Source organism: Streptomyces sp. KL116D (genome assembly GCF_030766975.1).
GTDB lineage: Bacteria > Actinomycetota > Actinomycetes > Streptomycetales > Streptomycetaceae > Streptomyces > Streptomyces longispororuber_A.
Window position 1 is genome coordinate 110,100 of the sequence record NZ_JASERH010000009.1, and the last position, 56,639, is coordinate 166,738.

At 71.3% G+C, this 56,639-nt stretch carries 48 protein-coding genes and 1 pseudogene (2 of these 49 cut by a window edge); 25 read left to right on the forward strand and 24 right to left on the reverse strand.

The genetic code is table 11. The features are described 5' to 3' along the window. The 4 genes in view from RBJ77_RS02935 to RBJ77_RS02950 are tightly spaced (at most 36 nt apart) and all read right to left on the reverse strand, a layout consistent with a single transcriptional unit that may run on beyond the window. A protein-coding gene (locus RBJ77_RS02935; protein ID WP_372343528.1) for an FAD-dependent oxidoreductase crosses the window boundary here: on the reverse strand, window positions 1-1,193 show its 5' portion. The gene continues 91 nt to the left of window position 1, outside the view; the window shows 1,193 of its 1,284 coding nt (coding positions 1-1,193); the start codon lies at window positions 1,191-1,193; its stop codon lies beyond the left edge, outside the window. Window positions 1,194-1,229: 36 nt separating this feature from the next. After that, on the reverse strand, window positions 1,230-1,946 hold the full coding sequence (locus tag RBJ77_RS02940) for a maleylpyruvate isomerase family mycothiol-dependent enzyme (protein WP_372343529.1): 717 nt from the start codon (window positions 1,944-1,946) through the stop codon (window positions 1,230-1,232). After that, window positions 1,943-2,770 (reverse strand): fumarylacetoacetate hydrolase family protein, encoded by an 828-nt coding sequence (locus tag RBJ77_RS02945; RefSeq protein WP_372343530.1) that lies wholly within the window; start codon window positions 2,768-2,770, stop codon window positions 1,943-1,945. Before RBJ77_RS02945 ends, RBJ77_RS02940 begins: the two co-directional genes overlap by 4 nt. 2 nt (window positions 2,771-2,772) lie before the next feature. Then, on the reverse strand, window positions 2,773-3,933 hold the full coding sequence (locus RBJ77_RS02950) for a cupin domain-containing protein (RefSeq protein WP_372343531.1): 1,161 nt from the start codon (window positions 3,931-3,933) through the stop codon (window positions 2,773-2,775). 74 nt (window positions 3,934-4,007) lie between these two features. Here RBJ77_RS02950 and RBJ77_RS02955 point away from each other — a divergent pair, with 74 nt between their 5' ends. After that, window positions 4,008-4,796: an IclR family transcriptional regulator gene (locus RBJ77_RS02955; RefSeq protein ID WP_372343532.1), complete on the forward strand. Its 789-nt coding sequence runs from the start codon at window positions 4,008-4,010 to the stop codon at window positions 4,794-4,796. A 66-nt stretch (window positions 4,797-4,862) separates the two neighbouring features. Here RBJ77_RS02955 and RBJ77_RS02960 read toward each other — a convergent pair whose 3' ends face one another. The 3 genes from RBJ77_RS02960 to RBJ77_RS02970 all read right to left on the reverse strand — a co-directional run bounded on the left by RBJ77_RS02960 (window position 4,863) and on the right by RBJ77_RS02970 (window position 8,275). Then, window positions 4,863-5,711, reverse strand: a complete 849-nt coding sequence (locus tag RBJ77_RS02960) for an alpha/beta fold hydrolase (RefSeq protein WP_372343533.1) — start codon at window positions 5,709-5,711, stop codon at window positions 4,863-4,865. Beyond that, window positions 5,711-6,643: a VOC family protein gene (locus RBJ77_RS02965; protein WP_372343534.1), complete on the reverse strand. Its 933-nt coding sequence runs from the start codon at window positions 6,641-6,643 to the stop codon at window positions 5,711-5,713. The genes RBJ77_RS02960 and RBJ77_RS02965 overlap by 1 nt, the downstream gene beginning before the upstream one ends. 87 nt (window positions 6,644-6,730) lie before the next feature. Next, window positions 6,731-8,275 (reverse strand): FAD-dependent monooxygenase, encoded by a 1,545-nt coding sequence (locus tag RBJ77_RS02970; RefSeq protein ID WP_372343535.1) that lies wholly within the window; start codon window positions 8,273-8,275, stop codon window positions 6,731-6,733. A gap of 212 nt (window positions 8,276-8,487) precedes the next feature. On the opposite strand from RBJ77_RS02970, the gene RBJ77_RS02975 reads away from it, so the two are divergent. Beyond that, complete coding sequence (locus RBJ77_RS02975) at window positions 8,488-9,144, forward strand: TetR/AcrR family transcriptional regulator (RefSeq protein ID WP_372343536.1); 657 nt, start codon at window positions 8,488-8,490, stop codon at window positions 9,142-9,144. Between the two features lie 16 nt (window positions 9,145-9,160). Here RBJ77_RS02975 and RBJ77_RS02980 read toward each other — a convergent pair whose 3' ends face one another. After that, entirely contained in the window at window positions 9,161-10,183 is a 1,023-nt protein-coding gene (locus tag RBJ77_RS02980; protein WP_372343537.1) for a hemolysin family protein, read from the reverse strand. Further along, complete coding sequence (locus tag RBJ77_RS02985) at window positions 10,180-11,514, reverse strand: hemolysin family protein (protein ID WP_372343538.1); 1,335 nt, start codon at window positions 11,512-11,514, stop codon at window positions 10,180-10,182. The genes RBJ77_RS02980 and RBJ77_RS02985 overlap by 4 nt, the downstream gene beginning before the upstream one ends. A 282-nt stretch (window positions 11,515-11,796) precedes the next feature. Here RBJ77_RS02985 and RBJ77_RS02990 point away from each other — a divergent pair, with 282 nt between their 5' ends. Beyond that, complete coding sequence (locus RBJ77_RS02990; RefSeq protein WP_372343539.1) at window positions 11,797-12,867, forward strand: sporulation protein; 1,071 nt, start codon at window positions 11,797-11,799, stop codon at window positions 12,865-12,867. Between the two features lie 2 nt (window positions 12,868-12,869). Next, the gene (locus tag RBJ77_RS02995; protein ID WP_372343540.1) at window positions 12,870-13,103 is read left to right on the forward strand and encodes a twin-arginine translocase TatA/TatE family subunit; all 234 of its coding nucleotides are present in this window, start codon (window positions 12,870-12,872) and stop codon (window positions 13,101-13,103) included. 37 nt (window positions 13,104-13,140) lie between these two features. Here RBJ77_RS02995 and RBJ77_RS03000 read toward each other — a convergent pair whose 3' ends face one another. The 3 genes from RBJ77_RS03000 to RBJ77_RS03010 all read right to left on the reverse strand — a co-directional run bounded on the left by RBJ77_RS03000 (window position 13,141) and on the right by RBJ77_RS03010 (window position 18,115). Next, window positions 13,141-14,034, reverse strand: a complete 894-nt coding sequence (locus RBJ77_RS03000) for an MBL fold metallo-hydrolase (protein ID WP_372343596.1) — start codon at window positions 14,032-14,034, stop codon at window positions 13,141-13,143. A gap of 95 nt (window positions 14,035-14,129) precedes the next feature. Continuing rightward, window positions 14,130-15,521 (reverse strand): cytochrome P450, encoded by a 1,392-nt coding sequence (locus RBJ77_RS03005; protein ID WP_372343541.1) that lies wholly within the window; start codon window positions 15,519-15,521, stop codon window positions 14,130-14,132. A 62-nt stretch (window positions 15,522-15,583) separates the two neighbouring features. Beyond that, on the reverse strand, window positions 15,584-18,115 hold the full coding sequence (locus RBJ77_RS03010) for an AAA family ATPase (RefSeq protein ID WP_372343542.1): 2,532 nt from the start codon (window positions 18,113-18,115) through the stop codon (window positions 15,584-15,586). 232 nt (window positions 18,116-18,347) lie between these two features. Between RBJ77_RS03010 and RBJ77_RS03015 the strand changes: the two genes are divergently transcribed. The 3 genes from RBJ77_RS03015 to RBJ77_RS03025 all read left to right on the forward strand — a co-directional run bounded on the left by RBJ77_RS03015 (window position 18,348) and on the right by RBJ77_RS03025 (window position 20,825). Beyond that, a complete protein-coding gene (locus RBJ77_RS03015) occupies window positions 18,348-19,307 on the forward strand; it encodes a hypothetical protein (protein WP_372343543.1) in 960 nt (319 codons plus the stop codon). A 189-nt stretch (window positions 19,308-19,496) separates the two neighbouring features. Beyond that, the gene (locus RBJ77_RS03020) at window positions 19,497-20,477 is read left to right on the forward strand and encodes an SDR family NAD(P)-dependent oxidoreductase (protein WP_372343544.1); all 981 of its coding nucleotides are present in this window, start codon (window positions 19,497-19,499) and stop codon (window positions 20,475-20,477) included. Between the two features lie 36 nt (window positions 20,478-20,513). Further along, window positions 20,514-20,825 carry a DUF6221 family protein gene (locus tag RBJ77_RS03025; RefSeq protein WP_372343545.1) on the forward strand — a complete coding sequence of 104 codons (312 nt, stop codon included), beginning with the start codon at window positions 20,514-20,516 and terminating at the stop codon, window positions 20,823-20,825. Between the two features lie 794 nt (window positions 20,826-21,619). Here RBJ77_RS03025 and RBJ77_RS03030 read toward each other — a convergent pair. Further along, a complete protein-coding gene (locus tag RBJ77_RS03030) occupies window positions 21,620-23,317 on the reverse strand; it encodes an alkyl sulfatase dimerization domain-containing protein (RefSeq protein WP_372343546.1) in 1,698 nt (565 codons plus the stop codon). A 65-nt stretch (window positions 23,318-23,382) separates the two neighbouring features. Continuing rightward, window positions 23,383-24,282, reverse strand: coding sequence for a bile acid:sodium symporter family protein (locus tag RBJ77_RS03035; RefSeq protein WP_372343547.1), 900 nt, complete (start codon window positions 24,280-24,282; stop codon window positions 23,383-23,385). Window positions 24,283-24,654: 372 nt separating this feature from the next. Here RBJ77_RS03035 and RBJ77_RS03040 point away from each other — a divergent pair, with 372 nt between their 5' ends. Continuing rightward, on the forward strand, window positions 24,655-25,416 hold the full coding sequence (locus RBJ77_RS03040; RefSeq protein ID WP_372343548.1) for an SDR family NAD(P)-dependent oxidoreductase: 762 nt from the start codon (window positions 24,655-24,657) through the stop codon (window positions 25,414-25,416). Here the strand turns inward: RBJ77_RS03040 and RBJ77_RS03045 are convergent. Then, window positions 25,413-26,753 carry a PucR family transcriptional regulator gene (locus tag RBJ77_RS03045; RefSeq protein WP_372343549.1) on the reverse strand — a complete coding sequence of 447 codons (1,341 nt, stop codon included), beginning with the start codon at window positions 26,751-26,753 and terminating at the stop codon, window positions 25,413-25,415. The genes RBJ77_RS03040 and RBJ77_RS03045 overlap by 4 nt on opposite strands. A gap of 286 nt (window positions 26,754-27,039) precedes the next feature. On the opposite strand from RBJ77_RS03045, the gene RBJ77_RS03050 reads away from it, so the two are divergent. The 5 genes from RBJ77_RS03050 to RBJ77_RS03070 are packed head-to-tail and all read left to right on the forward strand — an operon-like array spanning window position 27,040 to window position 34,056. Further along, window positions 27,040-28,521: a class I adenylate-forming enzyme family protein gene (locus RBJ77_RS03050; RefSeq protein ID WP_372343550.1), complete on the forward strand. Its 1,482-nt coding sequence runs from the start codon at window positions 27,040-27,042 to the stop codon at window positions 28,519-28,521. A 16-nt stretch (window positions 28,522-28,537) separates the two neighbouring features. Beyond that, window positions 28,538-30,310: a DUF3556 domain-containing protein gene (locus tag RBJ77_RS03055; RefSeq protein WP_372343551.1), complete on the forward strand. Its 1,773-nt coding sequence runs from the start codon at window positions 28,538-28,540 to the stop codon at window positions 30,308-30,310. 3 nt (window positions 30,311-30,313) lie between these two features. After that, the gene (locus RBJ77_RS03060) at window positions 30,314-31,780 is read left to right on the forward strand and encodes a phytoene desaturase family protein (protein ID WP_372343552.1); all 1,467 of its coding nucleotides are present in this window, start codon (window positions 30,314-30,316) and stop codon (window positions 31,778-31,780) included. A gap of 6 nt (window positions 31,781-31,786) precedes the next feature. Further along, window positions 31,787-33,229 carry a DUF1254 domain-containing protein gene (locus RBJ77_RS03065; RefSeq protein ID WP_372343553.1) on the forward strand — a complete coding sequence of 481 codons (1,443 nt, stop codon included), beginning with the start codon at window positions 31,787-31,789 and terminating at the stop codon, window positions 33,227-33,229. Between the two features lie 47 nt (window positions 33,230-33,276). Next, window positions 33,277-34,056 (forward strand): SDR family oxidoreductase, encoded by a 780-nt coding sequence (locus tag RBJ77_RS03070; RefSeq protein WP_372343554.1) that lies wholly within the window; start codon window positions 33,277-33,279, stop codon window positions 34,054-34,056. A gap of 24 nt (window positions 34,057-34,080) precedes the next feature. On the opposite strand, the gene RBJ77_RS03075 is transcribed toward RBJ77_RS03070, so the two are convergent. After that, complete coding sequence (locus tag RBJ77_RS03075; RefSeq protein WP_372343555.1) at window positions 34,081-34,881, reverse strand: DUF6206 family protein; 801 nt, start codon at window positions 34,879-34,881, stop codon at window positions 34,081-34,083. Window positions 34,882-35,123: 242 nt separating this feature from the next. On the opposite strand from RBJ77_RS03075, the gene RBJ77_RS03080 reads away from it, so the two are divergent. Then, window positions 35,124-35,570: a hypothetical protein gene (locus RBJ77_RS03080; RefSeq protein WP_372343556.1), complete on the forward strand. Its 447-nt coding sequence runs from the start codon at window positions 35,124-35,126 to the stop codon at window positions 35,568-35,570. Here the strand turns inward: RBJ77_RS03080 and RBJ77_RS03085 are convergent. Further along, window positions 35,525-36,976: a DUF1254 domain-containing protein gene (locus RBJ77_RS03085; protein ID WP_372343557.1), complete on the reverse strand. Its 1,452-nt coding sequence runs from the start codon at window positions 36,974-36,976 to the stop codon at window positions 35,525-35,527. The genes RBJ77_RS03080 and RBJ77_RS03085 overlap by 46 nt on opposite strands. Window positions 36,977-37,237: 261 nt before the next feature. On the opposite strand from RBJ77_RS03085, the gene RBJ77_RS03090 reads away from it, so the two are divergent. Further along, window positions 37,238-38,353 carry a hypothetical protein gene (locus tag RBJ77_RS03090; RefSeq protein ID WP_372343558.1) on the forward strand — a complete coding sequence of 372 codons (1,116 nt, stop codon included), beginning with the start codon at window positions 37,238-37,240 and terminating at the stop codon, window positions 38,351-38,353. Between the two features lie 29 nt (window positions 38,354-38,382). On the opposite strand, the gene RBJ77_RS03095 is transcribed toward RBJ77_RS03090, so the two are convergent. From RBJ77_RS03095 to RBJ77_RS03105, 3 genes and pseudogenes are all read right to left on the reverse strand, one after another. After that, window positions 38,383-38,784: a DUF1214 domain-containing protein gene (locus RBJ77_RS03095; RefSeq protein WP_372343597.1), complete on the reverse strand. Its 402-nt coding sequence runs from the start codon at window positions 38,782-38,784 to the stop codon at window positions 38,383-38,385. 434 nt (window positions 38,785-39,218) lie between these two features. Beyond that, a pseudogene (locus RBJ77_RS03100) lies at window positions 39,219-39,884 on the reverse strand (DUF1254 domain-containing protein); the annotation flags it as partial. A 9-nt stretch (window positions 39,885-39,893) separates the two neighbouring features. After that, window positions 39,894-40,316 (reverse strand): secondary thiamine-phosphate synthase enzyme YjbQ, encoded by a 423-nt coding sequence (locus RBJ77_RS03105; protein ID WP_372343559.1) that lies wholly within the window; start codon window positions 40,314-40,316, stop codon window positions 39,894-39,896. Between the two features lie 138 nt (window positions 40,317-40,454). On the opposite strand from RBJ77_RS03105, the gene RBJ77_RS03110 reads away from it, so the two are divergent. From RBJ77_RS03110 to RBJ77_RS03135, 6 genes are all read left to right on the forward strand, one after another. Beyond that, complete coding sequence (locus RBJ77_RS03110; protein ID WP_351286961.1) at window positions 40,455-40,523, forward strand: putative leader peptide; 69 nt, start codon at window positions 40,455-40,457, stop codon at window positions 40,521-40,523. 161 nt (window positions 40,524-40,684) lie between these two features. Beyond that, the gene (locus RBJ77_RS03115) at window positions 40,685-41,563 is read left to right on the forward strand and encodes an ABC transporter permease (protein ID WP_372343560.1); all 879 of its coding nucleotides are present in this window, start codon (window positions 40,685-40,687) and stop codon (window positions 41,561-41,563) included. Then, on the forward strand, window positions 41,536-42,354 hold the full coding sequence (locus RBJ77_RS03120; RefSeq protein ID WP_372343561.1) for an ABC transporter ATP-binding protein: 819 nt from the start codon (window positions 41,536-41,538) through the stop codon (window positions 42,352-42,354). The genes RBJ77_RS03115 and RBJ77_RS03120 overlap by 28 nt, the downstream gene beginning before the upstream one ends. Before the next feature lie 174 nt (window positions 42,355-42,528). Beyond that, complete coding sequence (locus RBJ77_RS03125; RefSeq protein WP_372343562.1) at window positions 42,529-43,572, forward strand: ABC transporter substrate-binding protein; 1,044 nt, start codon at window positions 42,529-42,531, stop codon at window positions 43,570-43,572. A 4-nt stretch (window positions 43,573-43,576) separates the two neighbouring features. Then, window positions 43,577-44,746, forward strand: a complete 1,170-nt coding sequence (locus RBJ77_RS03130) for an LLM class flavin-dependent oxidoreductase (protein WP_372343563.1) — start codon at window positions 43,577-43,579, stop codon at window positions 44,744-44,746. Window positions 44,747-44,798: 52 nt separating this feature from the next. Further along, complete coding sequence (locus RBJ77_RS03135; RefSeq protein ID WP_372343564.1) at window positions 44,799-45,902, forward strand: NAD(P)-binding domain-containing protein; 1,104 nt, start codon at window positions 44,799-44,801, stop codon at window positions 45,900-45,902. Window positions 45,903-45,954: 52 nt separating this feature from the next. Here the strand turns inward: RBJ77_RS03135 and mltG are convergent, their stop codons facing one another. Next, window positions 45,955-46,791: an endolytic transglycosylase MltG gene (gene mltG / locus RBJ77_RS03140; protein WP_372343565.1), complete on the reverse strand. Its 837-nt coding sequence runs from the start codon at window positions 46,789-46,791 to the stop codon at window positions 45,955-45,957. Window positions 46,792-46,910: 119 nt separating this feature from the next. Continuing rightward, entirely contained in the window at window positions 46,911-48,728 is a 1,818-nt protein-coding gene (locus RBJ77_RS03145; RefSeq protein ID WP_372343566.1) for an ABC transporter ATP-binding protein, read from the reverse strand. A 124-nt stretch (window positions 48,729-48,852) separates the two neighbouring features. Here RBJ77_RS03145 and RBJ77_RS03150 point away from each other — a divergent pair, with 124 nt between their 5' ends. Then, window positions 48,853-49,296 (forward strand): MarR family winged helix-turn-helix transcriptional regulator, encoded by a 444-nt coding sequence (locus RBJ77_RS03150; RefSeq protein WP_255978792.1) that lies wholly within the window; start codon window positions 48,853-48,855, stop codon window positions 49,294-49,296. 72 nt (window positions 49,297-49,368) lie between these two features. Next, on the forward strand, window positions 49,369-52,311 hold the full coding sequence (locus RBJ77_RS03155; RefSeq protein ID WP_372343567.1) for an FAD-binding and (Fe-S)-binding domain-containing protein: 2,943 nt from the start codon (window positions 49,369-49,371) through the stop codon (window positions 52,309-52,311). An 84-nt stretch (window positions 52,312-52,395) separates the two neighbouring features. Here the strand turns inward: RBJ77_RS03155 and RBJ77_RS03160 are convergent, their stop codons facing one another. Then, on the reverse strand, window positions 52,396-52,617 hold the full coding sequence (locus RBJ77_RS03160; RefSeq protein WP_372343568.1) for a hypothetical protein: 222 nt from the start codon (window positions 52,615-52,617) through the stop codon (window positions 52,396-52,398). Between the two features lie 186 nt (window positions 52,618-52,803). On the opposite strand from RBJ77_RS03160, the gene RBJ77_RS03165 reads away from it, so the two are divergent. Next, a complete protein-coding gene (locus RBJ77_RS03165; protein ID WP_372343569.1) occupies window positions 52,804-54,285 on the forward strand; it encodes a Gfo/Idh/MocA family oxidoreductase in 1,482 nt (493 codons plus the stop codon). Between the two features lie 46 nt (window positions 54,286-54,331). Here RBJ77_RS03165 and RBJ77_RS03170 read toward each other — a convergent pair whose 3' ends face one another. Next, complete coding sequence (locus RBJ77_RS03170) at window positions 54,332-55,957, reverse strand: peptide-N4-asparagine amidase (protein WP_372343570.1); 1,626 nt, start codon at window positions 55,955-55,957, stop codon at window positions 54,332-54,334. A 135-nt stretch (window positions 55,958-56,092) separates the two neighbouring features. Here RBJ77_RS03170 and RBJ77_RS03175 point away from each other — a divergent pair, with 135 nt between their 5' ends. Next, on the forward strand, window positions 56,093-56,639 hold the beginning of the coding sequence (locus RBJ77_RS03175) for a glycosyltransferase family 39 protein (RefSeq protein WP_372343571.1). 1,085 nt of this gene lie beyond the right edge of the window; only the first 547 of its 1,632 coding nucleotides appear in the window; its start codon is at window positions 56,093-56,095; its stop codon lies off the right edge, out of view.

Genomic DNA, 56,639 nt, shown 5'->3' on the forward strand with positions numbered 1-56,639 from the left:
TACACCCAGTCGGTGAACGCGTAGTCGTGGGTGTCCCGGGCCCGCAGGATCGCGTTGCGCCGCAGCCGCGCCTCCCCGTCGAGGTGCCACAGCTCGCCCCAGGCGCGGGCCGTGGTCTGCACCCGCCGGCAGTGCTCCACGCGGACCGCCTCGTACGCGACCAGCGCACCGTCCCAGTCCGGTTCGGTGCCGGCCGGGGTGGCCTCGGCCAGCCGGGCGTAGTGCTGCGCGAGCACCCAGCCGTCCTCGATCGCCATGATCGCGCCCTGTGCCATGTACTGGAGCGGCGGGTGCGCGGCGTCGCCGAGCAGGGCGATCCGGCCGTGCACCCAGGTCTCGATCGGATCGCGGTCGAACATCCGCCACCAGCGGTCCCGCCACATCAGCGGGATGCCCACGCCGACCGTCTCGCAGCTGCCCTCGAAGGCGGCGTCCAGCTCGTCGGGGGTGCCCCAGTCCGCCTCGCCCGCCAGGGCCTTGGGCGACTCGAACACGGCGACCTGGTTGAACATATCGCCGCCGCGCAGCGCGTACTGGACGAAGTGGCGGCGCGGGCCGACGTAGACGGTGACGTCGTGCTCCGCGATGCCGTTGTCCTTGACCTCCTCGATCGGGACGGCCGCGCGGTAGGCCACGTAGGACGAACTGACCACGTCGTCGCCGATCAGCTGCTGCCGGGCCACGGAGTGCAGTCCGTCGGCGGCGACGACCAGCGGGGCGGTCTCGGTCCTGCCGTCCTTCAGCAGGACCCGGGCGCCGCCCTCGGTGTTCTCGTAGCCGACGACGACCTGGTCGTTCAGCAGCTCGACCCCGGCCCGCTCGCAGGCCCGCAGGAAGATGCCGTGCAGGTCGCTGCGGTGGATGACCATGTACGGGAAGCCGTAGCGGCGTTCGAGGTCGCGCAGGTCGAGGCGGGTCAGTACCTCGGAGTCGACCGCGTCCCGCATCACCATGTTCTCCGGGACGACGCCCAGCGACTTGGCCTCGTCGAGGAGTCCGTAGTCGGCGAGGATGCGGGTGCAGTTGGGCGCGATCTGCAGGCCGGCGCCGACCTCGCCGTACTCCGGGGCCTGTTCGAGGACGCGGACCCGAAGTCCCTGGCGGGACAGGGCGTAGGCGGTGCTGAGGCCGCCGATGCCGCCGCCGACCACGAGGACGTCCGGTTGTCCGGCGGGCGTGGGTTCAGGGTTCATGAGGCTGTTCCTTGCGTGTGCGGGGCGGACCCCGGTTCAGAGCCAGGCGCCGAGCGCGGGGGCGGGTGAGCCGTCGGCGGTGCGCAGGTCGGCGTCCCGTCCGGTGAGGTAGGCCGTGATGGCGGGCAGGTCCCCGGTGACCTGGAAGGACTCGCCCGTGCCCGGCAGCTCCCAGCGGGAGCCGGTCGCGGTCCGCAGGGTCACGGCCGGGCCGGGGGCCGCGGCGCGCTTGGCGGTGACGTCGTCGCACAGGGCGGCGAGGAAGTCGGCCGGCAGGTCGGCGAAGGAGACGTCGGTCGCCAGGTCGACGGCGTGGACGCACACCTCGCGGGAGCGCATCCAGGGCAGTTCGGTGGCGGGGACCGTGCGGCCCTGGGCGGTGACGACCTCGTGGCGCCACTGCTCGTCGGTGAGCCGGTCCATGCCCGCCTCCAGCGCGTCCGCCGAGCGGCGCAGCCAGGCGGTGAGCCGGGCGGCCGGCAGGGCGCGGCCGCGTTCGATGCCGGCCGCCCGGTCCTCGGGCGAGGCGTACATCGGGGTGGGTTCGCCGGTGGCGGCCCAGTGCACCAGGTTGGACAGGGCCTCCGCGTTGGCGGCGACGTGCGCGGCGACGTGCGCGCGGGTCCAGCCGGGCAGGGCGCTGGGCGCCGCGTACCCGGCGTCGTCGAGTCCGGCGACGGCGTCGAAGGTCAGCTCGGCGCCGACCAGGGCCCAGCGCCGGGCGTCCACGAAGGTGCGGGAGGCGGCGGTCACGCGCCGACCACCTTGTTGGTGCAGGCGCCCAGGCCGGTGATCTCGGTGACCACGCTCTGGCCGGGGAGCAGGAACACCTTGGGGTCGCGGGCGTTGCCGACGCCGGCCGGGGTGCCGGTGGCGATGATGTCGCCCGGGCGCAGGGTGATGACGGTGGAGATGTACTGGACGAGGAAGACCGGGTCGAACAGGAGGGTGCCGGTGTCGTCCTGCTGCATCACCCGGCCGTCGACGACGGTGCTGACCCGGAGGGCGGGGCGGACGCCGCCGACCTCGTCGGGCGTGACGACGTAGGGGCCGACGGGGGTGGTGGCCTCCCAGATCTTGCCCTGGGTCCACTCGATGGTGCGGAACTGCCAGTCGCGCGCCGAGATGTCGTTCATGACGGTGAAGCCGGCGATGGCGGCGGCGGCCTGCTGCTCGTCGGCGCGGCGCACCTGCTCGCCGATCACGACGGCCAGCTCGACCTCCCAGTCGAACGCGTCGGTCTCGGGCGGCTTGACGATGTCGTCGTGCGCGCCGATGAGGGTGTCGGCGAACTTCGGGAAGAGCGTCGGGTAGGCGGGCAGGTCCCGGCCCATCTCCTTGATGTGGTTGGTGTAGTTGTGGCCGACGCAGACGACCTTGGAGGGGTTCGGGACGACCGGGGCGAAGTCGGCGTCCGCGGCCGGGTAGATGGTGCCGGAGGCGGCGGCCGCCTCGGTGCGCCAGTCGGCGGTGGCGAACAGTTCGCCGAGGTCGGCGTGGCCGAGGTCGACGTGGACGTCGCCGTCGAGGCGGACCGCGCGGGTGCCGTCGGCGGTGCGGATGGTGGCGAGCTTCATGGTCAGGCGTCCTTCTGGGTGCGGTGGAGGCGGAGCGCCTCGAAGACGGGGGCGTCGGAGAAGCGGAAGAGGTCGAGGGCGCCCGCGTCGGAGTCGGTCGCGCCGGCCTCGGACCGGGCGGAGAACGGCTCCCAGGACGGGACGACGAACAGGTCGCCGCGGGCCACGGTCCAGGTCCTGTCCCCGACGGTGACCACGCCGGAGCCGTCGAAGACCTGGTAGACGGACGAGCCGGTCTCGCGCACCGGCGCGGTCTCGGCGCCGCGGGCGACGCGGTGGAACTCGGCGCGGAGGGTGGGCAGGACGTCGGAGCCGTCGTGCGGGTTGCTGTAGCGGACCGCGGCGTGGCCGGGCTCGACGGTGCCGCCGAAGCCCTCCTTCTCCAGCATCAGTTGGTCCCTGAGGGCGGCGTCGGTGTACTCCCACTTGTAGGACAGCAGGGGGCTGCCCGGTGCGGTGGGGGTGGCGGACAGCGGGCGCAGGCCCGGGTGGCCCCACAGCCGCTCGGAGCGGGAGCGGTCCGGGGTGGTCCGCTCGGCGGCGCTGATCTCGTCGCGGCCGAACTCGAAGAACTGCGCCTCGGTGAGGTACTGCAGGGGGATGTCGAGGCCGTCGATCCAGGCCATCGGCTCGGCGGTGGCGTTGTGGTGGGCGTGCCAGTTCCAGCCGGCCTGCGGGAGGAAGTCGCCGCGGTTCATCGGCACCGGGTCGCCGCCGACGACCGTCCACACGCCCGAGCCCTCGACGACGAACCGGAAGGCGTGCTGGGTGTGGCGGTGCTCGGGGGCGTCCTCGCCCGGCATCAGGTACTGAATGGCCGCCCACAGGGTGGGGGTGGCGAAGGGCCGGCCGCCGAGGGACGGGTTGGCCAGCGCGATGGCGCGGCGCTCGCCGCCGCGGCCGACCGGCACGATGTCGCCGGCCCGGGCGGCCAGTTCGCGCAGTCGCTGCCAGCGCCACAGGTGCGGGACGGCGCGCGAGCGCGGGTGGGCCGGCATGAGGTCGCCGATCTCGGTCCACAGCGGGACGAGCAGCTCGTTCTCGAAACCCCGGTACAGCTCTTCGAGGGCCGGGGTGACCTCGGGCTGGCCCTCCGCGGCGACGGCCTGCAGCCGCACCGGGGAGCCCGAGGCGATGTCATGGGCGAGGGAGGACTGAGTCATGGCCTCAGCCTGCGGCGTTTCTCTCTGAAGAACACGTAGATTCTGAAGAGCAGAACAACGCCGGGGAGAACGTCATGGACAAACCGCTGAAGAATCCGCCGCCCTACCCCATCGCCAGCGTGGACCACGCGCTGCGGGCGGCCACCGTCCTGCAGTTGGAGGGCGGTGCGAGCGTGTCGCAGATCGCCGAGCGGCTGGGCGTCGCGCGGTCGACCGCGCACCGGATCCTGGCGATGCTGGTGTACCGGGACTTCGCCGTGCAGGGCGAGGACCGGATCTACCGTGCGGGTCCCGTCCTCGAACTCGCCACGCACTCCCAGTCCCTGGTGTCCCGGCTGCGGGCGGCGGCGCTGCCGCATCTGCACCGGGTCGTCGCCCTGCTCGAGGAGACCGCGAACCTGACCGTGCGCACCGGGGACACGGTGCGGTTCATCGCCAGCGTCGAGTGCGCGCAGGCGCTGCGGGTCGGCTCGCGCGAGGGCATGGTGTTCCCGGCCCACCGCACCACGGCGGGCCTGCTGCTGCTCGCCGATCTGTCCGACGAGGAGCTGGCCGAGGTGTACGCGGCCGAGCGCTACCGGGAGCGGCCGGCCGAGCGCCCGGATCTCGAGCAACTGCGCACGGAGCTGCGGAAGGTGCGGCGCAACGGGTTCGCCGTGAACAAGGGGCGGTCCGAGCGCGGTCTGGTCGCCGTCGGCGTGCCGGTGCGCGAGCGGGAAGGCATCGCGCTGGCCGGTCTGTCGGTGTCGCTGCCCGGCGTGCGCTACGACCCGCAGCGGCTGCGGTCCGTGGTGGCCACCCTGGACGCGGCGGCGCGCGCGGTGGAGCAGGACCTCGCGGAGCTCGCCCCGGAGGGCCGCTGACGTGCGAACGGGCCCGTACGGCACCGCTGTTGTCGCGGTGTCGTACGGGCCCGTCGCGGTCGGTCGTCAGTTGTTGGCGACGAAGTCGGTGACCAGCCGGTTGAACTCCTCGGCGTGCTCGATCATCGCCCAGTGGCCGCAGTGGTTGAGGACCACGAGACGGCTGTCGGGGATGTTCGCCAGCAGGAACAGCGAGGTCTCGTAGGAGACGACGCGGTCGTCGCGGCCGTGGATCAGCAGCGTCGGCACGTTGATCGTCGGCAGCAGCTCCGGCTTGACCCACTTCGGCAGCGGGGCGCCCTTGGGCAGTCCCGCCACGTAGTTGGCCAGGTGCTCGGGGCGGGCGAGCGCGGCGTCGGAACGGGCCTGGCACAGCTCGGGAGTGGCGAACCTGGCCTTGTCGTAGACCATGATCTCGACGAGCCGGCGCATGTTCTCCGGGCTCGCGTCGTGGTAGGCCTCGATGAGGACCTTGAGTCCCTCGGACGGGCCGCCGCCGGGTCCGAAGAGGGTGGGCAGGCGCATGCCGACCGGCGGGCCCATGGTGACGAGGTGGGTGATCCGCTCGGGGTGCTCGGTGGCGAGCCGGATCGAGGTCTGGCCGCCCATCGAGTTGCCGACGAAGGCGGCCTTGTCGATGTCGAGGGCGTCCATGAACTGGATCGCGGCGTCGACGTGGTCGAGCTGGTCGACGGTGGCGGCGTCCGACTCGCCCCAGCCGGGCATGTCGACCGCGTACACGTGGAAGTGCTCGGCCAGTGCCTCGATGTTGCCGGCGAAGTTGCTCCAGCCGGTGGCGCCGGGGCCGCTGCCGTGCAGCAGGACGACCGGGTGGCCCGAGCCCGCCTCGTAGTAGCGGAGCTTCCAGTCGGCGGTCTCGACGGTGCGGGCGAGGTCCTGCGGGTCGAGGGGCATCAGTGGTTCTCCTCCATCGGGTTCGGCGCGGCGGCGAGCAGTCCGGCGACGACGCCCGGCGGGCGGTGGCCCCAGCTGTGCAGCCGGTCGAGCGTCTTCACCTCCCAGGTCTCGTCGTCGATGATCAGGCCGCCCCAGCCGTACTCGATGCTGAAGCCGGACGGCGTGAAGACGTAGAAGCTGAACATCTGGTCGTTCGGGTGCATGCCGAGCGTCATCTCGAACGGCTGCTTGGCGTCCATGCACCGGTCGTAGGCCAGGCCCACGTCACGGATGTCGCTGACCTCGACCATGAAGTGGTGGGTCCTCTTCGGCGACGGCATGTCCCCGAAGGCGACGGTGTGGTGGCGGCCGTTGCAGTGCAGGAAGATCAGGTCGGCGACGATGCCGGGGGCGAGCTCCTCGACGATGATGTCGCTGATCTTGAAGCCGAGCAGGTCGATGTAGAAGCCCAGGTAGGTCTCCCGGGAGACGCCGTGGGCGAGCAGCACCTGGTGGCCCGCGCCGCCGGCGCCGGTCACGAAGTCGCCGAGCAGCGACGCGGACGCGAACGGGGTGGTGGCGTCGGCCAGTCCGTTGACCAGCTCGATCCGGTTGCCCATCGGGTCGGCGGTGACGAAGATCCGGTCCACCTTGCGGGCGGCGGCGAGCTTCGCGTCGCCCTCGGTGACCTCGATCCCGGCCGCACGCAGCGTCACGACCAGGGAGTCGAGCGCCTCGGCGCCCTCGACCTCGTAGCCGGTGGCGACGAGGTCGTCGGCCGGGCCCTCCGTGACGACCCAGCGGTGGGCCTTCTCGTCGGTGCGCAGCGTGAAGCCGTCCCCGGTCCTCTCGCCGAGCTGCATGCCGAGCAGCGTGACGCCGAAGTGCTCCCAGTCGGTGAGGCTGCTCACCTCGTAGACGACGTATCCGAGTTCCTTGACTCCGGACAAGGCTCTTCTCCTTCTTGGCTGGCTTGTTCGCAGACGTGTGCGCGGGCTTCCCGGCCGGCCTCCCGGGCCGGCCTCCTGGCCGGCGATTCAGACGGCGGGCACGGCGAGGCCGTGGGTGTCGGCGGCGGCGACGAACCGGTCGGGCCGGACCGCGACGACCCGGGCGCCGTACCGGCGCATCCAGGGCAGGACGACCTCGTCCAGGTCGACCAGTTCGTCCGGCCCCTGGGTGTGCGAGGTCTTGGGGCGCACCGCGCGGTAGTGGGCGCCGAGCCCGTCCCAGCCCGCCTTCTCCTCGGCGGACAGCAGGGTCGCGGGGTCGACGTCGTCGCCGAGCAGCACGAAGTGGCGGCCGAGGTGGTCGTCCAGGCGGGCCATCCGGCCGGCAGTGTCGCCGGTGATCGGCTGCGGGACCATGCGGCCGATGACGCTGGCGTCACCGGTCTCGCCGCGCAGCCAGCCTGCGGTGAGCACGGGCGGGGCGGTGAGCGGCGGCTCGAACGGGGTGACGGTGTTCTCCGGCACCGCGTTCATCGCGGCCTGCTCCTCCTCGGAGACCTCCTGCTTGATCACCCGGCCGAGGCCGACCGCGAGGCCGGTGTAGAAGGCGGCGTTGGGACGCCGCTCCGCCTCGTAGGTGTCGAGCCAGCTCTCGGGCAGCTCGCCCTTGAGCACTCCGGCGATCTTCCAGCCCAGGTTGTGGGCGTCGCGCATGCCGGTCTGCATGCCGGCGCCGGCCCACGGCGGCATCAGGTGCGCCGCGTCGCCGGCCAGGAACACCCGGCCCTGCCGGAAGGTGTCGGCCATCCGGACGTGGTGCTGGTAGAAGGCGTGCTGGTGGATGTCGACGTCGTCCTCGGAGACGCCGAGCGCCTTGAGCAGCGGCCAGAGCTCGGCGCTGGTCGGGTAGTCGGCCGGGGTCTCGTCGGGTTTGAGCGGGATCTCCCAGCGGTGGTGGCCCGCGGACAGGGCGATGTCGACGACCGGGCGCTCCTTGTCGGACCAGAAGGTCAGGAAGTCGCGGTCCGGCCACCAGCGCTTGACGTGGCAGTCGACGACGACCCAGGTGACGTCGTCGGTGTCGCCCAGCAGCTTGCAGCCGACGCGGCCGCGGGTGGCGCTGCTGCCGCCGTCGGCGCCGATCGCGTAGCGGGTGCGGGTGGTGTGGACGGCGCCGTCGGCGGTCGAGGTGATCGTGACGCCGTCGGCGTCCTGCTCGACACCGGTGACCTCGTCGCCGTAACGGACGGTGACCAGGTCGGCGCACTCGTCCTGGACGGCGGCGCGCAGCTCGGCCTCCATCGTCGGCTGGTAGATGTTGTAGAAGCGCGGGCCGCGCCCGAGCGTGGACGGCGGATGCTCGATCCGCATGATCTCGGTGCGGTCGTAGGTCATCCAGCGCAGCGCACGCTGCGGGTCGATCACCTTCTCGACCCGCTGGTCGATGCCCAGGTCCTGGAAGATCCGCATCGTCCAGTCATTGACCGTCACGGCACGCGCCCGGGGGTAGATGTCCCGGTCCCGTTCGAAGGCGACGGCGGAGATGCCGTGTCGGGCGAGGGTGAGTGCGGCGATCACACCGGTCGGGCCGTATCCGACAATCGCGACATCCGCGTCGTATCTCTTGGTCATGCGCTGGCTCCGTGGGTCAGGCTCGAACGCAAAGGCAGAAAGTTTTGGACCGATCGGTCGGTACATTTCGAAGGTAGCAGTGGCCCTCCGCAGCACGTCAAGAGATTCCGGACACGGATTTTTCACCTGCTCAGGCCCTGGTCCGGGCCGCGGACGGCTCCCGTCCGGTCCTGGCGCGGGGCCACGCCCCGGCGTCGCCTAGACTCCGGGGCGTGGAGACGACCGAGACGCCCGCGCCGGAAGCACGCACCAACCGCCGCGGCCGACGGTCACGGCAGGAGATCCTGGACGCGGCCGCCCGCGTGATGTCCGTACGCGGCTACGCGGGCACGTCGATGTCGGCGCTCGCCAAGGAGACCGGGCTGCCGAAGAGCGCCTTCTACCACCACTTCGAATCCAAGGCGGGGCTGCTCTCCGCCGTCATGGAGCAGGGCGCGCACGCCTTCTTCGACGCCATGCGCGAGGCCCACCGCAACCCGCCGCAGGACGGCACGCCGCGCGAGCGGCTGCGCTGGTACCTGCGCAGGACCGGCGAAGTCATGGAGAACGGCGAGGAGTTCCTGCGCCTGCTGCTCGTGCTGGTGATGAGCCGCGAGGCGGCGGAGGCGCCCGAGGCGCTGCGGACCGTGATCACGGTCCGTGACGAGGGCCGCGCCTACATGGCGCACATGATCCGCTCGTCCTTCCAGGACGAGGGCGAGGAGACCGCCGCGAAGATCGCGGAGGCCCTCGCCCCCTTCGGGATGGCCGGCTACGACGGCGCCTTCGTCGCCCTCCAGTCCGAGGGCGGCCGGCCCGCCTCGGCGTGGATGGACCAGCTCGCCGACTCGATGGCGGCGCTCGGCGAGGCCATCGCCAAGGCGGGCTGAGGCGGGCCGGGCCGGGTCACTGGACGGCGGCCGCCGGGCCCACCAGTTCGGACAGGACGTCCTCCATGGTCACGAAGCCGAGCACGGTGCCCTTCTCCCCGGTGACCGCGGCCAGGTGACTGCCCGCCGCGCGCAGCGTGGTGAGCGTGTCGTCCAGCGGGGTGTCCAGCCGGACCCTCGTGAGCGGGTGCAACGCCGCCGCGGGGAAGGGGAGTTCGCGGTCGGCGACGCCCAGGGTGTCCTTGATGTGGAGGTACCCGAGGAGCGTGCCGCCGGGGCCCGTGACGGGGAACCGGGAGTATCCGGCGGCCGCGGCGACCCGCTCCAGGGCGGCAGGCGTGACCGCCGCGTCGACCGTCGTCATCCGCTGCGCCGGAACGAGGATCTCGCCTACCGGCCGCGTGCCCAACTCCAGGGCGTCACGCAGCCGTTCACCGTCCTGCGGCGAGAGCAGTCCGGCCGCGCTGGAGTCGAGCACCATCCGGGCGAGCTGGTCGTCGGTGAACACGGACTCGACCTCGTCCTTCGGCTCCACGTTCAGCAGTCGCAGCAGCGCGTTCGCGAACGCGTTGATGCCGAGGACGAACGGCTTGAGCGCCCTGGTCACCGCCACGAGCGCCGGACCGAGCAGCAGGGCGGTGCGCACCGGCGCGGCGAGCGCGATGTTCTTCGGCACCATCTCGCCGAACAGCATGTGCGCGTACGTCGCCACGGTCAGCGCGATGACGAACGAGATCGGGTGCACCAGCGCATGCCGTACGTGCACGGCCTCGAATCCCGGCTCCAGGAGGTGGGCGATGGCCGGTTCGGCGACGGCGCCGAGGACCAACGACGAGACGGTGATGCCGAGTTGGGCGGTGGCCAGCAGCGCGGAGAGGTGCTCAAGGGCCCACAGGGTGGAGCGGGCCCGCTTCTCGCCCGCCTGGGCGCGCGGCTCGATCTGGCTGCGCCGCACGGAGATCAGGGAGAACTCGGCGCCGACGAAGAACGCGTTGGTGAGCAGGGTGAGCGCGCCGATGGCGAGCTGCAGGCCGGTCATCGGGCTTCCTCCGTCAACTGGGCCTGCACTGGCGCCCGTTCGGCTATCCGGACCCGGTCGGCGCGGTGGTGGTCGACGCGCAGGACCGTCAGCTCCCAGCAGTCGAGGTCGACGCGGTCACCGGGGGCGGGGATCCGGGCGAGGCGGGTCGCGACGAGCCCCGCCACCGTCTCGTAGGGGCCGTCGGGCACGGTGAGTCCGACCGGGGCCAGCTGGTCGATGCGCACGCCGCCGTCGGCCTCCCAGGCGGTGCGCCCGTCGGCGGTGGGGGCGGCGGGATGCAGGTCAGGGGTCTCGACGGGGTCGTGTTCGTCGCGCACCTCGCCGACGACTTCCTCCACGATGTCCTCGACGGTCGCCACCCCGGCCGTGCCGCCGTACTCGTCGATGACGACGGCCATGGTGCGGGTGGCGCGCAGCCGCTCCAGGAGCCGGTCGGCGGGCAGGCTGTCGGGGACGAGGAGCGGCTTGGTGGCCAGGTCGGCGACGGGGGTGCGCTGCCGCTCGTCGGGGTCGAGGGCGAGGACGTCCCGGATGTGGACCGTGCCGACGACCTCGTCGAGGCTGTCGCGGTAGACGGGGAAGCGGGACAGGCCCGTGGCGTGCGTGAGGGCCGCCGCGTCCGCCGCCGTGGCGTGTGCCTCCAGCGCCTGGACGTCGACGCGCGGGGTCATGACGTTCTCCGCGGTCAGCTCGTTCAAGTGCAGGGTACGGACGAACAGTTCCGCCGAGTCGGCCTCCAGGGCGCCGACGGCCGCGGAGTGCCGGGCGAGCGCCACGAGCTCCTCCGGGCTGCGGGCGGAGGCCAGCTCTTCGGCGGGCTCCAGGCCGACGCGGCGCACGAAGCGGTTCGCCGTGTCGTTCAGGTGCCGGATGAACGGGCCGAAGGCGGCGGTGAAGCCGCGCTGCGGCCCGGCCACCACCTTGGCCACGGCCACCGGGCGGGCGATCGCCCAGTTCTTCGGCACCAGTTCGCCGACGACCATCAGGATCACCGTGGACAGGGCCACGCCGAGCACGGAGGCCACCGACGAGGCGGCGCCACCGAGCCCGGCGGCTTCGAGCGGACCGCGCAGGAGGGCGGCCAGCGACGGTTCGGCGAGCATGCCGATCACCAATGACGTGACGGTGATGCCGAGTTGGGCCCCGGACAGCTGGAACGTCAGGGTCCGTACGGCCGTCAGCGCGCCGCCCGCCCCGCGCTCCCCCGCGGCGGCGGCCCGCTCCAGGTCACCGCGCTCCACGGTGGTGAGCGAGAACTCGGCCGCCACGAACAGGGCGCAGGCCAGTGTCAGGAGCAGGGCGAGCAGCAGCAACAGCACCTCGGTCACCGGCCCGTCACCCCCGCACCGCGCACGTGAACTCCGGGGACGGCCGGCCGGTGCGGCGCGGCGGTGGGTCTGCTACTGGGGGGCTCACCCATCGGGGGCCGGGCTCCTTCTGATCCGGGGGACGCACTGGACGGCGCCGTGACGCCGCCTATGCTTCTACACATCTGTAGAACGCAGGGCAGCGGATCAGTGTTCCCGATCCGCCGGCTGTATCGGCAGATCCAGAAGCACCGGCAAGAACAGAAACAGAAGCAGACCCATCACAGAGGAGTGGACGCCACGATGGTGTTCAAACGGCTGCTCGGCTCGCTGGGCGTGGGCGGCCCCACGGTGGACACGGCCCTCGTACCGGGCCCCGTGCTGCCCGGCGGGGAGCTCTCCGGCGAGGTTCGGCTCAGCGGCGGCGGCGCCGACTTCGACATCGAGCACATCACCCTGGAGCTGGTCGCCCGGGTCGAGGCGGAGACCGACGAGGACGGGGCGGGTGAGCGCCACGGCACCGTGGTCTTCGACCGGTTCGTGGTCGGCGGCGGCTTCCGGCTGGCCGAGGGCGACAGCCGCACCGTCCCCTTCACCGTGCGGCTCCCCTGGGAGACCCCGCTCACCGAGCTGTACGGGCAGGACCTCGGCGTCGTCCTCGGCGTGCACACCGAGCTGTCCGTGGCCGGCGCCCGGGACAAGGGCGACCTCGACCCGCTCACCGTGGGCCCGCTCCCGGTGCAGGAGGCGATCCTCGAAGCCTTCGGACAGCTCGGCTTCGGCTTCCGCTCCGCCGACCTGGAGTACGGCCGCATCGGCGGCACGGGCCAGCAGCTCCCCTTCTACCAGGAGCTGGAGCTGTCCCCGGCACCGCAGTACGCCCACGCGGTGAACGAACTCGAAGTCACCTTCCTCGCCACGCCCGGCGGCATGGAGGTGGTCCTGGAGGCGGACAAGCGCGGCGGCCTCTTCTCCGCGGGCCACGACGCGCTCACCCGCTTCACCGTCGCTCACGACGGCATCCACCACCACGACTGGACGGCGCTGGTCGACGGCTGGGTGCGCGAACTCGTCGACCACCGCTCCTCGTTCGCCACGCACGCGTCGTACGGGCACGACGCGTACGGACACGATGGGTACGGACACGATGGGTACGGTCACGGCGCGCACGACCACGGGGCGCACGGGCAGGAGGCTCACGGTCACCGTTCGGGCCCCGGTGTGGGCACGGCCGTGGCGGCGGGCGCGGCCGGGCTCGCCCTCGGTGTGGTCGGCGGCCTGGTCGCCGCCGAAGTGGTCGACGAGGTGGGCGACTTCTTCGAAGGGGACGATGACGACGGCGGGGACGGCGGGGACGAGGGAGGCGAGGACTGACCATGTTCGGCATCAGCGAGATCGGCATCATCCTCATCGTGATCGTCCTGATCGTCGGGGCGAAGAAGCTCCCGGAACTCGCCCGCAACGCGGGCAAGTCGGCCCGCATCCTCAAGGCGGAGGCCCGCGCCCTGAGGAACAAGGATGCGGCCGGCGCGGACGCCCCGCCGCCGCGCGTCGTCCCCGGCGAGACGATCCCGCCCCGGGACCCGGACCAGGGACCGCACCCCCGGTGACGGCCGCCCGGATGCGACCTCTTCTGCCGGACAGGCCCTAGGCGGCGCGGAACCGCCCCTCCGCCACGACCGTGACCAGCCCGTCCTGCGTCAGCCGGTCGAGGTGCTGCGCCGCCGTCCGCAGCTCCACCGGCCGCACGTGCGCTCCTTGCACGTGCGGCCGATAGACGAGCCGGTGCTCGGCGATCTCCTCGACGGTCCGCGGCCCGTCGAGGAACGCGAGGAGGGCGGCGTCGCGCTTCTCCACGACACCGGCGAAGGCGTCGAGCCGGCGCCGGAACTCCTCGGCGCCCTCGATCACCCCCTTGTGGTGGGCCGTGCCGAACCACTTCGCGTCGATCTCCCGGCACCGACGCATCGACGCCTCGAAGTCGACGAGGCTGCTGCCGACGTCGCCGTAGTACGGGCCGAACGACGTCAGGTCGATGTCGCCCACGTACAGGAAGCCGTCCGGTTCGACCAGGAAGCCGCAGTGGCCGGCGGTGTGGCCGGGCAGGTGCACGACGGTGACGGTGCGCCCGCCGAGGTCGAACACGGCACCGTCCTCGAACGCCAGCGCGTCGGGCCGCCCGAGAACGTGGAACTCGTCCCGCATCAACGCGTCGTGGGCGTCGACCGCGTCGTCCGGCAGTCCGATCCCGGCGACCAGCGCCTGCCTCGACCGCAGCGCGTCGAGGTCGCCGGCGTGGACGTGGACCGGCACGTCGTCGTAGCGCCCGAGCCCGGCGATGTGGTCCTCGTGGGCGTGACTGACGAGGACCAGGTCCGCGGGTGGAGCGCCACCGACGAGCGTCAGCGACGGATCGACGACCAGCGAGGCGTCCGTGCCGCGGACGAGCAGCGGGTTCGCGTACGGGTAGGCGCCTCGTCCGGCGCCCACGAGCACGTCGACCTCGCCGTACGCCACTGCGGTGTATCCCACGCTACCCATGTCCATGACGAGCAGTCTCACCCATCGCGTTCCGGCACGGCAGACCGGTCCTGAACGACCGGCGGGCGCCGGGCCGGACAGCGGCAACGGTTCGCTCAGAGCCCGACCAGGTCGACCGGCCGGCCGTCCTTGGGGAACGGCAGGGAGTGGTAGTCGATGGGCGGCACGTAGGCCGGGTCCACGGTCCAGCGGTACTCGCGCAGCAGGCGGTGCATGATCGCCTTGATCTCCAGTCCGGCGAAGTACATCCCGATGCACTTGTGGACGCCGCCGCCGAACGGCTCCCAGGCGTACCGGTGCGATCTGTCCTCGCGGCGCTCCGGGCCGAACCGGTCGGGGTCGAAGGCCGTCGGGTCCGTCCAGTACTCCTCCATGAAGTGGGTGAACTGGATGCCCAGCAGCACATCGGTCCCGGCGGGAATCCGCACGCCCTGCACGGTCGTGTCCCTGACCGCGTACCGGACCAGCGTCGGTACCGGCGCCTGGAGCCGCAGCGCCTCCCGCATGACCAGGTCGATCGCCTCCAGGCCCTCCAGTTCGGCCATCGACGGCGCCGGGCCGAGGGCGAGCGCCTGGGCGCGACAGCGGGCCTGCCAGTCCGGGTGCTGGCCGAGGTGCTGGAGGATGGTGGAGGTCGTGACGGTCGAGGTGTCGTGGGCGGCCATCATGAGGAAGATCATGTGGTTCACCACGTCGTCGTCGGTGAACCGCTCGCCGTCCTCCGTCTCGATGTGGCAGAGCACCGAGAAGATGTCGTCGGTCCGTTCGCGGCGCCTCGTCGGGAGGTAGTGCCGCAGGAACTCCTCCAGCACCTTGCGGCCCCGGTAGGCCCTGCCCCACCGGGTGAACGGGACGTCGGCGCGGACGACTCCGGCCGCGGCCTGCACGCAGGCGACGAACGCCTTGTTGACCCGGTCCATCTCCGCCTGGCCGGTGTCCTTCGCGCCGCCCATGAAGAGGTCGGCGGCGATGTCGAGGGTGAGCTGCTTGAGCTTCCAGTACGAGGGGAACGCCCCGTCCGCCTCCCAGCTCGCCATGCCCCGCTCGATGGCGGGGTGGAGCCGGCGGGTGTAGGCGGCAAGCCGCTCACGGGTGAAGGCCTGCTGCATGATCCGCCGGTGCGCAAGGTGCTCGTCGAAGTCGATGAGCATGAGGCCGCGGTGGAAGAAGGGGCCGACGAGCTGCGCCCACGCCGGTTCGTTGGCGAACGCCTTGTCCTTGTTCAGCAACGCCTCGCCGATGGCGTCGGGGCCGAGCAGCAGCGCCGAGTCCTTCCCGAGCACGTGGAACGGTGCGACCGGGCCGTACCGTTCCCAGCTGCGCCGATAGAGCGCGACGGGGTCCTTGGCGTACTCGAAGAGCTGCCCGATCCAGGGCACGCCGCGCTCACCACGACGCTGGACCGGAATGGCCCGCACCCCCGCGCCCTCCCCCGGCCCCTCCCTCGGCCCCGCACGCCTCCCCGCCTCGATCCCCTCCGCCGCCATGCACGCACCTCTCAACGCCTCGGTGGTGTTCACGGTCAACGCGATCGAGGCGGCGCCAAGTGTCAACAGTCTTTCGTGGACTGTCCGTTGGGCCGATCGGTGAAGCACTCGATCTTCAGGAACGTCTGCTCCAGGGCGCGGCGCAGCCCGAGGCGCCGGCCTTCCTGGTAGGCCTGCGCGTACCCGATTTCACCGAGTGACGCGCGGGCGTGCCGCAGACCGCGTTCCCGGTAGGAGGTCATGAGGGCGAAGCCGAAGAGACGAGGTGCGCCGAACGGGGACCAGACCCGGTCGACGGCACCCAGTACGACGGCTGCCGATCGAGCCTCACCGTGTGCGGCGAGCACCCAGGCCAGTGTTTCGCTGAGAGTCGCCTCCCCCATCCGTTCGTCGATGTCCCAGATGTAACGGATGGCGCGTTGCAGCAGCACCAGGGCGTCCGTCGCCCGCCCCGCTTCGCCGCACCCCACGGCGAGGGCCCACAGCAGGTAGCAGCGGTGCCAGGCGTTGCCCTGGGCCTCGGACAGTGCCAGGGCCCTCCCGAGGAGTTCCGTGGCACGAACGTGGTCGCCCTGAAGGACTGCGGAGAAACCGAGTTGGGCGATGCACTGCTGGCGGGTCAGCAGCGTCGTCCGCCCCCCTCCGACCGCCAGCGACGACAGTGCGTATCGCGTCGCGCTCTCGGTGTCCTCCGCCAGGAGCGCCTTCAGGCTACGCAATTGCAGGAATGCGGCGGCCAGTTCGACGCCGGCGATCCGGTGGGCTGTACGGTCGGCCGCTTCGCGGCCGGGGAACAGACCGTCGAGCAGGGCCTGTTCACCCCGGTCCGCCAGCTCGACGGTGCTGTCGTGGTCGCCGTGAAGGAGGACGAGGAATCCCGCCACCCATACGGCCCTGCACCACACCGCGGTCAGACCGGCATCGGGCGGCTGCGGGTGCCGCTCGATGATCACTCGCATCCAGCGTGCTCCTTCTCCCACGTTGCCCGACGTCAGACAGTGCAGCCAGAAGCCGACGGACGCGTCCAGGAGGATCTCCGCGGATTCACCGGCCGGGGGCGACGTGGTGACGATCTGCCGCAGATTCGGGTGCTCGGCGCGCAGGCGCCGGAGCCAGGCCGCCTGCCCGGACGTGCCGTAGGCGAGGCCTGCCTGGGCAGCGAGACCGAGGTACCAGGCACGATGGCGGCGCAGCGCGAACTGGGTCCGGTCGTCCTCCGCGAGGCGCTCCTGCCCGTAGGCACGGACGGTCTCGAGCATGTGCAGGCGCGTGCCGCCGTCCGATTCGGCCTTGGTGAGGAGTGACTTGTCCACCAGCCCGGCCAGGGCTTCGAAGACGTCTTCGGTCGCGGCACCGTCGGGGAGCGCTGCCCCCTCCCCGGCCCCGCACAGCCATTCGGCATCAGCGAGCAGCACGCCGCCCGAGCACAGCGAAAGCTGTTGCCAGGCCGTCCGCTCGGCCGTGGTGCACAACTCGTAGCTCCAGTCGAAGAGGGCACGCAAGGCCTGGTGGCGAGGGGGTGCCGTGCGGTCGCTTCCGCCGGGGCCCAGCAGACGGAACCGGTGATCAAGTCTTTCCAGCAGTTCCTCGGGGGTCAGCGTGCGTAATCGGCGTGCGGCGATCTCCAGAGCGAGAGGGAGGCCGTCCAGTCTCCGGCACACGCGCGTGACCGTGTCCCGGTTCGACTCGGTCACCCTGAATCCGGGTGAGGCGGCCTCGGCCCGGTCGGTGAAGAGGGTCAGGGCGGGCGACACGACCGCATCCGGTGCTGCCGCGTCGGCCTCCTGGGGGTGTTCCCTCGTCGGGAGCGGCAGATCCAGCGGTTTCACCTGCAGCACGTGCTCGGCATCGACATCGAGGGGCTGCCGGCTGGTGGCGAGGACGCGCAGGGAGGGCAGTAGCGGGAGCAGGCTCCGAACGGTGCGAGCACTGGAGTCCAACAGGTGCTCGCAGTTGTCGAGCAGCAGGAGAACACTGCGTCCGTTCAGGGCCACGGCGAGCTCGCGCAAGGGATCCTGTCCCGGCCCGGCCTGCACGCCGACAGCGGTGGCGACCGCCTCACCGACGGATTGACCGCTGCCGAGATCGGCCAGTTCCACACAGTACGTACCGTCCGTGAACCGATCGTCCATCTCCAGGACGATCCGCTTGGCCAACCGGGTCTTGCCCACACCGCCGACGCCGACCAGCGTGACCAGACGGCGACGCTCCAACAGCGCGCCACAGACTGCGATCTCGCGTTCACGGCCCACGAAACTGGTGGGCTCCGTCGGCTCGAGGTCGCGCCGCTCGGCAGCGGCGGACTTCGCGTCCCAGCCGTACAGCTCGTGCCGCACGCGCTCCCAGCGCTTCTCCCACTCGGCCGGGTTCCCGCCACAGGCACGGACATAGCCCAGAAGCACGTCGCGGGTGGGAAGCCGGTGTCCGGCGGCGGCCTGGGAGAGGCTGCTGGCGGAGAAGTGGGCCGCATCCGCCATCTTCAGATAGGTGAGGCCGGCCGCGTCGCGCAGTTCTCGCAGCCCGAGGGCGAAGCGCTCGAGAGGTCCCTCCTGCGGATCGAGCGGCCGCTCCCGACGCCCAGACCTACCTGCCAACTCGACCCATCCCCCCAGCAGTTCATTTCATTGATTCATTGATTATGACTGCGCGCGCGGTGTCGCGAACAATCCCACGATCCTCGATCCTCAAGGTCCGTCAGCGGGGGCCTCGACGGATATCTGCCGATTGCTTCGCTCATTTTCACGAAGCGTCCACGACTGCGAAGCACCTCTGCCGGGCCCCCTTCGCCGATCCGTTCGGATCAGCACCATGAATGGAGTACGGAGAATGGAACAAATGACCCAAGAGGTGGTGGAGTTCATCGTCGGCGCAGCCGGCGGAGCCGCCCAGGATCTCGCGAGCCAAGGTCTCGTGAACCTGGTCTCCGGCCGCCTCGCGGCGAGCGGGCCCGACCGCGCCGGGGCGCTGCCCGCACTCCGCAACGACCCGAGCAACAGCCGACTGCGTCAGGAAGTCGCCTCATTCATCGAGGCAGAGGCTGAGTCCGACGCCACCTTCGCGACCCAGCTCAGGGACGCGCACTCCGCCGCCATGGCGCAGCGCACCGGAAACCAGCCTTCGGGGGCCTTCAGTTTCGGCAACAACAACAGCGGTGCCGACGCCCGGATCGTCGGTGGTGACTACATGGAGAAAGGCGCGGCGCGCGCCGGTCGCGACATCACCAACAAGAAGGTGAACAAGTTCGGCGGCGCGGGCTGGCCCGTGTGGGTCCTGATCGCCGCGCTGGTGGGTGGGGGCGCGGCTGCGGGCGGCTACTACACCCTGTCCGACAGCGGTCCCCGGAATTCGGCCATCGGGGCCGACCCGGGTGAGAGCGGCGCCAGAGAGACCTGGTCGGCGGCGCAGAACGCAATCAGCCACGCCGATTCCTCGGGCTACTGCGCACTCCTCACCCCCGAGTACAAGGAAAAGATTCGCCAGGCCCAGGGGATGGACTGCGTCGCGGCGTCGAAGTCGCAATGGAACAGCACCGACTCCGGCTCGCTCCGACAAGTCGGCGGAGCGACCGTGAAGGACGTCAAGGTCATCGGGTCACTGGCCGAAGTCACTGCCGTCTCAGCGGAGGGGACCGACCCCGCCTACATCTACATGGCGCGATACGGCGACCGGTGGCGCTTGACGGAAACCCTCGCCTACGCCGCCTTCCATCCGGAGGACTGCCCTGAGGTCAATTGGAGCAACTTCTCTACCCGCAACGACATGTGCGACGCGACCTCCTTGCTGTAGCACCCTCCCTGCTGCAGCGCCCTCCACACGGCCCGGCGAGGATCCCGCGGTACGGGCCCTCGCCGGAGTCTCGCGGACACGAACCGGGACAATCCTCGGCGACAGGTGCGGTTGTCGTTCCTCGGGTGAGGGCTGTCGTACCGCGCGCACAACCCCCAGGCTACCCACACTCCGGCGCCCAGGCTCGCGGTGGCAGCCCGCTGGCCGTCGGCCCTACGGCAGCGACCGCGGGATACCGAGGAGGGCCGCACGACGTCCTCGCAAACGCGCGCCGCGCCCACCCCGTTCCGGCACCTGCGAGCGAGGACAGACCTGAAGATCGAAGATGCTGGCTGCTCGGGGGGGGCCGTGACTAGTCTTGGTCAACTCGACAAGTTCGGAGGGGACATGACCGAGGTGAGCGGCAGACTCGACGGCATGCGCGCGCTGATTTTGGGGGGCGGCGGTGAGGGGATCGGTCACGCGATCGTCCGCGCCTACGCGGACGCCGGGGCGCACGTGGTCGTGGCCGACGTGGACGCCGAGCGGGCGGCCGCGGCCGCGGAGGAGGCACAGAAAGCCGGACACACGACCCACGCGATCAGCGGCGACGTCCGCTCGCGTGAGCAGCTCGACGACATGGTCACCGGCGCTGCCGAGCGGCTCGGCGGTCTGGACACCCTGGTCACGGTGGTCGGCGGGCAGGTCGCATTCGTACCCGCGGTCAAACTGCACGAGATGAGGGACGAGGACTGGGACACCGTCTACGAGGTGAACCTGCGCTACGTGGTGCGTGCCGTACGGCGCGTACTCCGCCTGTTTCTGGAGCAGGGCACGGGCGGGAACATCGTCAGCATCGGTTCGGTCGCCGGGTTCATGGCTGCGCCGAAGCAGGCTGGATACGGCGCAGCGAAGGCCGGTCTTTACAGCCTGGCGCGCACCGTTGCCGCCGAGTACGCGGCCGACGGCATCCGGATGAACGTCGTCGCAGGCGGAGCCATCCACACCGCGGTCAACCGGGCCAAGCCGGCCGGTGACTGGGTCCCGGAGATTCCGGCCGGGCGCTACGGAACGGCGGAGGAAATGGCCGCGGCCGCCGTCTACCTGGCCTCGGACGCGGCACGCTACGTCACGGGGCAACAGATCGTCCTCGACGGAGGAGTGTCCGTGCGCGGCCCGTTCCCCGAATAGCCGTCCGGCCGACGGCGATTCAGCCTGCGACGGCAGGTGCCCCGCTGCACGTCATCGCGTCCGCTGCCAACGTCAGCGACATCCCCAGATCCTCGACCTGGTCGACGGCATCCCGGCCGTCGCCGGACGGCCCGGCCCACCGCGACGGCGGCCGGAGTCGGTCCTGGGGCGGTTCTGGCCGACGTCGCCGCCAAACGAGGTGTCCTGCGCTTCGTGGAGCGGATGCAGCAAAACGCAGAACAGGACGACTTCATGGTTCACGGTCCCGCCATGGTTGCGCTCTCAGCGACTGCGTTCCCGCTCCGCCACCTCGTCGCGGCATACGCCGCACACCCCGACTTCACCTGAGTGGGAGCCGAACGAGGAGGAATTCGAGCCGGACCCAAGACTCAGTCCCTCCGACCGGGTATAGGTCGTCCTCGCGTCACCGGCCGGCACGCACCGGCGTAACGGCGCGTGCGGCCACGTCGCGTCAAGCGTGGTCGAGGAGTTCCCTCGCACGGGGCCAGCGTCCAGTCGTCACGATGAATGACCGACCTCCCGTGGTCGCCCGGCCTCCCCCGCAGCGGACGGCGTAGCGAAGGGCAAGTTCCTCGGCGGTGCAGGTGAGGTGCAGCAGCTGCCCGCGTTCGAGGGAGCACCAGCGGGGTCACCGGCGGCCCAGGCGAACCGGCGGCGCCACCGAACGTCGGCGGCGAAGAGCAGCTTCTGAAGGCAGGCGGACACTCCCTAGTGGCCGTCCTGCTCGTTCGACGCCATGCGCCTGTCACTGAGTTCCTCGCAGTGACAACCTCCCAGGCGTACATCGCCGCGCAGGACCGATCACCCAGCCCTTTCCCCCGCTGTGGCCATCACTTGGTGCGGCCGAACACCACTCCTACAGTGACGGCGGACGCAGACCTACCCGAGGAACGACAGACGGACCTGACGGTTTGATTCATCGCGATTTGTATCCGCGAAACTCCGTTGAGACAACCGTCACCCTAGTCCCTGAAGTGGGCTCTTCTTGCCCCCACCTCGTTCAGGACAACGGGAGGCCACAAGGCCATCTCGGAAGCCACACAGAGGCCGATCCCTAGATCCCGCGCCCATATCCGCCAATGCTCAAGCACCAAGCTCCGCTCCAGGCCGGCCGGCCAGTGTCATCGCATGTGCATATGGAACCCGGTGGTCGACAGGTCGAGCAGGTCCACCAGGGCGGGCCAGGCCGACGCGTCGCCCTCCACCGTCTCCGCGGAGGCGATGACGTCCGAGGTCGCCTCGACGAGTCCGTCGCGGTCGTCGGCCAGGCCGTCCTCGACGACGAGGATCCGGTGCCGGACACGGATCGTGCGCGCGTCGCCGGAGTCGGTGAAGCGGACACCGACCGTGAGGGTCTTCCCGGCGGCCTTGTCCGCGTCGAGGTGGTAGCGCCAGCCCGCGACGACGTCGGGGCCCGACTGGTGGGCCGCGATGATCCTCCCGACCGCGTCCAGGGCGAGCTGCGGGTCGAAGGCGCGCTCCAGTTCCAGGGCGCCGGTGAGGTACCAGGAGCGGGCGATCGGGTTGACCTGCTGGTAGCCGATGGCGCGCAGGGCGGCGGCCTTCAGGAGGCGGGCGTCCTCGTGGGACGGGGCAGCACGCAGGGCCAACTGGGCCAGTTCCGCTGCCAGTTGGTGCTCACCCTTGGCGTGGTCCGCCTTCGCCGCGTCCAGGACCGCCTCGACGCCACCCATCAGCTCGACGAACCGGCGGGCCTTCACGTCGTGCGGGGACGGGAACATGTCGGTCGCGTCGCCGGAGAACCAGCTCACCCACCCGGTGAAGAACTCGGGCACCGACGTGAACGGGACGCCGTACATCGGCACCGTGTAGGGCGGGTCGATGACCTCTTCGGGCAGGTCCTTCAGCGCGTGCTGCAGCTCGACCGGCGTGTAGCCCTTGTTGATGAGGCGGATCGACTGGTCCCACAAGTACTGGGTGGCGTCACGGTACTTGGTGACGGCCTCGGCGATCCGCTCCTTGCCGTGCAGCGGCATGATGTGCGAGCCGAGCAGCCACTCGGGGGCCAGCTCGCGCACCCGGTCCAGGGCGGTGACGTAGTTGTCGGGCACGCGCGGCTTGGCGCCGCGGATGGTGTGCAGGTTCGGTATGCCGGTGAAGAACTCGTCGGCCAGCAGCACCATGTCGTACGCGGGCAGGTGGATGCCGAACTCGCTGAGCGCCTCGCCACCCGTGTAGAAGGGGCGCAGTTCTACGCCGCACAGGGTCAGGGGCTCGTTGCCGGAGAGGAGTTTCGTCGGCGGGATGAAACCGGGTGTGCCGGCGGCGGGCATGGTGCCGATGCCGTGGTGGTGCTGGTCGTCCGGGGAGAGGAACGCGCCGCCGAAGTAGGCGACGCCCATCGCCTGACGGCTTGCGATCTCCCCGAACTCCGTGTTGCGTTCGCTCTCGAAGTTCTCCCACGCGTAGATGTCCACGCGGCCCGCCGCGACGTCCGCCGGCTCGACCAGCGCCGCGGTGCCGTTGTAGTGGTCGGCGTGGTGGTGCGAGTAGAAGATCGCGCGGATCGGCTTGTCGGAGACCTTGCGGATCTCCGCCGCGATGATCCTGCCCGCTTCGAGGCTGGTGCCGGTGTCGTAGACGATGAGTCCGTCGTCGCCCTCGATGACGATGGCGTTGCCGAGGTGGCCGCCGGGGCAGTACACCGTCCAGACCGGGAGGTCGGCGCAGCGGTAGGTGCCCTGCTGGTCCACCGTCAGCTTGCGGTGCTCCTGGAAGTACGCGGGCCAGGTGCGGTCGACGTCGTACGGGTTCACCGGCTTCGTCGAGTTCTTCGGCGGGTTCGTCGGCTTCGTCATCGTTGAGCATGCCTTTCCGGGTTGTGCTGTGGTGCTGTGCTTCGTTGTTCTTCGCTCGGGGCGCGTCAGTTGGGGTTCTGCGCCGGTGCCGGGGATGCGGCCAGGCCGCGCCTGCGGGCCGTCAGCGCCCAGCCGAACGCCGCCGTCACCGGGATCATGATCATGGCGTAGACGGCGGCCGGGATCGCGAGCCGCACGCTGTCCAGGGTGGTCATGGCCAGCGTCATCGCCAGTGTCGCGTTGTGCGCGCCGATCTCGAAGGCGGCCGCGACCGCCTGCCGGTGCCGGACCCCGACCGCCCGCGGGACCCAGAAGCCCACGCTCAGGCTGACCAGGCAGAACAGCAGCGCGGCGAGACCGACGGAGGCGAAGTAGCCGCCCAAGTGGGCGCGTTCGCTGAACACGGCGCCGAGGACGACCAGGGCGAGGACGACGGTCGACACCAGGCGCACCGGGCGGTCCAGGCGCTCCGCGAGGGCCGGGCGGGCACGGCGCAGGAGCATGCCGAGGGCGACCGGGACCAGGACGACGGCGAACACCTCGACGACCTTGCCGAACTGCAGCGTGACGCCGTCGGCGCCGAGGTCCGGGTCGAAGTACCCGAGGCTGAAGTTCACCACCAGCGGCACCGTGACCACCGCGAGGACCGAATTGACCGCGGTGAGCGTGACGTTGAGGGCGACGTCGCCGTGGAAGAGGTGGCTGAAGACGTTGGCCACGGTGCCGCCGGGCGACGCGGCGAGCAGCATCATGCCGGTGCCGAGGACCGGCGAGAGGTCCAGGGCGAGAGTGATACCGAAGCACACGGCGGGCAGCGCCACCAACTGCAGCAGCAGGGCCACCGTGACGACCTTCGGGTGCCGGACGACGCGCCGGAAGTCCGCGACGGTCAGTGTCAGGCCGAGGCCGGCCATGACAACGGCCAGCGCGGCGGGCAACAGGATCTGGGTGATGCCGGAGTTCATGGGCGGGCTCCGAGGAAGAAGTGCTGGCGACCAAGGGGGCGTTGGCGAACGTCCCGGCCAGCGAGGAGAGCGGGACCGCCAGGTGCACGGTAGGCCGCGCCCTCGGCCCGCGGGATTGGTGCGGGGGCACGAAAGGCCGGTGATCACTCGTGGTCGCGTGCCAAGCGGAGGCGGACGCCGCGTTCCTAGCCTGAGGCGAGAGGCGGCCCGGTTGTCGTGGCCTTCGGTCACATGGCCCCGCGCCCTTCGGTGGGCGGCTGTCCCGCCGCCGTGCGCAGCGCGGCCCTTCAGGGCCCCTGCCCCATCACCTGAGCCACTTCCGCGTACCAGTTCCCGTTCCCGTTCCCGTTCCCGTTCAAGGAGGATCCCCCCATGACCGACCTCACCGGCCGCCGCGCGTTCGTGACCGGCGGCGCGAAGGGCATCGGCCGCGCCATCGCCGAGAAGCTCATCGCGTCGGGCGCCCGCGTCGTGATCGCCGACCTCGACCAGGCGGGCGCCGAGGCCACCGCCAAGGAGCTGGGCAACGGCACGGTCGGCGTGCGCTGCGACGTGCGCTCGTCCGACGAGGTGCAGGCCGCGGTCGACGCCGCCGTCGAGGCCCTCGGCGGCCTCGACCTGGTCGTCAACAACGCCGGCATCGAGATCGCCAGGCCGATCACCGAGCTGACCGACGAGGACTTCATGACCGTCCTCGACGTGAACGCGGGCGGCACCTTCCGTGTCACCAAGGCCGTCATCCCCGCGCTGGCCGCCTCCGACAAGGCCGCCATCGTCAACCTCGGTTCCATCGCGGGCATGGGCGGCGGCCCGACCCTCGCCGCCTACTGCGCCTCCAAGGGCGCCATCCTGCGGCTCACGGAGACCGCCGCCGCGGAGCTGCGCGGCGTCGGCATCACGGTCAACGCGGTGTGCCCCGGCATCGTCTCCACGGACATGGCCCGCCGCCTGGTGGACCCGATCAACGCCATCTCGCCGGTGCCGTTCGACGCCCTGATCGCGGCGAAGCAGGGCCGTGAGGGCAAGCCGGAGGAGATCGCGGCGCTGATCGCGTTCCTCGCCTCCGACGACGCCCGGTTCATCACCGGCGCGCACTACGCGATCGACGGCGGGCTCACCGGCAGCCTGTTCTAGCGCGTGGCCGGACGGGCGGGCGCGGTGCGCAGCACCGCCCCGCCGAGCCGGCGTCCCGCGATGAGGGCCAGCTCCAGTTCGAGACGGTCCTCGTCGAGCGGGCGGCCGCGGGCCTGGACGGCCTTGTCCACGCGGTACTTGACCGTGTTCTTGTGCAGGTGGATACGGCGGGCGGTGGCGACGTAGCTGCCGTTCTCGCTGAGGAACGCGAGCAGCGTCTCGCGCAGCCGGGCCGTCGCCGCGCTGTCCTCGCCGAGCGCCCCGAGTGTGGCGGCCACCAGTTGCCGGGTGGCTTCCAGGTCGGCGGCGAGCAGTGCCGCGGTGCGGACGTCGGCGTCGCCGAAGGAGGTGACCTGTTCGGCCCGGTCTCCGGCGATCATGGCCACGGTCTGCGCCCGCAGCGCCTCGGTGTGCGTGGCGCGGAATCCGGCCGCGCCCGTCGCCGGGGTGCCGATCGCGAGCCGGATGTCGGCGCCGGCCTTCTCGGTGAGCGCGGCCAGCCGCTCCACGGCCGGGGCACCGGCCTGCGCGCCCAACGGGATCCACGCCCAGGCCACCGAGCGGTCCTGGGGCACGAACAGCGGCGCCTGCTGCGCGTCGACGAGCGCGCCGAGCGAGGTCAGCAGCGTCTCGAAGCGGTGCAGATCGCCCTCGGCCTGGCGCCGCTCGTCCGTCCACATGGCCAGGGCCAGGTGCCTGCGGCCGAGCCGGTAGCCGAGAGAGCGTTCAGCGGCGGCGGAATGGGAGCCGTCGCCGCTGAGCAACGATTTCAGCGCGGCGGCGCGTTCGGTGCTGCGGTTGGCCAGCCAGCGTTCCCGCTCGGCCTCGTACACGGCGACGACCCGCTCCAGGACGGTGTCGACGTAGCCGAAAGCCAGCTCCATCGCCCGCCGCCCGGCCTCGTACGCCACGCGTGCGTCGGGTTCGCGCTCGGCGATCCGCGTCATGAACCAGCGCAGGACGAGCTGCTGCCCGAAGCGGTAGGCGCGGATGAGGGCGCTGGAGGCGATGGCGCGCCGGGCCAGCCAGCGCGCGTACTCCTCGGCGGCGGTCGGGGCCGTCAGCACGCTCGTGTCGATGCCGTACCGGACGACCTCGGTGAACGCCTCCAGATTGCCGGCGTTGCTGGCGGCGAGCATCTCGCGCAGGGCCGGGTCCCCGCGCAGTTCGGTGATCTCCTCCGAGAGCAGTGTCTGCAGCGAGCCGATCAGCTCGTCGAGCTGTCCGCTCATTTCGGTGGCGACCGCCACGACGACGGCGTCGGCCCGCCGCTCGATCTCTTCGGGGGACGTGGTGTGCGAGTTCATCTGTGCCCCGGGTGGTGCGGTGATGGACATGGCGGCTCATGCGCGGCGCATCGGGCGTACGCGATTGGTCCTACGCGCACGAACGGTGTGCCCGCACCGCAGCATGTCAGACCGCTGACCTGCGCCGCATTGGCTCTCGCGTCACGAAGCTGTGTCGATGTTTTGGTGCGCGAGCACAAGTACAGCGGCCGCCCGGACTTCTAGCGTCTGCACCGAGCACCGTGCACCGACTGCTGCGCCGAGCGCCGGTCGGTGTCCCCCTCCCTCTGTCCCAGCCTCTGCGAACCTTCCCGATTCGACACACCAGGAGTCACCCATGTCACGCGAGTACCTTCCGTGGCTGCGTCCGCGGTCGTACGACGAGCGCCCGTGCGTCAGCGACGAGCGCGAGCAACTGACGTACGCGCAGTTCGAGGCGCGCGTGACGGCGGTGGCGGAGCAGTTCGCCGAGTACGGCGTTCGGGTCGGCTCGGTGGTGGCGATCATGCTGCCAAACCGGGTGGAGCTGCTGATCAGCCTGGTCGCCGCCTGGCGTCTCGGTGCCACGGGCACCCCGGTGAACCCGGTGTTCACCGCGAACGAGGCCGACTACCAGATCGACGACTCGGGCGCCGTCCTCGTCGTGAACTCCGGTCCCGACGCGCCGGACGGCGGCCGGCGCAGCATCGCGGTGGACGAGTTGCGGCGCACCCCGCAGGGCGCCGAGCTGCCGCCCGTCCCCGCCGACGTGGACGCCCTCGCCCTGCTCGTCTACACCAGCGGATCCACCGGCCGCCCCAAGGGCGTGATGCTCAGCCACGCCAACATCGACGCGATGGCCGCGTCCATGGTGACCGCGCTGCGTCTGACGGAAGACGATCACTGCCTCCTCGTGCTGCCGCTGTTCCACGTCAACGCGATCTGTGTCAGCTTCCTGGCGCCGCTCAGCGTCGGTGCCCGCCTGTCGGTCCTGGCCCGCTTCCAGCCCGAGCCGTTCCTGAAGGCGGTCGCCGAGCTGCGTCCCACGTACTTCTCCGCCGTCCCGACGATCTACACGCACCTCGTGTCGCTCCCGCAGGAGGTCAGGTACGACACTTCCTCGCTGCGCGTGGCCATCTGCGGTGCGGCACCCGCCTCCGAGCAGCTCCTGACCGCCGTACGGGACCGGTTCGGCGTCGACGTCATCGAGGGCTACGGACTGACCGAGGGCACCTGCGCCTCCGCGTCCACCCCGCTGGAAGGACCGCGCAAGCCGGGCACCGTGGGCGTCGCCCTGCCCGGCCAGCGCATCGCGATCATGGGGTCCGACGGGGCACTGCTGCCGGCCGGTGAGCGCGGCGAGATCGTCGTCCAGGGGCCCACGGTCATGCAGGGGTACCTGAACCGGCCCGAGGAGACCGAACGCACCCTGGCCGACGGCTGGTTGCACACCGGCGACGTCGGCGTGCTCGACGAGGACGGCCACCTCAAGATCGTCGACCGCATCAAGGACATGATCATCCGGGGCGGCGAGAACCTCTACCCCAAGGAGATCGAGGGGGCGCTGCACACCCACCCGCAGGTCCTGGAGGCCGCGGTCGTCGGTGCGCCGCACGAGGTGTACGGCGAGGAGCCCGTCGCCTACGTCACCCTCGCGCCCGGCACCGATCCGGTGCCGTCCTCCGACGACCTGCGCGCGCACTGCGCCTCGCTCCTGACCAAGGTCAAGGTCCCGGTCGCCGTCCTCGTCATGGACGCCCTGCCCAAGAACCCTGTCGGAAAGATCGACAAGCCTTCCCTGCGCGCCCTGCGCGCCGCTGTCCCCACACAACGCCACTGAGGAGGCGACACCCCCCATGGGATTCATGAAGCCGGACCTTCCCCAGGAAGATCCGCAGGCGTTCCGCACCAAGCCGTTCCTCGACCGCATCCGCATCCTGTCCCAGCACTGGGTGGAGCACGGGTTCGGCAGCCCCTGGATGGTGCACTGCCTGTACATCCTGAAGCTGGTGGTGCTCTACGCGTTCGGCGGCCTGCTGGTCGTCTCGCTCACCACCGACGGCGTGGGCTCGCTCGGCGACTTCGGCCAGTGGTGGGACCAGCCGGTCGTCTACGAGAAGCTCGTCCTGTGGACCGTCCTGCTCGAGGTCATCGGGCTCGCCGGTTCCTGGGGTCCCCTTGCCGGCCACTTCGATCCGATGATGGGCGGCGCGCTGCACTGGCTGCGGCCCGGCACGATCCGGCTGCCCCCGTGGCCGGACAAGGTCCCCGGCACCGCCGGTGACACCCGCAAGATCCTCGACGTCGTCCTGTACGTGGCACTGATCGGCTCGCTGGTCGCCTCCCTGGTCCTGGCCGGGAACTCCGACGGCGTGGTCCGCCGGGACATCCTCGCCGCCATCGCCGTACTGCTCGTCGTCTGCGGCCTGCGGGACCGGCTGATCTTCCTCGGCGCGCGCAGCGAGCAGTACCTGCCCGCGATCGTGTTCATGGCCGTCTTCGACGTCCACGACCTGCTGATCGCGCTGAAGCTGCTCATCGTCGTCGTCTGGATGGGCGCCGGTGCCTCCAAGTTCGGCAAGCACTTCTCGATGGTCGTGCCGCCGATGGTCTCCAACATGCCGGTCCCGTTCTCCAAGTGGCTGCGCCGCGCGCACTACAGCGGTGGCACCGAGGACCTGCGCCCGTCCGGGCTCGCCTGGTTCATGGGTCACATCATGGGCACCCTGGTCGAGCTGGCGATCCCGCTGATCCTGCTGTTCTCGCCGAACCGCACCATCACCATCCTCGCGGCCACCGCGATGGTGATCTTCCACGCGTTCATCGTCACGACGTTCCCCCTCGCGGTGCCGCTGGAGTGGAACATCCTGTTCGGCTTCGCCGCGGTCTTCCTGTTCGTCGGCTACCCGGCGCAGGACGGCTACTCGGTCCTCGACTTCTCGCAGGTCTGGATGCTGCCGGTCCTCGTGGTCGCGCTCGCCTTCTTCCCGGTGCTCGGCAACTTCCGCCCGGACCTGGTCTCGTTCCTGCCGTCACTGCGCCAGTACGCGGGTAACTGGGCATCTGCCACCTGGGCGTTCAAGCCCGGCTGCGAGGAGCGCCTGAACGAGATCACCGGCTCGGCGAAGAACCACGTCGACCAGCTCCAGACGATGGGCTTCGGACTCCTCGGGTACGCGCCCGACGACGCCGAGATGCTGCTGCAGAAGACCATCGCCTGGCGCTCCATGCACAGCCAGGGCCGCGGCCTGTACTCGCTGCTCCTGAAGCACCTGCCCGACATCGACCAACGCACCGTCCGCGAGGCCGAGTTCATCTGCAACTCGCTCACCGGCTGGAACTTCGGCGACGGCCACCTGCACGACGAGCGCCTCATCGCCGCCGTGCAGAAGCGCCTCAGCTTCGCGCCCGGAGAACTGGTCGTCGTCTACTGCGAGTCCCAGCCCATCCACAGGGACACCCAGGAGTACCGCGTCATCGACGCCGCCGTCGGTGTCGTCGAGCGCGGCACCTGGAAGGTCGCGGACGCCGTCTCCGAGCAGCCGTGGCTGCCGAACGGGCCGATCCCGCTCCAGGTGACGTGGACCCATCCCGAGTACACCCGTCGCACCGACCCTGTGGAGGCCTGAGCCATGTCCGCCACCGCAGTGGTCGTCGGCAGCGGCCCCAACGGCCTGGCCGCCGCGATCCGGCTGGCCCAGGAGGGCATCGACGTCACCGTCCTGGAGGGCAGCGACCGGATCGGCGGGGGCACCCGCACCTCGGAACTGACCCTGCCGGGTGTCCTCCACGACGACTGCGCCGGCATCCACCCCACGGGCGTGGCGTCACCGTTCCTCGCCTCGCTCGGCCTGGAACGGTACGGCCTGCGGTGGCTGTGGCCCGAGGTGGACCTGGCGCATCCGTTGGACGACGGGCGCGCCGGGGTCCTCGGCCGCGACATGGACCACACCGTGCGCAGCCTCGGCGTCGACGGGCCGTCCTGGCGGCGCCTTTTCGAACCCCTTGCAGCCCGCTTCGGGCGGCTCGTCGAGGACGTGTTCCAGCCGGTGCTCGGGGTGCCGCGCCACCCGCTGGCCATGGCCCGGTTCGGACTCACCGCGGCGCAGCCTGCGACCCTGGCCGTGCGCCGCTTCAAGGACGAGCCGGCCCGCGCCCTGTACCTGGGCAACGCCGCGCACGCCTTCGGGCGGCTCGACACCCCGCTCAGGAGCGCCATCGGTCTGCTGATGATGACGGCCGGGCACGCGGTGGGCTGGCCGGTCGCGGCGGGCGGCACCCAGTCCATCACTACGGCGATGACCCGGCTCCTGGAGAGCCTCGGCGGTCGCGTCGAGACGGGCGTCACCGTCACCGGCCTCGACCAGCTGCGCGAACTCACCGGCGGGGCACCGGACTTGGTGATGCTGAACACGGCGCCCGGCGCCGCCGCCCGCATCGTCGGCGACCGGCTGCCCGCGCGCGTACGCACGGCACTCGGCCGCTACCGCTTCGGGCCCGCCGTCCACAAGGTCGACTTCGCCATCGAGGGCGACGTGCCGTGGACCAACGAGGACTGCCGCCGCGCCGGCAGCCTCCACCTGGGCGGCAGCGCCGCCGAGATCGCCGCGGCCGAGGCCGCCACGGCGCGCGGCGAGATGCCCGAGCGGCCCTTCGTCCTGGTCGGCCAGCAGTACCTCGCCGACCCGAGCCGCTCGACGGACGAGGCCAACCCGCTGTACGCGTACGCGCACGTCCCGCACGGCTACACCGGCGACGCCACCGGCGCGGTCATCGACCAGATCGAACGGTTCGCCCCCGGCTTCCGCGGCCGCATCCTCGCCCTGCACACGAGGACGGCCCAGGACATGGCCGCCTACAACCCGAACTACGTCGGCGGCGACATCTGCTCCGGCGCCAACACCCTGCGCCAGCTCGTGCTGCGGCCCCGGCTCGGCCTGAACCCGTACTCGCTCGGGACTCCCGGCGTCTATCTGTGCTCGGCCGCCACTCCGCCCGGTGCCGGGGTGCACGGCATGGGCGGCGCCAACGCGGCGGAGCAGGCGCTGAGTTGGCTGGCCGACTGCCCGACGTCCCGCCTCGCCGCAACGAAAGGCTGAACCCTGATGCGCAACGACGCGCCCGACGGCGTCCTCTCCACCCCTCCGTCCTCCCTCATCCGTGCCGACCGTGTCGAACGCGACGACTCCCCGCTCAACGCCACGCTGTACGAGTCCCGGGTCCTCGACGCGTACACCATCGGCGTCCAGGCCTACGTGTACGGCTGGCCGGCGGTGGAGAACTACCGTGTGCGCTCGCAATACTTGGACCCGGCCTGCGCCCAGCACGGCGCCCTGAACACCTTCCGCCACGAGACGGACCCGGCCGGCCACGGCTTCGAGCTGTTCGTGACGCCCAACGCGGACCTCCTCTACTCCGAGGCGTTCATCGACGTGACGGACGAGCCGCTGGTGCTCCACGTCCCGGACACCGGCGACATGCGCTACTGGGCCGCGCAGATCCTCGACGCGTACACCGACACCTGCGCCAACGTCTCGAACCGCTCGGTCGGTTCGGGCCCCGGCGACTACGCGCTGACCGGCCCCGACTGGACCGGCACGCTGCCCGCAGGACTCACCGAGGTCCCCGTCCCGACCCGCACCGGCTTCATCCTGCTGCGCACCCTGTTCGAGACGCCGGACGAGCTGGACGCCACCCGCGCGGTACAGCGGAAGTTCACGCTGACCCCGCTGTCCGCCCACGGCACCGGAGCTCTTCATAAGGCAACCCCCGTCCCGGCCGACGACCCGCGCCGCGCCGTCCCGGCCACGCAGGACGAACTCTCCACCTCGCTCACCTTCTTCACGGTCCTCAACCGGGCCCTGACCGAAGCGGGCACCCGGCACGCCGACGAGGCGGGCCTGCTCCACCTGTTCGCCAGGATCGGCATCGGCCTCGACCGCGCCTTCGTCCCGCTCACCCTGGACTCCGCGACCCGCGAGGGCCTGACCCGTGCCGTCGCCGACGGCTGGAAGCTCGTACAGGCCCGGTCGATGACCGCCCGCACCGTGCTGCGCAACGGCTGGATCCTCTCCCAGCCGGGCGCGCAGACCGGTTCGTACGGGCACGACCACCTGCAGCGCGCGGGCGTCGCCCACCGCGGCCTCTACGCCAACACCGAGGCCGAGTACGCGGCCCTGCCCGCCCTCCTGGACTCCACGGGCCACATGCTCGATGGCCGGCACGACTACACCGTCCGCTTCGCGGCGGACGCGCTGCCGCCGGTCGCCGCGTACTGGTCGGTCACGATCTACTCGCTGCCCGACCGACGCCTTCCCGACCACCCCTCGGGGCGCGTCACCGTCAGCAGCCTGGACCCGGCGCTCGTCCACGGCGACGACGGCTCGATCGACATCCTCATCCAGCACGACGAGCCGCCCGCCGACCGCAAGGCCAACTGGCTGGCCGCCCCCGAAGGCCCGTTCCAGCTGATCCTGCGCGCCTATCAGCCCACCGACGCGGCGATGCACACGGGCGAGTGGCCGCCGCCCGCGATCGAGCGCCACTGACCTCCGCTGTCCCCACCCTCAAAGATCCCGCTGCAAGAGGAGCCCCCATGTCCCAGCCCCAGTCCCTGACCGGCAAGACGGCCATCGTCACCGGATCCGCCCGCGGCATCGGCTTCGCCATCGCCGCCAAGCTCGCCGAGGCGGGCGCCACCGTCGTCATCTCGGACCTCGACGCGGCGGCCACCAAGGAGGCCGCCGCGAAGATCCCCGGCGCGCACGGCATCCCCTGCGACGTCCGCGACGAGGAGCAGGTCAAGTCGCTCGTCGAGCAGACCGTCGCCGCCACCGGCGGGCTGCACATCATGGTCCCCAACGCCGGTGTCGCCAAGGCCGAGCCGCTCACGTCCATGGACCTGGCCGCCTGGCGCCGCGTCATGTCCGTCAACCTGGACGGCGTCTTCCTCGCCATCCGTTACGCGGCTCCCGCGATCATCGCGGCGGGCGGCGGCAGCATCGTGACCCTCGGCTCGGTCACCGCGACCGCGGGCACCCCGCTGATCGGCCACTATGCGGCATCCAAGGCCGCGGTGGTGAACCTGACGCAGACGGCCGCCGTGGAGCTGCGCGCCCACAACGTCCGCGTGAACGCGGTGCTCCCGGGCTTCGTCGGTACGCACCTGGTCACCGACGAGGTCGAGAACTTCGAGGGGATGCTCGGCATCCCGGCCGGTGGCTTCGCCGCCCTCATGGACCAGAAGCAGGGCCGCCTGGGCACGGAGGACGAGGTGGCCGAGGCCGTCCTGTTCCTCGCCGACGACCAGCGCTCGTCCTTCTGCACCGGCACGCCGCTGCTGCTCGACGGCGGCCTGCGAGCATCCCTGTTCTAAGCCGAGTCGTTCACCCCAACGCCCCTACCTCACCGTGTCGTTGTAGTCCGTCCGCGGGTCGCACTGCGGAGGCAGCAGCGCGGGGTAGGGGCGGCGGCGCACCCGCTGCTGCCAGCGCCGGTCGGCATGGCGCAGGCTCTGGAGGACGCCCCACATACGGGCGTCCTTGTCGAAGAACTCGCGTACCTCACGCGCCGTCAGATCGATCCCAAGGACGGCGCGCGCCCGGTCGAGGACGAATTCCAGGTGCTGTTCGAGGCCGACCCGGATCAGATTGCCCGCCAGGTCCCGCACCGCCGTACGCGGAGAGTGGTACGCGTCGATGACGCCCGGCAGCACCAGACGTGCCAGGGCGGGCCGCAGCACCGCCGGGCAGCCGCGCACGAACAGCGCCGTCGACAGACGGTCCTTGCCGGAGGCGTCCCGGATGAACGGTGTCGACACGTCGAGCAGGGCGAGGCTGCCGTCCTCGCGGACCTGCCAGTTGGGCAACTGCGGCTCCATGAACGCGTGTTGGTCCACGCCGCGCCCGGCGGCCTCCACGACGGCGGCGAGAATCTCCTCGGCCTCGGCCCTCGTCCCGTTCTTGCAGCGGCCGGTGGCCATCTCCTCGGGACGCAGATACGGCTGCACCAGATAGCCGAGGGTGCCCCAGCGCGGATGGTCGACGACGTGCAGCGACGTGTCGACGACGTGCACCCCGCGCTCCTCCATGGTCGCGGTCCATTCGTCCAAGACGCTTTGGAACGAGGTCAGTTCGGCGCGCACGCGGAACGGCGGGAGGCGTTTGACGACGATACGGGGATCAGTGGGCGGCCACGCCACGGCGAGCGTGATCTCGCCGAACCCGACGACGTTCAGATCGCCCGGACCGCCGTCGGCTATGCAGGCGTCGATGCGGGTGTGGGCCTGGGCGACGAGGTCGGCCTGGTTGTTCGTCGGCGGTGTGGCCGGGGAAGGCGCCCCAGGTGGCGTTCGGGGTGAGGTAGCCGACGCCAGTCCAGGCGTTGACGGCGAGCGTGCCGTAGCGGAGGTCGGCGAGGGCTTCGTCGAAGGCGGTGCCCAGGGTGCGCAGCGTCGCCGGGTCGGCGATCACGTTGATGCACCCCGGCGTCACCGAGCGCGAGATACGGGACCCCGCCCTGCTCGGCGCCGCCAGCCTCGGCCTCGACGAGATCGGCGACCACCTGCTCAGCGACGTACAGAGCGGCATCGGCGTCGTCCACAACGCCCTGCTCCTCGCACAGGCCGAACGCACCGTCGTACGCGGCCCGTTCCGACCCTCACCACGCTCCCTGGTGCGCGGCGAGTGGTCGCTCAGCCCGAAGCCCCCGTGGTTCGTGTCGAACCGGACGGCGGCCACCACCGGTCGCCGCCTGGTCGACTTCCACGCCCGCCCGCGCTGGTCGGCCCTGCCGGGCATCTTCGCCTCGGCGCTGCGGCTGACGAAGGACCGACCGGCTCGGTCTCAGTCGACGCGCACGATGTCGTCCGGCCGCCAGGTCTGGTCGTAGAACGCGGCTTCGGTGCCGTACAGCCGCAGGCAGGCGACGAAGTTCCGTCCGGGGACGGTCTGGATGAAGGCGCAGTCCGCGACACCGTCGGGCTGACGGGGTCCGAACCACACGTCGATCGAGCCGTCCTCGTTCTTCGGGATGTCGTAGTACCCGTTGGTGGACGGCAGGAGTTGTTCGGTCTCGGGCATCGTGCCGTCGGTGATGTTGTACGCGGTCACGGCCCAGAACAGCTGGGCGGGCGGCGACGGCGGCAGATGCAGTCGATAGCTGCGGGAGCCGTCGAGGAACTCGCCGTCCGCGTCACGGATCGTGTACGGGTACTTCGACCCGGCGCCGGTGCTGTGGACGTTCATGGCGGGCGCCGACGAGTACGCGTACTGGAAGAAGCGGGACCTCGCCTCGATGTCCAGGTATGACTCCTGCATCCACTCGGCGGTGCCGCCCACCCACGCCTCCTCCCACTGACGGTCGGAGTAGTAGTAGGTGCGCCCGTCGGCGCGGCCCAGCTGGGCGCCGGCGAGGATCATCCTCGGTGCGTCGGCGACAGCCCGGTCGAGAGCGGCGCGCTGCCAGTCGACGGGTTCGAACGGGCGGCCCTTGACGATCCCGAGGGCGGCCAGGACGCCGCGCAGTTCAGGGGTGATCGCCTCCACAGGCTCGTAGTCGACGAACTCCTTCAGCTTCGTCCAGAACGTGAAGTCCGTGGGGTACATCATCGCCAGACGCCTGCCGCTCGCGTTGGGGAACTGCATCGCGGGGACGTCCTTCGGCGGGACCCACAGCGGGTAGACCCGCGTCCGCTCCGCGAGTTCGACGGCGACGGACGGGTCGGGCCCGCCGTCGCCCCGGCCCATGACGGTGCGGAAGAACAGGAAGACGTTGTACGTCGACGACTCGAAGGTGTAGTACCCGTCCGGGACATGACCGGTGTAGTGGGGCGGCAGCAGGAGGAACAGACCGCCGCGGCCGCGGTCGGGACCGACAGCGCCGACGTCGGTGATCGTCCGCTGGAAGAAGTCGGTGAACATGCCGATGACGTTCGGCGGCGCGTTGACGACGAGCGGCCCGGTCTCCTTGAGGTCCAGGTAGCTCATCGAATAGATGACGTCCGCGTTCGGCGTCGGTACCCACGCCCGGCTGTCCATCCGGTCCTTCCAGATCGGCAGCACGTGGTAGCCCCTGCCGAACGCCTCCTGAGAGCCGTCCCGCAGTCCGATGACGTTGAGGGCGGGAAGCATCGTCATGTACGCGTGCACGGCGCGCTGGTACAGCAGTTCCGAGCGCAGGGACTCCGCTTCCTCATGGGGCAGCCAGTTTCCGTCGTTGATCCGGCCCACCAGGGGCGACACGGGGGCCTCCCCCTTCGGCTCCGCCACCGAGTCACGCTCGGACGCCTGGGACATCGCGCTCTCCTCCGTCTGCGGTGCGCGGCCGCGCGGACTTCGCCCGCAGAGCCGGCGTCTACGAGGACAGCGCACCACAAGCGCCGCGCTGTCGCCTGCCGAGACGAGCCGCGGTGCTGAACTGACGACCTGACCACCATCCATCCGGACACTCCCGGAACCCACATGGGCCAACCGGTTGGATTACCGGCCCGCGACAGTGGTGTCGCCTCCCGCGCGAAGCGGCCGCGCATTCCCATGGGAAGCATGCTCAAAGCCTGCTTGCTTGTCCCTGCGGTCACCGTTGGCTCTCTGGCCCTGACGGCGACAGCGTCCCCAGCCGTCGCGGCCGACACCACCGTCGACTTCGGCTACACCGGCGTGCCGCAGACCTTCGTGGTGCCGGACGGAGTCTGCCGGTTGCACATCACCGCCTATGGCGCCGAGGGCGGCACCGGCGCCGCCGCGGCGGGCGGCCACGGGGCCGAGGTGAGCGGCACCGTGGACGTCGAACCCGGACAGGTGCTGCGGGCACTGGTGGGCGGCCAGGGGGGTACTGCCACCACGGCGGGAGGCGCAGGCGGCTTCAACGGTGGAGGCGCCGGCGGACCGGCCGACGGCTCCACCGGCGGGGGCGCCGGCGGCGGCGGAGCGACGGTCGTCGTCCTCGCCGGCCAGGAAGTGGTCGTGGCCGGTGGCGGAGGTGGCGCGTCACCGGGGGCCACCGCACTGCACGGCGGCGCCGCAGGACGTGACGGACAGGCCGGAGGGCAGGACACCGCCCAGGGCCACGCGACGGCCGGTGGCGGGGGCACCGGTTCCGACGCGGGCGGGGTAGGAGGAGAAGGCGGTACGTCCACGGTGGCGGGCACCACCACCGAGGGCGGAGCAGGCACCGACGGCTCGCGGCTGCAAGGCGGTACCGGTGGAGCGGGCGCAGCATCGTTCGGGACCGGCGAGGGCGGCGGCGGAGGAGGCGGCGGCCTGCGGGGTGGCGGCGGTGGAGGAGGCGGTGCGAACGGCCTCGGCGCCGGTGGCGGCGGCGGTTCCAGCCTCGCACCCGCCGGCGCCGACATCATCGCCGGCGCCCGGAAGGGCAACGGGGCGGTCTCCATCAACTTCGACGCATCGGGCGAGGACGGTTGCGGCGGCCCCTCGCCGTCACCGACCCCCTCGCCCACTCCATCGCCCACGGACACAGGTGGCGGCGGGAGCCCCACCCCGACTCCCCCGCCCTCCAGCCCCATGGCGACGCCGACCGGCGGCCGACCCGGTTCCGACGGTCAGCTCGCCGACACCGGACCCACTGAACCTGTCTGGTTCTGGGGCGGCGCAGCGGGGGTCCTGATCACTGCGGGTGCGTGGTTGACCCGGCTCGGACGCCGCGGCCCGTCCTGAGGGCATCGAGGACCGGGGAGTGCGCCCGGTCAGCTGAGGCGTTCGACGCGTGGCGGGGGCCAGGTGGCGTCGAGGATCTCCTGCTGGGGCCAGTAGGCGCGGATGTAGAGGGAGAAGGCGTCCGCGGGGGCGGGGAGCCAGTTCGCGGCGGGAGCGCCCTCGGGCGGGGTGTTCCCGACGTACAGGGTGAGCGACCCGTCATCGCCGTGGACGAGGTCGGGGTTCTTCGTGCCCAGCGAGTACCGGCCCAGCTCGTTCTCGTAGTAGAAGTGGTGCTTGTTGTAGAGGGTGACCGAGAAGAAGCCGTTGACCGGGGGCAGTTGGCCGGCGGCGAAGCGCAGCGCGTAGCCGTGGGTGCCGTCGAGCTGGGTGCCGTCGATGTCGGTGTCGGTGAAGAGGTACTTGGTCTCCTGCGGCGCGTTCTCGAACATGTTGGAGCGGGCGATCGCGGTCCGGGTGAGGTAGTCCGTGCCGAACGCGGAGTTGTTCGTCGGGGAGAACCAGTTGCGGAGTTGTTCGTCGGGGAGAACCAGTTGTTGCCGGCCGGCGGGCCGTTGAACTCCCAGCGCAGCAGCGGGGTGATGAGCTCCTGCTCGGCCTCGCGCGCCACCTCGGTCAGGGTCTGCTTGACCTCGGGCGACCTGCCGGCCGCGGCCAGCAGGTCGCGGAACTGGCGGTAGAGGGCCTCCTCGCCGGGCAGCGGCGGCACGGTGTCGAGGACTTCGGGGAGCTGGTCGAAGAAGTGCTCCGGGTCGACCCAGCGGATCTCCGCGTCGCCCGCCTCGCCCGGGACGGGGAAGGTCGGCACGTTCGCCCAGTCGTCGGTCTTCATCGTCCCGTCGAACTGGTCGAGCGGGTAGATCGTGACGTAGGGCAGGATCTCCATGACCTTCGCCCGGTCCTCCGGGGTGTCCTCGATGAACACGCGCGGGCAGAACGCGGCCAGGGCCGTGGTCGAGCGGAACGAGCCGGTGATGCCGTCGGGAAGTTCACCCTTCCAGTTCGGGCCGACGACGGCGTAGAAGCCGGGCTTCGTGCCGTACTGCTTGCCCATCCGGGCGAAGGAGTCCGTGCGGTGGTCCCACGCGGCCGCGACCCAGAACCGGTCCCCGAAGTCAGGGATCTGGAAGACCGCGGGCTGCTCGTCGATGCTGCCGAACCCGAACCCGAACCCGTACAGCACGTCCTGGTTGGTGCAGGCGACGAAGCGCTGGCCCGCCGGGATGTAGTCCGTCATCATGCACACCCGGCCGAGCGGAGCGTTCGGCAGTACGCCGCCGCGCAGGCCCGGCTCCGGCACCGACGTCAGCGCCGTGCGGCGGTTGATCATCGAGACCATCGGCCAGCCCCACAGGTAGGCGGTCCTGCCCATGGCCCGTACGAACGACTCCGGCATCCGAGCCTGTGCTCCCGCCCCTGCGACCTCTGACGACATCCCCTGCCTCGTTTCCCGCGCTGGCCACGTCCGACAGTTCGGACGCCAGGAGCGTGCGGCCCGGCCGGCGATCGCTGTGGACCGTTCCAGCGACATGGCCGCTCGTCACCCGAGGAACGACAAGCGCACCTGCCGTCGAGGGTTGTCCTTGTTGATATCCACGAGGCACACCGACTGCCACGTCCCCAGTTCGAGGCCGCCCGCCACCACCGGCAGCGTCGCGTGCGGGGGCACGATCGCCGGGAGGACGTGGTCGCGGCCGTGGCCGGGGCTGCCGTGGCGGTGCTGCCAGCGGTCGTCGGCGGGAAGCAGGGTGTGCAGGGCGGCGAGGAGGTCGTCGTCGCTGCCGGCTCCCGTCTCGATGATCGCGATGCCCGCCGTGGCGTGCGGGACGAAGACGTTGAGGAGGCCGTCGCGGCCCCGGGCGACCTCGCGGAGGAAGTCCTCGCAGTCGCGGGTGAGGTCGGCGATCCGTTCGTCGGAGCCGGTCGTGACGTTCAGGACTCGGGTGGTGAAGGCATCGGACATGAGGCCATTGTCGCCCCGCCGGCCGGACGGGCGAGCGCACCGACCGCCCGGAACCTGACACGACCGGTCCACTCGGTGAGACGGCATTGACCGTGTGTCGACAAACTGGCTACGTTCTGCGGCATGTTGCGTTCAGCCATGCTCACCACGCGCGGTCACATCGACCTGCTGCGGGTGGCCTCTGCCGCGTGTCGCCGCGGCTGCTGACGCCCTTCCCCACCTGCGTTCCAGCGCTTCTCTCCGTCCTTTCCCCTCTTTCCCCTCGTTCTCCGTCTTGCCCTTCATCGCCCCGGCCTGCGCACGTGCCGGCGTGCCGCTGACGCACGTCCGCTGCCCCCGGGGCGCACCCTCCCCTGCCGTGGAGTGCCATGAGCATCAGTCATGCCCCGCCCGAGGCCGCCCCGGCCGACCTGTCCGTCGGTCCGGACGTGTCGCCGAACGGGCCCGAGCTCGAAGCCCTCGTCCCCTCCTCCACCCGCCGCACCCGTGTCCCACGCTGGCTGCGGCGCACCTCCGGCCCGATCCTTCTGCTGATCCTGTGGCAACTCCTCAGCTCCACCGGGGTGTTGACGAAGGACGTCCTGGCTCCGCCGGGCACGATCGCACGCGTCGCAGGGGACCTCGTCAGCGACGGATCGCTGCCCACGGCGATGGGCGTGTCCCTGCAACGCGTCGCGGTGGGGCTGCTGTTCGGCGTCGTGGTCGGCGTCGGGCTCGCTCTGCTGTCCGGGCTCTTCCGGGTCGGCGAGGATCTCGTCGACGCCAGCGTGCAGATGCTGCGGACGGTGCCGTTCGTCGGCCTGATCCCGCTGTTCATCATCTGGTTCGGGATCGGCGAGGCGCCGAAGATCGCCGTCATCACGCTCGGCGTCTCCTTCCCGCTCTATCTCAACGTGTACGCCGGAATCCGCGGCGTCGACTCCCAACTCATCGAGGCGGGCGAGTCGTTGGGGCTCAGCCGGTGGGGTCTCGTCCGGCACGTCGTACTGCCGGGCGCCCTGCCCGGCGCCATGACCGGCCTGCGCTACTCGCTCGGCATCGCCTGGCTCGCCCTCGTCTTCGCCGAGCAGATCAACGCGGACGCCGGCATCGGCTTCCTGATGGTGCAGGCCCGGGACTTCCTGCGGACCGACGTAATCGTCGTCTGCCTGGTCGTCTACGCCTTCCTCGGCCTCCTCGCCGACTTCGTCGTCCGTTCCCTCGAAAGGCTGCTGCTGCAATGGCGACCGACGTTCACCGGCCGGTGACCCCCAGGACCGAGGGGCTCGCCGTCAGCGTGGCCGGCCTCACCCGTTCGTTCGACGGCCGTGCCGTCATCGACGACCTCCTGCTGGAGGTGCGGCCGGGCGAGTTCGTCGCCCTGCTCGGCCGCAGCGGCTGCGGGAAGTCGACGCTGCTCCGGATCCTGGCCGGGCTCGACCGGGACATCGAGGGCACCGTCCTCGTACCGCGCCGCAAGGCGGTGGCGTTCCAGGCGCCGCGCCTGATGCCGTGGAAGCGGGTCTGGCGCAACGTACTGCTCGGGCTGCCCGGAAAGCCCGAACGGGCCGTCGCCGAGCGGGCGTTGGACGAGGTCGGCCTCGGTCACCGGGTGACCGCCTGGCCCAAGACGCTGTCCGGCGGCGAGGCCCAGCGCGCCTCGCTCGCCCGCGCCCTGGTGCGCGAACCCGATCTGCTGCTGCTCGACGAACCGTTCGGCGCCCTCGACGCGCTGACCCGGATCAAGGCCCAGCGCCTGGTCGACGAACTGTGGCAACAGCGCGGCTGCGCCGTGCTGTTGGTGACGCACGACGTCGAGGAGGCCGTGCTGCTGGCCGACCGGGTGCTCGTGATGGACGACGGCGTCATCGCGTACGAGACCCGGGTCGACCTGGAGCGCCCGCGCGACGTCACCGATCCGCGCTTCGCCGAGGTACGCGCGGAACTGCTGCGCCGCCTCGGGGTCGACGACGACCACGCAGGCCCTGCCACGGACGACCGGCCGGCCGTCGCCGCCCCTGCCCCTCCGACCCAAGTGCGGAAGCAGCCCGCCGCCTGAGAAGACGCATCACGCATCCCCTGGCCACTGCTCAGCACGCCTCATCACCTCTGGCTCTTCGTCACCCCTCACCCCTCATCCTTCGTCCCTCGTCCCTCACCCATCACCCCTCGTCCCTCACCCCTCACCCCTCACTCCTCATCCCTCGTCCCTCACCTCGAACGGACTGGCCCCATGCGACGCCCACTCCTCCCCGCCCTGCTCGCCCCGCTCGCCCTGCTCCTCGCCGCCTGCTCCGGCGCCTCGTCCGCCAGCACGTCCACCGGAGGCGGCAGTGGAGGCGGAACCGACGGGAACGGGTCCTTGACCCTGAACGTCGGTGACCAGAAAGGCGGTTCGGAAGCGGTGCTGCGCGCCGCGGGTGAGCTCGACGGCCTGAAGTACAAGATCCGCTGGTCCACGTTCACCTCCGGGCCGCCCCTGCTCGAAGCGGTCAACGCCAAGGCCGTGGACATCGGCGGCGTCGGCAACACGCCGCCCGTCTTCGCGGCGGGCGCCGACTCGAAGATCAAGGTCGTCGCCGCCAGCCACGGCACCGCCAAGGGCGACACCGTCCTCGTCCCGAACGACTCGAAGCTCACGGCCCCGGCGCAGCTGAAGGGCCGGTCGGTCGCGGTGGCGCAGGGGTCGTCGGCGCACTACAACCTGGTCGCGACGCTCCGCAAGGCGGGGCTCGGGCTCGACGACGTCAAGGTCAAGTACCTCCAGCCGGCCGACGCGCTGGCCGCGTTCACCGCCGGCAAGGTCGACGCCTGGGCGGTCTGGGACCCGTACACCTCGCAGATCCTGCGCGGCAAGCAGGGCCGTGTGCTCAGCGACGGCGACGGGCTCAGCAACGGACTCGCCTTCCAGGTCGCCTCCCCCACCGCCCTCGCCGACCAGAAGAAGTCCGCGGCGATCAAGGACTACCTCGACCGGCTGCGGCGCGCCCAGGACTGGGTCTACAAGCACCCCGAGGCGTGGGCGAAGGTGTGGGCCAAGGACACCGGCCTGCCCTACGACGTGGCGCTCGACGCGGTGAAGCGGACGAACGGCACCCGGGTGACCGTCGCCGTCGACAAGGGCGCCATCGCGTCCGAGCAGCAGATAGCCGACACGTTCACGAAGCTGAAGCTGATTCCGCGCAAGGTCGACTTCGGGGACTTCGTCGACACCCGCTTCAACGGCGATCTGCGCGCCTCCACCGCCGCCCCGCGCTCGTACGCCAAGGAGTCCTGAACCCATGAGCGTCCATCTGCACTGGTTCCTGCCGACCGGCGGCGACGGCCGCACGCTCGTCGACCGGCACGCCTTCAGCGGCGGAGCGCTCGACCGCACGCCGGGCGGCGCGATCGCCGGCGTGCGCGCACCCGACATCGACTACCTCGTCCAAATAGCCAAGGCGGCCGAGCAGTTGGGCTTCGAGGCGGTACTCACGCCGACCGGTACGTGGTGCGAGGACGCGTGGCTGACGACCGTGGCACTCGCCCAGCACACGGAGCGGCTGAAGTTCCTCGTCGCCTTCCGGCCCGGCGTCATCTCGCCCGTGCTCGCCGCACAGATGGCGTCCACGTACCAGCGCCTCACGCGGGGGCGGCTGCTGCTGAACGTCGTGACCGGTGGCGACTCCACCGAGCAGCGCCGCTACGGCGACCACCTCGACCACGACCGGCGCTACGCCCGCACCGACGAGTTCCTCTCCGTGGTCCGCGGCGTGTGGGGCGGCACCCCGCAGACCCCGTACGACTTCGGCGGCGAGCACTACCAGGTCGACGCTGCCTTCTCCGCGCTCGCGCCCGACCCGCGGCCGCAGATCTTCTTCGGTGGATCGTCGGCCGCGGCCGGACCGGTCGCCGCGCGGCACACGGACGTATACCTGACCTGGGGCGAGCCGCCGGAGCAGGTGAAGGAGAAGATCGACTGGATCCGGTCGCTCGCCGAGGCGGAGGGGCGGACCGTGCGGTTCGGCATCCGGCTGCACACGATCTCCCGGGACTCGGCGCGCGACGCGTGGACGACCGCGGACCGGCTGCTCGACGACCTCTCCCCCGAGACGGTCGCCGCCGCGCAGGCCGCGCTCGGCCGCAGCGAGTCGGTGGGGCAGCAGCGGATGCTCGCGCTGCACGGCGGCAAGCGGGAGGGCCTGGAGATCTCGCCCAATCTGTGGGCGGGCGTGGGCCTGGTGCGCGGTGGCGCGGGCACGGCGCTCGTCGGCAGTCACGCGGAGGTCGCCGACCGCATCGAGGAGTACCACGCGCTCGGTGTCGAGCACTTCGTGCTGTCCGGCTATCCGCACCTGGAGGAGGCGTACTGGTTCGGCGAGGGAGTGATCCCGGAGCTGGCGGCCCGCGGCCTGGTCGCCACGGCCGTCCGCGGCGGCGGCGCTCCGCTGCTGGTCGCGGGCGGGCGCTGAGCCGCGGCGCGCCAGCGGGAAGATCTCGGGCCCCGGTCGAGTTGGTAGAAGCGTGAACGAAACCGGGGCACGAGAAGCGGCGGACGTACGGCAGGTCGACGTGGTGGTCATCGGCGCCGGACAGGCCGGACTGTCCGCCGCCCACCATCTGCGCCGGGTGGGGTTCGTACCGGACCGCGACTTCGTCGTCCTCGACCACGCGCCCGCGCCGGGCGGCGCCTGGCAGTTCCGCTGGCCCTCGCTCACGTACGGCAAGGTGCACGGCATGCACGCCCTGCCGGGCATGGAACTGACCAGCGCCGATCCCGCCCGGCCGTCGTCGGAGGTCATCGCCGAGTACTTCGCCGACTACGAGGAGACCTTCGACCTGCGCGTCCGCCGTCCGGTCGACGTGCGCCGGGTACGCGAGGGCGACGGCGGGCGGCTGCTGGTCGAGACGTCGGCCGGGGACTGGTCGACGCGCGCCCTGATCAACGCGACGGGGACCTGGGACCGGCCGTTCTGGCCGCGCTACCCGGGCCAGGAGACGTTCCGCGGGCGGCAGTTGCACACGGCGCAGTACCCGGGTCCCGAGGAGTTCGCCGGGCAGCGGGTCGTCGTGGTCGGCGGCGGCGCGTCCGGGACGCAGCACCTGATGGAGATCGCCCCGTACGCCGCGGCGACGACCTGGGTCACCCGGCGCCCGCCGGTGTTCCGCGACGGCCCGTTCGACGAGAACTGGGGCCGGACCGCGGTGGCCATGGTCGAGGACCGGGTCCGGGAGGGGCTCACGCCGCTGAGCGTCGTCTCGGTGACCGGTCTCCCGATGAACGACGCGATCCGCGCGGCCCGGGCGAACGGCGTCCTGGACCGGCTCCCCATGTTCGACCGGATCACGCCCACCGGCGTGGCCTGGGACGACGGGCGGGAGGTCGAGGCCGACGTGATCCTGTGGGCCACCGGGTTCCGGGCGGCGATCGACCATCTCGCACCGCTGAAGCTGCGGGAGCCGGGCGGCGGCATCCGGATGGACGGCACGCGCGCGGCACTCGACCCGCGGGTGCACCTGGTGGGGTACGGGCCGTCGGCGAGCACGATCGGCGCGAACCGGGCAGGCCGTGCGGCGGTGCGGGAGATCCAGCGGCTGCTCGCTCAGGACACTCCGGTCACGGTCTGACGTCCGATGGGGGCGCGGCCGTCCGTACCGCGCCCCGCCGACCTGACGACGGTCAACTGTCCTTCTTGGCGGCGGCCTGGTTCTTGTTGAACTCCGCGACGTTGCGCTGCTGTTCGTCGAAGTCCGCGGTGAACCGGGTGTCGCCCGGCTTCACCGTCACGAAGTACAGCCAGTCGCCCTGCGGCGGGCTGATCGCCGCCTTCATGGCCTGCTCGCCCGGATTGCCGATCGGCGACGGCGGCAGACCCATGCGCGCGTAGGTGTTGTACGGGTTGTCGAGGTCGGTGTCCTTCTTGCTGGTCTTCAGCGTGGACCGGCCGAGCGCGTAGTTGATCGTGGAGTCCATCTGCAGCGGCATGCCGTGGTCGAGGCGGTTGTAGATGACGCGGGCGACCTTGCCCATGTCCTCCTTGTTGTCGGCCTCGGCCTCGACGATGCTCGCGATGGTGACGGTCTGGTACAGGTTCACCGCGCCGCGGTCGGCGCCCGCCGTGGTCCCGCCACCCGTGAACTTCTTGTTCGCCGTGGCCACCATGTACGCCAGCACGGACTGCGGGGTCGACTTGTCGCCGAGGGGATACGTCGCCGGGAAGAGGTACCCCTCGGGGTTGCCGCCCGCGTCACTCGGAAGCTTGAGGCCTGCCTTGGGCATGGCCTTCTTGGTCGTGCCGGCCGGGACGCCGAGGGCCTTGTCGACGGCGTCGTACACCTGGCCCGAGCGCCAGCCCTCGGGGATGGTCAGGGCTGTGGGCCGCCCCTCGTCGGCGCCGGACAGGGCCAGCGGAACCGCGACGGCGGTGGCCGCCACGACGGCCCCGGTCGCCATCAGGGCGAGGCGCCCTCTGCGCGTGAGTCGGATCGTGCTCCGTCGCGGAGTCTCGTTCAGCATGCGGGAACGGTAACCCGCACTTCGGGGCATTCCTGGCATATCTTCATGTCGGCGGCCGCACCGGCCCCGGGTGGGCCAGTGCCGCGGTGGCGCTCCCGCACGAGCCGCCGCCGTCCGGCTCAGGCGGCCGTCGTCTCCAGCTGCGCGTCGCGCCGCACCAGTGCCGCGTACCGGCCGTCGCGCTCCAGGAGCTCCTCGTGGGTGCCGCGCTCGGCTATGCGCCCGGAGTCCAGGACCACGATCTGGTCGGCGCCGCGCACGGTGGAGAGGCGGTGCGCGATGGTGAGCGTGGTGCGGTCGGCCGAGAGGGCGTCGATGGCTTCCTGCACGGCGTGCTCGGTGCGCGTGTCGAGGGCGCTGGTCGCCTCGTCGAGGATGAGGATCGGCGGGTCCCGCAGGATGGTGCGGGCGATGGCCAGGCGCTGCTTCTCGCCACCGGAGAAGCGGTGACCGCGCTCACCGACCACGGTGTCGTACCCGTCGGGCAGCCCGGCTATGTGGTCGTGGATCTGGGCGGCCCTGGCCGCGGCGTACAGCTCCTCGTCCGTGGCGTCGGGCTTGGCGAACCGCAGGTTCTCCGCGACCGAGGCGTGGAAGAGGTACGTCTCCTGGGAGACGACGCCGACGGCGCGCGCGAGGGTGTCGAAGTCCAGGTCGCGCACATCGACCCCGTCGACCGTGACACGCCCGCCCGTCACGTCGTACAGACGCGGCACGAGGTAGCTGAGCGTGGACTTGCCGGAGCCGGTGGGTCCGACGACGGCGAGGCTGCCGCCCGCGGGGATCGTGACGTCGATGCCGTCGAGGATCGGTGCCTGCCGGTCGTCGTCCGCGTCGTAGCGGAACGTCACGTCCTGGAGACGGACCTCGCCCTTGATGGTGTCCAGGCGGACGGGGTTCTCCCGCTCGGTGATGTCGACGGGCAGGTCGAGGTACTCGAAGATGCGCTGGAACAGGGCGAGCGAGGTCTGGATCTGGACGCCGGTCTGCAGGAGGCTCACGGTCGGCCGGAACAGGCCCTGCTGGAGGGAGACGAACGCGACGAGCGTGCCGATGGAGACGCCCGGCCCGCCGAGCTGGAAGGCGATGCCGGCCGCCCAGTAGATGACCGCGGGCATGGCGGCCATGACGATGCTGATGACGGCCATCCGCCAGCGCCCCGCCATGTTCGACCGGACTTCGAGGTCGACCAGTTCGTCCGACTCGTCGGCGAAGGACTTGGTGAGGGAGTCGGCGCGGCCCATGGTGCGGCCGAGCAGGATGCCGCTCACGGAGAGCGACTCGGTGACCGTGGCGGCCATGGCGGCCATCTGCTTCTGGCGCTCGGTGGCGATCTTCTTGCGCTCGCGGCCGACGCGGCGGGCGATCCACACGAAGACCGGCAGCAGCAGGAGGGAGACGACCGTGAGGCGCCAGTCGAGGGCGACCATGGCGACGATCGTGGCGACGACGCTCGTCAGGTTCGAGACGAGGGACGTCGCGGTCGAGGTGACCGTCGCCTGCATGCCGCCGATGTCATTGGCGATGCGGGACTGGACCTCGCCGGTGCGGGTCCTGGTGAAGAAGGCGAGCGACATGCTCTGCAGCCGCCCGTACACGGCGGTGCGCAGGTCGTGCATGACGCGCTGGCCCACGGTCGTCGAGATCAGGGTCTGCAGCACGCCGAAGACACTGGTGACGACGGCGCTGAGGATCATGCCGAGGGCGAGCAGGCTGAGCAGCCCGGTGCGGCCCTGCGGGATGGCGACGTCGAGGATCTCCTTGAGCAGGAACGGCGTCGCGACCGTCACCAGCGACGCGGCGGCCACCAGCAGCCCGACGAGGGCGAGGCGGGCGCGGTAGGGACGGAAGAGGGACAGGATGCGGCGGATCTGGCGCGGCTGGCCCGATGACTTCGCATCGGGGGGCGGCGTCCAGTTGATGTCGTCGTGGCGCATGGGCCTCCTACGGCGTGAGAGAGCAGGGTGCGGGTCCGGCGGCAGAGGTCGGGCTCGACTTTGAGGAGCATAGCTCATTGTTACCTATACTCACAATGCACAAGGTCCTGCTAATGTTCCCGGCATGAGTACCCCGGACGCCGACGGCTTCCTCGCCGAGCAGCTGCTGCGGCTCACCCGCCGCCTGCACCGCATCCAGAAGCGGCAGCTGGAGCCGGTCGGGATCACCCCCGCGCAGTCCCGGCTGCTGCGCACGCTGGTGCACTACGAGACGCCGCCGCGGATGGCGGACCTGGCGCAGCGGCTCGAGGTGGTGCCGCGCGCCGTGACCACGGTCGTGGACGGCCTGGAGGCCAACGACCTGGTGCGCCGGATGCCCGATCCGACCAATCGCCGGGTCATCCGGATCGAGCTGACCGACAAGGGGCGGGCCGCCCTGCGGGAGCTGCGCAGCGCGCGGCGCGCGGCCGCAGAGGAGATCCTTGCCCCATTGGACGCGGAGCAGCGCGCCCAGCTGACGGTCCTGCTGAACGCGCTGTTCGAGTCCCCGCACGTCCCCGACTGCTGACCACGACCACGACCGCCCCCTCCCCCTTCACCGCACCACGAGCCACGACCCGCACACCACGACTGGAGAGCCATGCCGCTGCTGGAGCCGAAGCCGGAAGCCCTGCGTCCCGGGTCCCGCCCGTCGGGTCCGGCCCCCGACCGGGTCGCCGACCGGCAGGCGGGCGGCACGCCCGAGCCGCTGCGCTCGGAGCTGACGGAGCTGCTCGGCGCGGACAAGGTGCTCACGAAGATCTCCGACCTGGTGCGGTACGCGTCGGACGCCAGTCCGTACCGCTTCGTGCCGCAGGTCGTGGTGGTCGCCGAGGACATCGACGACGTGTCGGCCGTCCTGTCGTACGCGCACGGCAAGGACCGCGAGGTCGTCTTCCGTGCGGCGGGCACGTCGCTGAACGGGCAGGCGCAGGGCGAGGACATCCTGGTCGACGTCCGCAAGTTCTGGTCGGGCGTCGAGGTCATCGGGGACGGCTCGCGGGCACGCATCGGCCCCGGCACGACGATCGTGCGGGCCAACGCGACGCTGGCGCGGCACGGCCGGGTGCTCGGCCCCGACCCGGCCAGCGCGATCGCCTGCACGATCGGCGGCGTCGTGGCGAACAACGCGTCGGGCATGACGGCGGGCACGACCCGGAACTCGTACCGGACGGTCGCCTCGCTCACCTTCGTGCTGCCCTCGGGCACCGTCGTGGACACCGGCGACCCGCGCGCGGACGAGGATCTGGCCCATGCCGAACCGGAGCTCTGCGAGGGCCTGCTGGCGATCAAGCGGGAGATCGAGGAGGACGCGGAGCTGACCCGCAGGATCCGCGCCAAGTACGAGATCAAGAACACGAACGGGTACCGGCTCGACGCGTTCCTGGACGGGTCGACGCCCGTCGAGATCCTGCGCGGTCTCATGGTGGGCTCGGAGGGCACCTTCGGGTTCATCTCCGACGTCGTCTTCGACACCCTGCCGCTGGACCGGAAGGTGTCGACGGCGCTGCTGTTCTTCCCGTCCCTGACGGCGGCGGCCGCGGCGGTGCCGGTGTTCAACGAGGCGGGCGCGCTGGCCGTGGAGCTGATGGACGGCAACACGCTGCGTGCGTCGGTCAGCGTGCAGGGCGTGCCGCAGGACTGGGCGCGGCTGCCGAAGGAGACGACCGCGCTCCTGGTGGAGTTCCGGGCGCCGGACGAGGAGCGGCAGGCGGCCTTCGAGGTGGCGGCGGCCAAGGTGCTGGAGGGTCTCGAACTCGTGGCGCCCGTCGCCTCGGTGACCAATGAGTTCACCCGGGACGCCAAGGCGATCGGCGGCTACTGGAAGGCGCGCAAGGCGTTCGTGACGGCGGTCGGCGGTTCGCGTCCGTCGGGCACGACGCTGATCACGGAGGACTTCGCCGTGCCGCCCGGCCGGCTCGCCGAGGCCTGCGAAGCCCTGCTCGAACTGCAGACGCGCCACGGCTTCGACGCGGCGGTCGCGGGCCACGCCGCGCACGGCAACCTGCACTTCCTGCTCGCCTTCGACGCGGGCAAGCCGGCGGACGTGGACCGGTACGCGGCCTTCATGGACGAGTTCTGCCGGCTGACGGTCGAGCGGTTCGACGGCTCCCTGAAGGCCGAGCACGCCACGGGCCGCAACATCGCGCCGTTCCTGGAGCTCGAATGGGGGCCCCGCGCCACGGAGTTGATGTGGCGCACCAAGCAGGTCATCGACCCGGACGGGGTGCTGGCCCCGCGCATCGTGCTCGACCGCGACCCGAAGGCGCACCTGCGGGGTCTCAAGACGATCCCGAAGGTGGAGCTGATCGCCGACCCGTGCATCGAGTGCGGCTTCTGCGAACCCACCTGCCCCAGCGAGGACCTGACGACGACGCCGCGTCAGCGGATCGTGCTGCGCCGCGAAATGATGCGCCAGCCATCCGGTTCACCGGTCGAGGACGCGCTGATCGACGCGTACGGGTACGACGCGGTCGACACCTGTGCGGGCGACTCGACCTGCAAGCTGGCCTGCCCGGTCGGCATCGACACCGGGGCCTTCATGAAGGACTTCCGGCATGCGCGGCACTCGCCCCGCGAGGAGCGGGTGGCGGCGCTCGCCGCGAAGAACTTCAAGGCCGTCGAGGCGTCGGCGCGGCTGGCCGTGGCCGCCGCCGGCAAGATCGGCGACCGGCTGCTGACCTCCGTGACCACCGCCGCCCGCAAGGCGGTCCGGCCCGACCTGGTGCCCGAGTGGCTGCCGGAGGTCCCGGCCGCGGCCGCACGCAAGCTCCCCCGCACCAGGCGCGTGGGCGCCTCGGCCGTCTACTACCCGGCGTGCGTGAACCGCATCTTCGGAACGCCGGGGGACGTGTCGCTCCCCCAGGCCGTCGTGGCGGTCTCCGCGCGCGCGGGGCGGCCGGTGTGGATCCCCGAGGACGTCGCCGGGACGTGCTGCGCCACGATCTGGCACTCCAAGGGCTACGACGAGGGCAACAAGGTGATGGCGAACCGGATCGTCGAGGCGGCCTGGGGCTGGACCGCCGGTGGCCGGCTGCCGCTGGTCGTGGACGCCTCGTCGTGCACGCTCGGCATCGCGCACGAGGTGGTGCCGTACCTCACCGACGAGAACCGGGAGCTGCACGCGGAGCTGACGATCGTCGACTCCCTCGTGTGGGCCGCCGAGGAGCTGCTGCCGCATCTGACGGTGGAGCGGACCATCGGTTCCGCCGTGCTCCATCCGACGTGCTCCATGGAACACCTCGGCGACGTCGCCCAGTTGAGGGCGGTCGCCGAGGCCTGTGCCGACGAGGTGGTGATCCCGGACGACGCGGGCTGCTGCGCCTTCGCGGGTGACCGGGGCATGCTCCACAAGGAGTTGACCGAGTCGGCGACCCGCAAGGAGGCCGCGGAGGTGACGTCCCGCGCCTACGACGCGCATCTGTCGGCGAACCGGATGTGCGAGGTCGGCATGGACCATGCGACGGGCCGCTCCTACTACTCGGTGCTGGTGGAGCTGGAGCGGGCGACCCGGCCGGCCCGGCCGGCTGCGACGCGCAACTGACCTTCGGACCACCCCAGTCGGCGTGGTCGTTGCCGTTGCCGTCCTCGGCGTCGGTGGCGACCAGGCCGACGAACTGGGTGCCGGTCACGTAGACGACTTCACCCAGGTGGTGTCGCTCAGATAGGAGTCCCCCGCCGGGACGGCTGCGGCGGCGGTCGTCCGCGTCGTCGAGGTGTCGGTGACCGTGCGGCCTTCGACGTCGTAGTGGCGGCCGTGGCGGTCAGTTCGTACGCGCCCGCCCGTCTCGTGGCCGAGGCTGCCAGACAGCCACCGCAGCTCGCGCGGGAATTGGGCCGGATCGGCCACCACCTGGCCCTGCGGCGCCGGTGGCCGGGTGCGCCACGGAGTGTGCCGTCCGCGGCTCGTCGAGTCCAAAGGCTCGGCAAAGGAAGTCCAACTCCCTGACCACTTCGGTCCCTTGCGCCCCGGTCTCACCCCCTCCAAGGTGGCAAGCGCTTGCCAGGCACCGCACCCACCATCTTTGGAGGTCCGATGCACGACAACGACAACCGGCCCGCCCACACCGACCGGCCCACGGACGGCGACCGGCTCGACACCCCCGGCCCCGACGGCCACTCCCGGCGCGACGTGCTGCGCACCGCGGGCGTCGCGGGCGCCGGGCTCGGCCTCGCCGCGTTCGGCCCGGGCGCCGCGCAGGCCGCGCCCGGCCAGGAGGGCCGGGCCGACGCCGACGCCGCGCAGGAGGCCGCCGCGCCGGCCCGGCAGGGCGCGACGATGATCGGGGTGCCGTTCGACCGCCGGTCCACCGTGCGCGTCGGCATCATCGGCCTGGGCAACCGCGGCGGCAGCATGATCGACCTGTTCCTGGCGATGCCGGGCGTCCAGGTCGTCGCGCTGTGCGACCCGGTGAAGGACAAGACGGAGCGCGCGGCGGCCAAGGTGACGGCCGCGGGCCAGCCGGCCCCGGCGACGTACACCAAGGGCGACCACGACTTCGAGAACCTGTGCAAGCGCGGCGACATCGACTTCGTGTACGCGGCGACGCCCTGGGACTGGCACTTCGAGATGGCGAAGACGGCCCTGCTGAACGGCAAGCACGTCGGCGTGGAGTGTCCGGTCGCGCTCCAGCTCGACCAGCTGTGGGAGCTGGTGAACCTCTCGGAGCGCACCCGCAGACACTGCATGCAGCTGGAGAACTGCTGCTACGGCCGCAACGAGATGCGGGTGCTGCGGATGGCGCACGCGGGCAAGTTCGGCCAACTCCTGCACGGGGCGGGCGCGTACAACCACGATCTGCGCGGCCTGATGTTCGACCCCGACTACTACGAGGGTCCGTGGCGCCGGCTGTGGCACACGCGGTTGCGCGGTGATCTGTACCCGAACCACGGCTTCGGTCCGGTCGCCAACTACATGGACGTGAACCGCGGCGACCGGGTCACGCACATCTCCAGCTTCGGTACGCCTTCGCTCGGTCTGGCCGAGTACCGGGAGGCGAACATGCCGAAGGGCGACCCGAGTTGGAAGGAGACGTACATCGAGTCGGACCGCACGATCAGCCTGGTGCAGACGGCGAAGGGCCGGGTGATCCGTCTCGAGCACGACGTGTCGACCCCGCACCCGTACTCCCGGATCAATCAACTCGGCGGCACCAAGGGCGTGTTCGAGGACTATCCGGAGCGCATCTACATCGAGCCCGACCACACGAACGACGCGTGGGGCGACTTCGCGAAGTACGCCGACTGGGACCACTGGCTGTGGAAGGAGCACGCCAACCCGCCCGGTGGGCACGGCGGCATGGACTACATCATGGTGTACCGGCTGATGCAGACGATGCGCCTCGGTCTCGTGCCGGACTTCGACGTGTACGACGCGGTGACCTGGACATCGCCGGTGCCACTGAGCCATCTGTCCATCAAGGCGAAGGGCGCGCCGCAGCCGATCCCGGACTTCACCCGGGGCGAGTGGCGCAAGAAGCGCGGCGGCGTGGACTCGGACAAGCCCGCCGAGGCCTGAGCCGGGTGCGGGGCCCGGACCGTCGCGGCCCGGGCCCCGCACTGCATCAGCAGCGGTGCCGGTCGAGGGTCAACACGCCCTGCTCCGTGCGGATTTCACGGTCGTAGCAGCCTCCGGGGCCGTGCACGCGGTAGCGCTCCCCGGTGGTGGCGACGGCGTGCCGTTCCTCGCGCGGGGCGTTCGCCGCGTACGTCGCGTCGCCGGTGTACGTGTCGTCGAGCACGGTCGGAGCGCCGCCGCCGAGGCCGGTCTCGGCGCGGTCGCCGAGGGTGATCACGGTGCGCAGCCGGTCGTCGGCGCCGAGGGTGGTGGTGCCGTCCATCGTGTACGTGCGGTTCGTGCGCGCCGTGCGCCCGCCGGTGCGCACGGTCTCCCGGTCGGTCCAGGTGGCGGTCAGCGTGTCGGTGGTCTCGCCGTCGGTCCAGCGGTGCACGGAGGTGTTGGCGAGGGTCCGGGTGACGGTGGTGGCGACCCGGCCGTGCGAGGTGTCGACGTAGCCGCTGGCGCTGAACCGGTGTCCGCCGTCGGTGTCGAGCCGGTGCTCGGCGGTCGGCGAACCGGGCGTGTAGACCGCGGAGTTGGCGAGGTCGCCCGTCTCGTGGGCGGTGAGTCCGCCGGTGACGTGGGCACGGTGGGCGTCCTGCCAGACCAGCACGTTGACCGGGGTGCTCCAGCCGCTCTGCCCCGTGGGGACGCCCGCGACAGTCACCTCGACGCGGTGCGGCCTGCCGTCGTTGAGGAGCCCGGCGAACGGCGTGAGGTCGTACTCGATCGGCTTGATGTCGAAGGCGCGTGGGCCCGGAATCACGTACCAGAGGAAGGGGTTGGACCAGCCGCCGGTCCACACGGTCGGGAACGGGGCGGCGATGCCGGCGAGTTGGCCGTCGACCGTGACCTGCACCTCCCGGTACGGTCCGCCCTCGGCCTTGCAGGAGTAGGGGGCGGCGTCGGGCACGGTCAGGTACCAGTACTCCTCGCAGCCGCCGCCGGAGCCGGTGGCGTACACCTCGGCGACGAGCCGCTCACTGTTGCGCGGGGTGGTGAGGGTGCCGTCGTCGGCGAGGGTGAGCACCTGGTCGGGCGTGCGGTCGGACCGCGCCGGTCGGCCGCCGGCGGGCCGGGTCCCCTTGGTCTCGGCGGAGTAGAACGTGAGGGTCGCCCTGACGTCGATGACGCCCGTGTAGGTGTCGTTCACGACGTTGCCGATGAGCATCTCGACCGGCTGCCGCCCGCGCAGCGTGTCGCTGTAGCGGGTGACGTCCTTCTCGACGGTCCAGGCGATGCCGTCCGGGGAGGGTTCGGGCGTGGACGTGCGCAGGACCTCCACGCCGCCGATGTGCAGATAGCCGAGCCGGTCGAACTGACGGCCCTTCACCTTGCCGTCCAGCCGGAGGACGACCTTGCTCCAGCGGTCGCCGCAGCCCTTCGGCGGGGTGTAACTCCCCTTGTAGGGCGTGAAGTCGCGGAACTGCGTCTCGGCGACGGTGACCTCGCACGACGTGGTGTGCGGCTTCGGCACGGGCGGGGCGGCGGTGACCGGGTCGTGCCAGTCGGTGCCGAACTCCGCGGGGACGTCGGGCCGTTGAGCCGCCGCCGCGGACGAGCCGGGCGCGAGGAGGGCGCCCGCCGCGAGGATCGCCCCGGCGAGCATGGACATGACGCGTCTTCTCATGGGCGGAGTTCTACGGTGCCCGCGGCGGTCGGCGCAACCAGGGGCGGGCACGTGGGCCCTCGCCTTGCGGAGGGTCTCGACCGGGTTCCGCCGCGCCAGTACGCTCCCGGCGCACCGGGGGAAGCGGGGGAAGCGATGAGCCTGAGCGACGTGGGCGCCGCAGGGAGCGCGGACGACGGCAACGCGGACGACGCCAGCGCGAGCGACGGCAGCGCGAGCGGCGCCAGCGCGCGCGGCGGCAGCGCGAGCGGCAGGACGCGGCTGGGCGGGGAACCGGACCGGCCCCTCCGTCTCGCCCCGACACCCTGGCGCCCTCTGTTCGGCGTACTCGCCCTGTATGCGGGCGTGTTGACCCTGCTGTCGGCCCGGTACGGCTACCACCGCGACGAGTTGTACTTCCTCGCCGCCGGACGCCGGCTCGCCTGGGGGTACGTCGATCAGCCTCCGCTCACCCCGCTGCTGGCCCGCGCGTCCACCGCACTCTTCGGTGACAGTCTGGCCGGGCTGCGGGTCTGCGCGACGCTCGCCGCCGTGGCCACGGTGCTCGTGGTCGCCCTGGTGGCCAGGGAGTTGGGCGGCGGGCGTGGCGCCCAACTGCTCGCGGCCGTCCTGACGGCGGTCGGCGCGCAGGCGCTCGCGGTCGGGCACATGGTGTCCACGGCGACCTTCGATCTTCTGGTGT

Coding starts and splice junctions, on each gene's coding strand:
- RBJ77_RS02945 (WP_372343530.1), bottom strand. CDS start 2,770: ATGAAGCTCGCCACCATCCGCACCGCCGACGGCACCCGCGCGGTCCGC.
- RBJ77_RS02950 (WP_372343531.1), bottom strand. CDS start 3,933: ATGACTCAGTCCTCCCTCGCCCATGACATCGCCTCGGGCTCCCCGGTG.
- RBJ77_RS02955 (WP_372343532.1), top strand. CDS start 4,008: ATGGACAAACCGCTGAAGAATCCGCCGCCCTACCCCATCGCCAGCGTG.
- RBJ77_RS02960 (WP_372343533.1), bottom strand. CDS start 5,711: ATGCCCCTCGACCCGCAGGACCTCGCCCGCACCGTCGAGACCGCCGAC.
- RBJ77_RS02970 (WP_372343535.1), bottom strand. CDS start 8,275: ATGACCAAGAGATACGACGCGGATGTCGCGATTGTCGGATACGGCCCG.
- RBJ77_RS02980 (WP_372343537.1), bottom strand. CDS start 10,183: ATGACCGGCCTGCAGCTCGCCATCGGCGCGCTCACCCTGCTCACCAAC.
- RBJ77_RS02990 (WP_372343539.1), top strand. CDS start 11,797: ATGGTGTTCAAACGGCTGCTCGGCTCGCTGGGCGTGGGCGGCCCCACG.
- RBJ77_RS02995 (WP_372343540.1), top strand. CDS start 12,870: ATGTTCGGCATCAGCGAGATCGGCATCATCCTCATCGTGATCGTCCTG.
- RBJ77_RS03000 (WP_372343596.1), bottom strand. CDS start 14,034: ATGGGTAGCGTGGGATACACCGCAGTGGCGTACGGCGAGGTCGACGTG.
- RBJ77_RS03005 (WP_372343541.1), bottom strand. CDS start 15,521: ATGGCGGCGGAGGGGATCGAGGCGGGGAGGCGTGCGGGGCCGAGGGAG.
- RBJ77_RS03015 (WP_372343543.1), top strand. CDS start 18,348: ATGGAACAAATGACCCAAGAGGTGGTGGAGTTCATCGTCGGCGCAGCC.
- RBJ77_RS03030 (WP_372343546.1), bottom strand. CDS start 23,317: ATGACGAAGCCGACGAACCCGCCGAAGAACTCGACGAAGCCGGTGAAC.
- RBJ77_RS03035 (WP_372343547.1), bottom strand. CDS start 24,282: ATGAACTCCGGCATCACCCAGATCCTGTTGCCCGCCGCGCTGGCCGTT.
- RBJ77_RS03040 (WP_372343548.1), top strand. CDS start 24,655: ATGACCGACCTCACCGGCCGCCGCGCGTTCGTGACCGGCGGCGCGAAG.
- RBJ77_RS03045 (WP_372343549.1), bottom strand. CDS start 26,753: ATGTCCATCACCGCACCACCCGGGGCACAGATGAACTCGCACACCACG.
- RBJ77_RS03050 (WP_372343550.1), top strand. CDS start 27,040: ATGTCACGCGAGTACCTTCCGTGGCTGCGTCCGCGGTCGTACGACGAG.
- RBJ77_RS03055 (WP_372343551.1), top strand. CDS start 28,538: ATGGGATTCATGAAGCCGGACCTTCCCCAGGAAGATCCGCAGGCGTTC.
- RBJ77_RS03060 (WP_372343552.1), top strand. CDS start 30,314: ATGTCCGCCACCGCAGTGGTCGTCGGCAGCGGCCCCAACGGCCTGGCC.
- RBJ77_RS03065 (WP_372343553.1), top strand. CDS start 31,787: ATGCGCAACGACGCGCCCGACGGCGTCCTCTCCACCCCTCCGTCCTCC.
- RBJ77_RS03070 (WP_372343554.1), top strand. CDS start 33,277: ATGTCCCAGCCCCAGTCCCTGACCGGCAAGACGGCCATCGTCACCGGA.
- RBJ77_RS03085 (WP_372343557.1), bottom strand. CDS start 36,976: ATGTCCCAGGCGTCCGAGCGTGACTCGGTGGCGGAGCCGAAGGGGGAG.
- RBJ77_RS03095 (WP_372343597.1), bottom strand. CDS start 38,784: ATGTTCGAGAACGCGCCGCAGGAGACCAAGTACCTCTTCACCGACACC.
- RBJ77_RS03105 (WP_372343559.1), bottom strand. CDS start 40,316: ATGTCCGATGCCTTCACCACCCGAGTCCTGAACGTCACGACCGGCTCC.
- RBJ77_RS03115 (WP_372343560.1), top strand. CDS start 40,685: ATGAGCATCAGTCATGCCCCGCCCGAGGCCGCCCCGGCCGACCTGTCC.
- RBJ77_RS03120 (WP_372343561.1), top strand. CDS start 41,536: ATGGCGACCGACGTTCACCGGCCGGTGACCCCCAGGACCGAGGGGCTC.
- RBJ77_RS03125 (WP_372343562.1), top strand. CDS start 42,529: ATGCGACGCCCACTCCTCCCCGCCCTGCTCGCCCCGCTCGCCCTGCTC.
- RBJ77_RS03130 (WP_372343563.1), top strand. CDS start 43,577: ATGAGCGTCCATCTGCACTGGTTCCTGCCGACCGGCGGCGACGGCCGC.
- mltG (WP_372343565.1), bottom strand. CDS start 46,791: ATGCTGAACGAGACTCCGCGACGGAGCACGATCCGACTCACGCGCAGA.
- RBJ77_RS03145 (WP_372343566.1), bottom strand. CDS start 48,728: ATGCGCCACGACGACATCAACTGGACGCCGCCCCCCGATGCGAAGTCA.
- RBJ77_RS03150 (WP_255978792.1), top strand. CDS start 48,853: ATGAGTACCCCGGACGCCGACGGCTTCCTCGCCGAGCAGCTGCTGCGG.
- RBJ77_RS03155 (WP_372343567.1), top strand. CDS start 49,369: ATGCCGCTGCTGGAGCCGAAGCCGGAAGCCCTGCGTCCCGGGTCCCGC.
- RBJ77_RS03165 (WP_372343569.1), top strand. CDS start 52,804: ATGCACGACAACGACAACCGGCCCGCCCACACCGACCGGCCCACGGAC.
- RBJ77_RS03170 (WP_372343570.1), bottom strand. CDS start 55,957: ATGAGAAGACGCGTCATGTCCATGCTCGCCGGGGCGATCCTCGCGGCG.